Below are 57,671 nucleotides of genomic sequence, written 5' to 3'. Positions count from 1 at the left end.
CGTAAATCGACTAAGTACGGTTTCATCTCTGGTTTTTCCATGAGCATTAGAACCTTTTTCTTCAGTGTTAGCCATTTGGGGTCGAAAATATTTTTCAAGGGAACGAGGTGAAAATCTGCCAGGAGAAATCTTTCAACTCGATTGGTATCCAACTTGATGTGGGTTAGTTTCTGAAAACCTTCCAAGAATGACTTGGTTTTTCCTTCGGACTTGTTAATCGACCAACCGCTGTAAAATGCAAACTCAATATTTTTTAGCAGATATTCTTTGTATTTGGGAACTTCCTCAGTCTCAGATAAAAATATTCCCCAAGAGATGGAATCAAATGCAAGCAAAATCGATTCCCAGATTCGCTTTGTATTCACTAAATCCCCATTAAAAATTGCTATCCGTAATATTTTGACCAGATAGGGAAGGTAGTTGTGCATGATCTCGGGATCCACTACGAAATTGGCAGTCGCACGAAAAAGTTCATCAACCCCCTTTTTCCAGTAACCGTAAGGATGGGTGAGTATCATCTCTTCCGCATTTCTCAAAAACAATGCATACTTGAGCCGCTGAATGCTTATCCCATCAGATTTACGAAGACTGTTTGGCGCTTCTGTGCTATCCGAACTCGCCTTTATCACCTCGTCGGAAAATTTTTCCAAATCTTCCTTGGCATCTGGCAACAATCGCCATTCACTTGAATTTTCATTGAGTTCCTTTTCAATCTCATTGACTATAGCTACACCACACTCTTTGTCTAAGAAAAAAATGCGTTCCTTTTCATTATTAAATGCAATCTGGGTTTCTTTTGAAAGTAGCAGCTTGAAGGTAGATTCACTGCTTGAAGTGTCGAAATAGAGTCTTTCGATATGCTTTGAAATATAAAGCCAGAGGTCTGTGCGTTTGTTGATTTTCTTTGTTTTTTGACTGACAATAAAAATGTCGTCGACATAACGTCCGTAATAGAGCGGCATCAACTCCTGTTCAACTGCATCATCAAATTCTTTCAACACTAGGTTGGCAATCACCTTTGAAGCGGCCAATCCGATTGGAATCCCAATATGTTTTTGTTCAGCAAATGGCTCCCTAGTTATTTCACTCAACGAGTTGAAAACGCTTTTTGACCAGAATTGAATAGCTTTGACTATAAGCTTATTCAAGTATACCTGCTCTTTCGAAAGATTTCTACCTATGGCAAAGGATTTGAAGAAATCTTCGCTCAGTAGAAAGCTACAATTGATATGGTGGTAGAATGATTTAATGTCGGCGGTAAGTGCAATGGTTTCATCATTTCGCTCCAAATTTTCCCGGATAATGTCCAGGCCATTTTTTTGCCACTTACGATAACCTTGTATATAAGGTTTAAAATGTAGTCCATGTGTCGTAGCATTTTCCGAAATTTTGTTCAGCCTGCTTCCATAACTGCTGGGGGAAAGTGCTTGTTCAAATGCGTAGGCCACCTTATCAATCCATAATGAAGATAGGATGTGAAAGTCGATGCTCAAATTACTGATTACCCTGAAGTCAGCTTTTTCAATAGAAAAAAATCGATTATCCCATCTGCTTTTTATACTTGAGTAGTAAACAATACTGCTCTCGTCGACGGTTTTTGCATTGAGATAAAGTCTTTTTACTATTGGATAGAAATTTGGTGTGGGATTGAAGCCGTCCGATTCTACAAAATCAAACTTACCAGAATTTAATTTGATTAGTAGGTTGTTTAAGTTATTATAGAGATTTGCTTCATAATCGGGAAGTTCCAGGCCCGCAACCTGAAGTTTTTCATGAAAAAGTTCTGACTTTGCCTTTTTATAGGCGATAACGAGGTCGTTAAGTATAAAATTCATATTAGAGATTAATCCCTCCTCGTACGAAAAAAAAACTTTCCAAAACTTGAGGGTGCGTTATTTGATAAGGGCAATATAATCAAATTTGATTTATCGTTCAACAAGAATCAAGCAAGTCCTAACTGATTTCTCCAATGCTATTCCCAGAAATCAGCCCAGAACACTTTAACATTTATCGCTGAGATTAGGAAATTGATTAAAACTATCCCAAGCACACTTTATCCCATTATCATAACCTATTTCATCGCGATATTTGAAGTCTTTTTGACAGGATTGACTAAAGTGCTTATGTTTTATTTTCCCTACTCCCTGAAAATCGGGGACAAGGCTATGACTTACAAAGAAATCTTGAATTTTGAGAATATACGGTGAGGTTATTCATATTTATTTAACGTAAACAGTTAACCAAAGACAAGAGTTATGCCATAATTATTTCGTATCTATTTATACTCGAGCCTGTTCAATGTAAATCGATATACCGAATGCTCTAATTGCAATGGCTTAAACCAGGGTTGTTGGATGAATCTTCTATCATTGCCGTCACTTCATGCATTCGGCTTAGCAGACATAAAAGTGATTTTTCAGAAAATAACAGGATTACGTACTATAGTAACAAAGTAGTTTGACTCAACTCTTGAGATTTGCTCTAAAAGCATTACCCTATGAATATGCTAATAAAAAACAGAAGAATTAGACCAGGTTCCGCCATCTACTACCGACAACTCTGGCTGAAACTTCGGAAGAAAATTATTGATATTCCCATTCCGAAGAACAGGGTTAAAGATTCAAATTTTCGCCGAAAGGAAGAATGTTAAATCCCACACAATTCAGAGTTATCTGCAGGAATACTTTAACCACGCGGGTGTTTTGCAAGAAGTACGTTTGTCCACAAACGGTTCTTGCCATCCTTGTGGCTGGGCTGTCCTCGAAACTCGGATAGCTTAATGTTTTATCACGAAAATTAATGTTTATGAAGGCAAAGGTAGATAATGAAGATGAGCGATTTACCCACCCAATTAGGACGAGGGTTACAAAAAAAACTTACAAGCGGATGCATGAGATTATGCAGAATAGTAACTGCCGATCAATGGGAGAGGTTGCACGGAAAATTCTTTCTCGGGAGAAGATATTAATGCTGAATAGGGATGCTTCAATGAGTGGGCCAATGGAGGAGCTAACTTCGATTCGCAAAGAACTGAAATCAATCGGCGTCAATATCAATCAGCAGACCCGCCATTTCCATACAGCAGAAAATGAATCGCAGCGGGCCTTTTATTTCATGCGTACTTCTGATCTTTATAAAAATGTTGGACAAAAAGTTGATCGTCTACTGGTATTGGTTTCAAAACTTTCTTTGAAATGGTTACGAGGATCCTAAGTGGAAAAAGTATCCGCGGCCTGCTCAATTATAATGAGAATAAGGTTAAAACTGGTGATGCTGAACTCATTTTGGCCAATAAGTTTGGTGCTGAAATTGGCGATCTGGAATTGCGCGACAAATTGCGTCGCTTTGAACAGTTGACCATTCTTAACAGTAGAGCGAAATCGAATGCGATTCACATCATGCTCAATTTCGATCGGCAGGATAAGCTTTGTGCTGAAAAGCTTCAGCATATTGCTGTGGATTATATGGAAAGGATAGGTTTCGGCGAGCAACCTTTCCTGGTTTATGAGCATAAAGATGTAAGCCATCCTCATATACACATTATTACCACAAATGTCCAACAGAATGGAGACAGGATTTCTATTCACAATATCGGTATCGAAAAGGATGAAAAAATCAGAATCGCCTTGCAAATGGAATATGGCCTCGTGAAGGCAGAAAGTCGGACAAAAGATCCACTGATAAAGGGGATCAGTGTAAGACCAGCTCAATATGGAGAAAAACCCACCCGTGAGTCTATTTATAATATTGTCACTGCGGTCTTGCGCGACTATAAATTTACCTCGCTCGCTGAATACAATGCGGTGCTTAGTGAATTCAATGTCACAGCCGATAGGGGTGCGGAAGGGTCGAGGATGTACGAACGTCGTGGATTGGTTTATGCGATATTGGATAAGAATGGAAATAGAGTCGGCGTGCCTATTAAAGCAAGTTCGCTCGCTGGAAAGCCTATTCTGGCTCGGGTGGAAGCTAAGTTTAAAGGTAATAAATTAAAGCGAAAACAACATATTAGTTCCATTAGAAAGAAGCTAGATGATGCATTAGCTGGGCATAAAATATTAAGCAGAAAAGATTTTTCCTCAGTATTACGAAAGGAAAATATCGGCGTCATCTTTCGCAAAAATGATACCGGGCGAATTTATGGTGTAACCTATGTAGACCATAATAGCCGCTGCGTTTTCAACGGCAGCGATCTTGGTAAATCCTATAGCGCCAAAGCTTTGCTTGAACGCTTTGGAACTGTTCGGCTTTTGGAATCAAAAGCTGCTAGCTCTCCTGTGCCATCTACGCTAACCAAAATAAATGCTGAGCAAAATCATCAGACGATTCAAACTGCTAAACAAACTAACTTGATGGAGACACTGCTTCAAAAACCTGATTTTGATCCGCTCAGCAGGTTTGGCAATCGGAAAAAGAAGAAAAAGAAAAAGAGAGCATCAGCTCAACAAGATATTGGAAACCAAATGAGATAAACTTATGAATACAGGGGAGGATACTCAGGGACTAAGGAAAATACTAGATATGAGTAGATGGATCAGTACATTCTTGCTATGCATGCATTATTATATCCGGCTTTACCCATTTTTTGCAGAGCTGAAAATACGTTCGGATATAACAGATAGGATTTTGAGGACTTTGGCTGGAATAGGACTTTTTGAGGGTTGGATGATGGTGAAGTTTGCTGTGCTAATCTTTTTGGCAATCTCTCTGCTAGGGGTAAAAGGAAAAAAAGATGAGGAAATCAAAAGCAAAAACATTATTGTTTATGGTGCACTTGGATTGTTGCTGTTTTTTGGTAGTATCCTTTCTATTTACTTACCCTTGGATTTAAAGGCGCTGGCGACCGTGTATATCCTTCTTACCTCAGCAGGATACCTATTGATACTTGCAGCAGGAACCTGGATTTCCAGACTAATTAAAGCTGGCATGGCACGGGATATCTTCAATTCGGAAAATGAAACCTTTCCTCAGGAGGAACGCCTGCTGGAGAATGAATACTCGGTAAACCTCCCTGCAAAATATAATCATAAGGGGACAAGACGGGATAGCTGGATTAATTTGATTAATCTTTTTCGTGGATTGCTGGTCGCCGGAACACCTGGAGCGGGTAAATCATATTTTGTTATCCGTCATCTAATTGATCAGCTGATGGGCAAGGGGTTCAGCATGTTCATTTATGACTTTAAATATGACGACCTTTCGGTAATTGCATACAACTGTCTGCTCAAATATATTGGGAGGTATAAAGTTAAGCCAAAGTTTTATATAATAAATTTTGATGACCTCAACCGAACACACCGGTGCAATCCACTGGATCCTGCGGCAATGAGCGATATTACAGATGCGACTGAAGCGAGCAGAACAATTATGCTGGGCCTCAATCGTGACTGGATAAAAAAGCAGGGAGATTTTTTCGTAGAAAGTCCAATTAATTTTATGACGGCCATTATCTGGTACCTGAAAACATATAAGGATGGAAAATATTGTACACTTCCACATGTAATTGAACTCATGCAGGCAGATTACGACCTGCTTTTCGAAGTGTTGCAAACGCAGGAAGAAATTAAGGTTTTAATTAATCCATTTATTTCTGCCTATCAGAACAAAGCAATGGCGCAACTTGAAGGGCAGATCGCCTCAGCGAAAATTGGTCTGGCCAGGTTGTCTTCTCCACAGTTATATTATGTTTTGAGTGGCAATGATTTTACCTTAGATGTCAACAACCCTAACGAACCAAAAATTATCTGTGTGGGCAATAACCCACAAAAGCTTCAGGTTTACGGAGCAGTACTTTCGCTTTATATATCCAGGATGATTAAACTGGTCAATCAGAAAGGAAAATTGAAGAGTGCGCTGATTTTTGATGAATTCCCCACCATATTCTTCAATCATATTGATAGCCTTATCGCTACTGCCAGAAGTAATAAGGTAGCAACTGCCTTAGCTGTGCAGGATTTTAGTCAGTTAAAAAAAAATTATGGTGCAGAACAATCTGAAGTCATTACTGGAATTGTTGGAAACATTATTTCCGGGCAGGTTACTGGAAGCACAGCAAAAACGCTAAGTGAAACTTTTGGAAAAATTATGCAGGACCGGCAGTCCAGAAGTATTAACAGTAGCGATATATCCATTTCACAATCTACGCAATTGGACTATGCCATTCCAGCATCTAAGATAGCTTCACTTTCTTCTGGCGAATTTGTTGGAATGGTTGCCGATAATCCAGAGGAAAAGATTGCACTAAAGATGTTTCATTGCGAGATTCAGAATGACCATAATGCAATAGCAGATGAGGAAAAACAATATAAGCCCATCCCCATCGTCAAAAATATTTCATTAGAAGAAATAAAGGAGAATTACGAAAATATTAAATCCCAAATTGCATCCTTGCTCACTACGGAATGCGAAAAGGGGCAGCTTGAAAAGAATAACCATAATTCTGAAGACGGAGGTGTTGCCAAACCCGTCAAAAAAAAACAAAGAAAAAAGAATTTGAAGGATAATAATAAATTTACTAACACTGTATCACTATGACAAATCTTCTCTATTTTGTTCTTCATAATAAATACGCTTTCCCAAGTACCAAAAACTTAAGTTACCGCAGTGTTCGTCATTAATCAAAATTCGACTTCTGGCAGGAAAGCCAATAGCCATTAAAATAGTTAACACCTCCCTCTCTATATTCATAGTACGACCTGACAATTTCTCATTGGCCGCTGTCAATTTGATAATAGATGTGTGATGATCAATAGCATCTTGGATTTCCAATAAAGTAAGCTCTTTATCTTTAGGAAGTTGATATTTTAAGTTACTTTGAGATTTCAATTGAGCCCTTACAGAATTTAGTTCTTTAGATTTTTTATAAAGAGAAATAAGTTTTTTGTTGAGTTTCATGATGCTAGACGATTTAAAATTTGGGATTATCTGGAATTTCAATTAGGGGTTGATTGTTTAGTGCTTTGATGTTTGGATTGCTGAAAAAGCTATTATCATAAAATCGATATTTAATCCGATGCTAATCTTATCGGTACTGCGCTAAAGCTTTCTCACAACTATTACAAGTGTGCCATACATTAATGGGCACATAATTTAACTGACCAGCAAACAATATTATAACTTGCAGTTTTCACATTTCCATTGATTTGATGATTGATTTAAAAGATTTCAGAATATCCAATCCGCGTTTAATTATTATGGACAGGCGGAATAAGATTTTTTAACATTAATTAAAGGTTACAGTCGCGACATGTCCCTTTGCAAACCAGAAGATGTTGTGTAATTTTCCTTAATACAATAAAGATATTATCAGTTTTGTTTCAAACACCTCATCTTTGATAATAAACTCAAATACATGCCTGCTCGGATAAGCATTTTGGAGTCTTGATTGTATATTACGAAGCCCTGTTTTGGTGCTTGAAAAGAACGCTTGTTTACCTATGGGATTTCTCGTCCTAAAAATTATGGAATTATTCTGGCAATCGATTTCAAAAACTGAAGAAATCTTATTATGGAGGAGGTCTCCATGCTTAAAAACGTTTTCAACTAATGTTAATAGGATAAGCGGCGCTATAGATGTTTCCAAGCATTTTTCATTGATGTTAAATTTTAAATTTAGCTTGTCGCCAAACCGGAGCTGATTGAGTGCAATCATATTATTAATTTGCTCTATTTCTTCTGTTAAACTAACAGAGTCACCATCCCCGCAGTGAAGAGCGTAATCCATGATGTCTGAAAGTAACCCTAAAGCAATCCTTGCATTTCCAGGATTGTACTTTGTCGCATGATTAATGAAACTTAGGGTATTAAACAGTAAATGAGGATTGATCTGTGAGCGAAGAAAATCTTTTTCGGCAGAGACTAACTGTGATTTCAGCCGCTCAATTTCAAGCACTTTAGCCATTTCCTTTACTTTTTGTTTTGAATTCTGTTTAAGTAAAACAAATCCTGTGGCAAACAACATAAAGTAAAACCCACGCCAAGCTGTTGAAATCATAAACTTCTTCTCCAAAACTCCGACTACTTTGCCATTATGGGAAACAGTTTTAAGAAGAGTGGTAAGTGCACCAGCCAAAAGAATATACAATGCTAAGGTGCCAATAGCAATTGAAATATAATATAGATATTTTATTGGACTGCTTTCTGAAACTTTGAAAAGGAGCCATACATAGCTGTAAAACAACAAAATATTCAAGAGATAAAAAAAAATGTAGTGCTCGGCTGTGCTATAGGTATCTGTTAATAGGGCAAGACTAAAAATCTCTCCGAAGATGTAAATAACCCACATTCCAGCATGTATGAGTGGCTCCGTGCCCCAAGCTTTAATCCTTTTACATAATATTTCGTGCATGATACATAATATAAATGCCTGGTTCGTTTTACTGCGCTAAAATTGGTCTTAAACAATTTTAAGGCTATGAAAAACTACAAAAAAAATCAACTAAAAAAGAAAGTTATTTTCTTTTACAAAAATGTTCGAAGGGGTTTACAAAATGACACTACAGATCCCACTACCACCTTATTCACAACAACTACCAATACATCCAGCGGAACCACCGGTGTGTTAGTTTAATCTGCGTTGTAACAGGAATTCCTTAAACGCCGGCCGGTAAACTTTTCCAATATTAAAGGTCTCACCTGTTTTCATATAGACAACGTAGCCATCAACTTTTTCTAAAAATTTAACTGAAATAATAATTGATTTGGCCACTCTCATATATTTTGATTGTCTCATCAAGGTAGCATCTAAATCTTTGAGCTGCATATATGTAATCTTTTCTCCCTCTGTGGTGTGAATCTTAATATAATTATCGAGTCCCTGTATATAGATGATTTCATGCACATTGATTGGAACTAAACTATTTTTGTCATTCCCTTTGACGAATATTGTTTGGTCTTCGGACGTTTGCCACAGTGCAGTAGATATATTGTCCCTTATCTTTTGAATCTGGCGAATGAACTTGTCATATTTTAATGGTTTAACCAAGTATCCCGCAGCCTGGACCTCGAATGCTTCGGCGCCATGGAATCGGTGCGCAGTAATATAAATCAAATAGTTACAAAATTCCCTTAGTATCCCCGCGGCCTCCAAGCCATCTATTTGTGGCATACTAATGTCGCAGAATATCACCTCTACTTTTCCACTACTGCGAAGAAATGCCAAGGCATCTCCAATATTGTCAAATGCTGCTTTAACACTTATATCGGGCGTGATGGCAATAAGATCCTTTATCTCAGCAATGGCATGAGGTTCATCGTCTATAATAATGCAGCTTATATCCATATAAATTTCTGCTATATCTTACACAATATAGGAATATTAAAACTATGTGCAAAAGAATTTATAAACTTTCATGTTCGAAATGAAGAATATTCGAATTTAAGATACACTTACATAATATATGATACCTCTTACATAATGTATTTTTATTCGGTCTAAGAAAATTCAAAATTTAATGTTAGAAATTATTGATTTGTTAACCGATCGATTTGATCTTCGTTCTTTAACTGGACTATTTGTTCTTGGATACGAAAAAGGGAACTCCGGTTCCCTTTTTTATTTCGCTACTTGTTCTAGGTCAAATCTTTAAAATGTATTTTCTTACATGCACCATGACGCCAACTATGAAAAGCTATTTTTTAAATTAGAAAAATTTTCCTCCCCGAGTCCTGGACTTAGAGACAAGTTGTTTTCTAAAACAGTCATCAGGCAAGTTGCCAAAGGCAATTTATTACTAAAAGCCAATAATCGTGTGAACAAACTCTGGTTTCTCGCCGAGGGCTTCGCTAAAGAAACAGCGCATGATGAAAATTATGAGCGTATCAGCTGGTTTTATTTTCCGGGTGATTTCATGTACGCTTATCCTTCATTTTTTAGCCAATTACCTGCTTTCCGGGATATTGAAAGTATTTCTAAATGTGTTTTGATAGAAATAACATATGTCAACCTGATTCAACTTAGGCAAGAATTTACTGAATTAGAAACGATAATCGATCTCGCCCGTGATTTTTGTGAAGCTGATAGGGCAAAATATGCCTCTAGAATGCAAATGCTTAATGCCCGGCAACGTTATGATAGGTTTTATAACGAACACTCAAATATCTTTAACGTGGCAAAACATAAAGATATCTTAAGTTTTTTGGGCATTAAGGCCGACAGTTTCTCCAGGTTTTATAAAAGTTAAGGGTAATCAGAAATTTTTAGCTGATCGTTTTAAGTGTAGTGAGCATTTTCCATCATTTGTCGCATTAAATGATTTAATGAAATAGGAAATTTGGTCATCACTAATGGTTAAAGGAAAATTTAATAATGGAACTATCCAACGATATCATCAAAATTGTGCCTGGCAGAGACAAATGCATAATGGATAAGCTGAAAATATTTGCTGTCTACCTGCTTGTTTTACTCTGGTTTTACACAGGTCTGGATAAGCTCGTTTTTTATCACAGCTATTGGATAGCGATGCACTATCAGATTTTTTCTCAACAAATACTTACCATCGCCATTCCAGTGTTGCCATTCCTGGAAATAGCGATTGGACTACTTTTAATATTTCCAAAATCAGAAAGCTTAGGTTTTCTACTCTCCTTTTTGCTCATGACTTTTTTTTCGGCATATGCGGCACTAGTTTACTTCGGGTACTTTGTCTCAAGGCCTTGTGCATGTGCAGGGCTATTCACAAAACTTTCTTGGGGAAGCCATTTAATGATCAATCTTTTAATAACGCTTGTTGCACTATTTGGAATGATAATTAACCGCCACAGGGGAAAGGAGGTTGAAAAAAGATTTTAAAAAATAGTAAAACCGGCACAGCAGCTGTATCGGTTCCTCAAATAAACAGTAACCTTAAACTAAACTTTTTCCTTCACTTTTTCAAATGCAAATAAGTGTCGATTAATCATGAATTTTTCGAAAATCAGAAAACCAGTTTTCGCATCAGTGGCTGCTGCATTTTTAGTAGTAGGCGGAAGTGCCTTCAAACCAGCATTGGTTGATAATTATGGCAAAGATGCCAGTGGTAACTGGATTAGTCTGGCAGGATTGACGCCAGTATCTCCGACCACTCAACCTGAGCAAGGTGAGTATCGCTGCATTGATTCTCAGAATGAATGTACTGCGGAATTTAGCTATCCAAATCCAGCGCCAAATGCCGATGATTATCAATCGGTGTCACGCGGGACATTTGACTTAGGTCAGTAACATCTCAGATGCCTGGGTGATCAGACCCAGGCATTTTTCATCATCTTGGATTTTGGAGTATACCACTAGCTATGATTTCATCGGGTGGTATAGGAAATGTATATTTAAGGCTCTGAGGTTGCAATTGAATAACAGGTCCAGATGCCTGATGTTGCAAGACAACACTTGTCTTCGCATCCTGATTTAGTCTTCGTAAATCTGACCACCTGAGCCCCCGCCGAAATAACTCTTTTCTTCTTTCGGATAGAATTAGCTTTAAAGCTTCTTCTGCTGTTACCGCGGTCTGGTTAAGATAGGTTCCGGTCCGATGTCTTTTAACCAGCAGTTGATTCAAAGCATTCATGGCTGAAAGTAGGTTTCCCTTTCTCGCCTCACATTCAGCGCGAATGAGATAAAGTTCATCATTAGCGATACCCGCAAAGGCTCCCGTTGTACCGGCATGACTCCCTTTAACATTGATCTGCCCAGTGGAGCGACTTACAAAAAATACTGATTTTCGCAGGTCATTGTTTGCATAGCTTCGATAAATGGTACTATCCACCCGGAGGTTATTATTGAAAAACGAATAACTCACCATACTGTTGTAGAAAATAACTTCATCGTTTCCCGTAGGCAGACCTACAGGAAAGGGATTGGCAGTGGAAGTTAATGTGGCTGTTAAGGAGTTGAAGTCCAGTAAACTGCTATTCTGGCCGAGTGCGTCATTCGCATAGGACAAAGCCTCCGAATACCGTTGCATGGTTAAGTTTACTCTGGCAAGCAGTCCCAATGCTGCGCGCTGGCTGGGCCGATTTTTGCTTGAAACCGACCCAGGTAATAGCGCAAGGGAATTCGTTAAATCCTCTATGACCTGGCTATAGGTTGCAGAAAGGTTTGCTCTTTGCACTTGCTCATTCACATCTGCCTTAAGTTTTAAAGGTAGCCCTAGCAAATCATCATTGCCTGTATTTCGAAAAGGCGGACAAAATACCTGTGCGAGATTATAAAAGGCCTGCGCCCGAAAAAATAAAGCCGAACCTTTAATCCATTTCGCCTCAGATTTACCTTGATCTTCCGCGCTCATGGTCTCAAGTCCCTCAAGAATGATGTTGCTATAAAAAATCTGTTTGTAGCAAGCATTCCACTCTGTGCTGGTCTGGACTTCAAAAATTTCATCAGCCCATATGTAAGTATTTCTTTCTGCAGGGGTAGTCCATACAGCTATGCTATTTGCGTCCGCATAGAATTCATCACCAGCGAGGAGTGCTAAGGATGGACATAAATTCATCACGCCAGTATTGTCCAGCAATCGCTGGAAATCAGCGATGGTCTGTGGAACCAGCAAGGCTTTGTTCGGCTTGGTATCCAAAAAGTCCTTTTTGCAGCCGGCAATGCCCACCAACATTAATATTAATAGGAGCTTCGTATTAACCTTATTAAAATGTTTTTTAGCAATAATGTAGCGGATGAATATTTTCAATTTTGTAATGATTGTCTTCATAATTATCTGATGTTTGCTTTTAAACCAATAGAATAGGAGCGCAGAGGCGAAAACTGGGAATTGAAATAATCAGGATCCTGTACGGCCTTCGAAGCTTTCCAAAGGAGGCCGATATTATTAGCGTAAAAATAGATTTGTAATGTTGGGAGTGTAGCACCCAGAATTTTCTTGTTTTGCAGTGTATAGGAAAAATTAATGTCCTGTAAACGGATATGATCTCCTTTTTCTACAAGCGCCTCGGAAGTTGCATAGAACAAGTCCCGGTTGGAAATATTGCCGTTAGGCACCGAGGGGACGTTTGTAAATAGTTCATCGCCGGGTTTTTGCCACCTATATGTGTAATCACCATGTCCGCCAAGCCCGTTATTTGTGCCATAGGCAATTGATGAGCGCGTAAAATAATATTTTAGTCGGTAACTGATGTTAGCAGAGAGCGAAAAATTGCGGTAGGTAAATGTATTCCTAACCGCTCCAAACAACAACGGTCTGGAAGAACCAAAATATTTGACGGTCTCGAAATCTTCCGCTAACAAAATTTTATTGTAATCCGTACTGATTTCACCATTTAGATAACCTCTGGGATTTCCATTTGCAGGATCTAGTCCCGCCCACGGAAAAGCATAAACAGCATTCACATTTTTACCCTCTCGAGGATATAGTCTCGGATTTTGGATATAATTTACATTGGTGCCCCTGATTTTATAATCCGTTACAATATCACTGCTATAGCTTAAAATTACATTCGTTTCCCAGGCAAGCTTTCCAGTAAAATTTCGACTTAGCAGATTCACATCAATACCTTGCCCCTGGGATCCAGAAGTGTTGCCCTTGAAAGTGGTGATACCGCTGGAGGGCGCATAAGGAATAGTGCCAATAAGGTCTATACCTTTTTTGCGATAGTATTCTATTGTTCCAGAAACCCTGTTTGCCCGGCTGGCAAAATCGAAGCCAAAGTTGATTATTCTAGTTCTTTCCCATCGCAGCTGAGCGTTCGGCGGATTGTCTATAGTAGCATATGGAAGTCGGGTGTTGCTGTTATTAATATTTCCCGAGCCATTATTGTATGTGGCGGTCGTATATGCGGATAAAGTCTTATCGACGTTACCAGTGTAGCCAAAGCTCACTCTGAATTTCAGTGTTGGAAGCATTGCCGCAATGCTTGTTCCTCCACTTTCGCCTGAATAAAAGGGTTCTTTCGCGATGTCCCATAACCCGCCGACTGACCATAAGGGTATGCCCTTTTGATTGGTGGCTACGCCAAAAATATTGCTTTGGTCAAGCCTGATGCTTCCATTAATTGTATACTTTTCATGGTAGGTGTAACCGGAATTGGCAAAATAACTCCGGCTTCGGTCGGCAAGACGCTGCTCACCGTCCATGTATACAATGTTGGCAGTTGCGCCAGCATTAACGTAACGCCTGAATGCAGTTAGATAATCCACTGGCTGATAGTTCGCGTGTAGCTCATCGTAACCGTAAAATCTGCTGGTGTTAATACGGTCATCCTGGCTTCTGGACTCTGCGCCACCAAAAATGCTCAATCTGTGGTCACCGAATGTTTTCTCATAGTTCACCTGCGCCCTGAGGTTATTTACCTCGCTATGCCCATTCATGTTGTCAACGATGCCTCCTAGTGGAATGGGGCGGGTAAGGGAGCCATCAGTATTGATTTGTGTTAGGTTATTAATCTGGTTACGAGAAAAGTAACTATCTGCACTTTGATTTCGGATGTTATTATTACGTATGGAATTGAATTGGTAAAGTAAGCTTACACTTAAATCAGGGAGTAATTTGCCGGTCAGGCCGAAGTTTAGCCTCAAATCTTCTATCCTGCGTTTGCTAGTTATGGCATAAAGTTCATCTGCGGGGCGGTAGTTCCAGTCCAAAAGGCTCTTGGAAATTGCTTCTGTTTTAAAACTGTTCCGGTATCCCATATTCACTGCCAATGGGTTTCCATTTTGATCCAATAGCTGGGCATAAGGATAACTATTCACGCCCTCTGCAAGATTTAAACCTGCATTTCCTGAATCAGTACGCTGACGGGCATAGTTTACACCCGCAGTGAAAGATAATCGTTCTTTCAAAAAATTCCAGCTGGATCTCGCCTGAAGCGTTTCCCTTTTTGTACCATTCAATCTCAGTATATCTTTATTGTCATCAAGTCCTGCAGACAGGTAATACTGCTGGCTGCTATTGCCCCCGCTCAATGATATAGCGTACTGGGCATTTACGGGTCGCTGATAAAACAGTTTTGCCGCCTCCGCCCGGAAATCAATATTTTTGAAATCTTCGATTTGCGCATCCGCATTTGGCCCACTGATCCGGCCGTCACGTTTCGCTATCAGCAATTCGATAACTGGAGTAAATGCTGGCTTTAAAACAGATGCTTCACTATTGGTGTAAAATCCCCTGGCGAATAAAGCCTTTTCAATATCTATAAAATCACTACTACTCATTCTGTTTTGAAAATATAAATCTGGCCGCTCCCCAATGGTAAGATTGGAATTAAAGTTTATTGTGACGGGTGCATTTTTTTTGCCTGATTTGCTAGTGATTACGATTACACCATTTCCACTCCTGGCACCCCATATTGAAGCGGCCGAAGCATCTTTTAAAATCGTGATGCTTTCAATATCATTTGGATTGATTGTGGAGACATCGCCTTCATACTGGAAATTATCAAGAATAATCAGTGGCTCGGTTCGGGCAAATAATGTGCTTTGTCCTCGTATACTTACCTGAGTCTGATTCTGAACACGTGTTCCTGACCGATTAATAACAAGTCCCGGAAGTGCGTCTTCCAGCCTGCTGACAATATCAGGGGTTGTCCTTCTACTCAACTGGCTTTCGTTTAGGGTGGCGAATGAACCTGCAGCTCGTTCCCTCGGTAGCTTTTGAAATCCCGTATTTACAACCTGAATTTCTTCGAGCTGGTTGCTCACCGGCTTTAAATCTATAGGCAGCAACAAATCCTTCGAAGTATTTATCGTTAAATTTTGTTTTTCGTAGTTCAAATGGGAAACTACTAATGTATAATTACCAAGAGGGGCGACGATTTTGAATTTTCCAGCGCTGTCGGTCCGTGTGGTGAGTTTAAGGCTTTCAATGGAAATAGTTGCCCCGGGAATAGCTACCCTTCCATCCAGAACGACGCCAGTGACAACGGTTTGTGCAAATGCAACAATGCTCCACCAAAATAAAAATTGAATTATAAGCAACCTTTTCATCCCCTAACGCCCCGCTTCTTTAACTTTGTCTACCTGACTAATCTTATTAGCCTCATTTTCTGATGAGCTATCCGTGATAACCAGTACCTTCGAATCTGCATGTTTTTTAATAAACTGCAAATCGTATTTTTTCAGAGCCTCATTTACTTCGTCCATACTGGTCATTTTCGCCTCTATGATCATATCCACTGCGGCTGTATAACCCGATTGATCTATGATTGGCAATTTTGAATCTTGCATGAATATTTGTTTAAGCTGGTTGGTCAGGGCCCTCATCGGGACATTTTGTAGGATAGCCTCGAATGGGGAAAATTTAGTAAAAGGTTTTTCACCCTTGCTGGCCAATTTATCCTGGTCAGATGTCTTGGTTAAAACCCAGGATTGCTTATTGACCGTTTTTACGCTGGCCTTGTATTGAGGAAATAAAATTGAGAGTTGCTGCTGCATAAATTCATACAGGTTCTCATCAGCTGGCACACGCACACTCCAGTTGTAGCCTTTTCCTTTTCTTAACCAATCAGTGAATGCTTGTCCCTGAAGTGTGGATGTAAATAAATCGATATCTGATACTAATAGCTGTGTATTTATTTTATTGAATATCTCTTGATTTCCAAAAGCTGAACGATATAGATTAAGCAGAGTCACATTTTTAAATTCTACCCTTCTTCCATTTATAGAATCTGGAACATGAAACACCCAACCTCCGGGGAGACCTTCAATATAACTGCTGAGCACGCTTTTATACAATACACTGCTTTCATTATTTTGGGAATTTGCAACACTGGTTTTTTTTAACGCACCGTCTGTCTTTTGGTGGAGCTGACTAAACTCGCCATTAACGGCTTTTAAAATATTCTCCTCGGTGACATCCCTTCCTTCAGTGGCGCCCCGGTAAATTCCCTCCTTGTCTATCCAGACATAATGAGGCAGGTAGGTGTGGGGAAACATCTTTACAAATGTTTTATCTTCTGTAATCCATAAAAATCCGGTTTCTTTACCTCGATAATTTTGCGTAAAACTTTTTTCAATTGTCGGTCTCGATTCGTATCCAATATTGACAAATTGAACCTTGCCAGAGAATTTTTTTTGTAATAATTCATTTTTTGGGAATGCAGCGATACATGGGCCGCACCAGGTTGCCCAAAAGTCCAATACAATAACTTTGCCTTTCAACTTGGCAATTGATTTTGATGCACTTTTAATTCCAAAGCTGTTAGACAGGCTTTCATTGGCTACCTGCGTGCCAATAGTTAGCCCGGGTTTCATTGGGCTCTGCGCAAAGAGGTTGAAATTTTGGCATAGCAATGCCATGGTAATAAATATTACTGATTTTTTCATGCGATTGGTTATGATTAGTTGATAAGAAACGCCGTTGGGTAACGGATAAAAAACAGGTCGGGAGCCATGTAGAAATTATTGATCATTAACCGAACAAGCATGGTGATCCCGCCTGGTGTATAGAATTATTCCGGTGCGCAGATGATTAAGGCTAGGATGATATTTAAACGGCTTTCCATTATGTGTTTATTAATGGAGCCTGTATGAGATAAATCAATTAAGCGTGGAACCCATCTCATTGGTTTGGAGGCCCTGAGAAGCCTTGGACACAATAAGTGGGCCCACGCCTATGACGTGAGCTTAACACCTATCATCTTGTGTCCATTGAAAATTCTCAGGTTTCCAAACACAGACTCTAGTGCGAACTCTTAATATCTTTTGTTCGCTAAGTTAAATATTTATTTGAATTTGTACTACTTAAATCTATTTATCAAATATAATAATAAATTTATATTATATAAAGAATATTTTATATTATATAAACAAAATTCAAAATTTTCATTTATTCTTTTTTTACAAACTAAGTTTATTGAAAAAAGAGGCGTGAAAAAAAAATCTGATCTTACTAAACTTGGAAAATTTTTGTTTCTAAAATCTGCAAACAAGGCAGCTATATATAGAAAAACGAGTATAAGCGAGACGAGATTAAGTTTACTTTCGAATGACCCATCAACTATTTTAACTGCGGAGGAGAGTTATAAAATTGCCTTAGCAATTGATGTAGATCCTGGTGACTTACAAAAACAAGTTTTTAAGGATGTTAAACTTAATACGATGGCACAACAAGAGGAATTGGGCAAAAAGTCCAGAAGTAAGTAATAAAATTCTATATTTATAAATGTGGTTTCTGCTAGGGGCTACAAAAAAGCAATCAGTCTAACACGATTGGTGGCTTTTTTCACAGTTGGGGTTGAAGACCGGGCAAATCCAATTTTAGAATTTTACAACTGTAGATAACTTGTGATAAACAAATTTCAAAATTGCAGAGGTAGTTTGATCAAAGATTATCAAATTATTTTTATGTTTGTTAAAAAAGGGTCAAATCAAAATGGGGAACACGTTAAAAGTTACAAGTTTTGGCAACTTTATAAAAACAGAACGAGAAAAAAGGGTCTGGACTCAAACTGAGTTTGGAGCCAAAATTGGAATAAATTCTAGTGCAATTAGTCGAATCGAAAATGGCACTAAGAAATTTTCAGTCTCAAAACTTAAAACATTAGCAGAGATTATCGGAGAAGATTTGCAGACAGTTAGCGATTTGTTTTTTGCTGATAAGTTTGCTAGGGAGGCCAATAAGTATAAATGTTCAAATAATGTTTTCACAGTAGCTGAGGGAACAGCTTTTTATTTAAGGAATATCAACGCAAAACAAGGAGAAATTAATTTTGATAAATAAAAATGAATTAACAGCCATCGATTTATTTTCAGGCTGTGGTGGGTTTTCATACGGTTTCCAACAAGCAGGTTTTCATGTAGTTTTAGGGGTTGATAATACAGCTACAGCACTTAAAACTTTTGAAAAAAATCATGACGGTTCAAAGGGATTGCTACTTGATTTGCACAAAGATAGTGCGATCGAAACAATTGTTGCGGAGACAGAGGGTAGAAAAATAGATGTTATAATAGCTGGACCTCCCTGCCAAGGTTTTTCGTTGACAGGTACTAGAGATGAAAACGATGAAAGAAATTCACTTTTTTATTCAGTTTTCAAATTGGCAGAAAAACTTGATCCGAAGGCTATAATAATCGAAAATGTACCGGGGCTGTTGAAGCTTTATGGTGGAAAAGCAAAAAAGGAAATCATTAGACTTTGTGATGAAATGGGATATACTTGTAGTCCTAAGTTGCTGTATGCCCCAGATTATGGAGTTCCCCAAATACGAAAGCGTGTATTTTTCGTGGCATTAAAAAAGGATATAGGCAAGTTTGAATTTCCACCATCAGTGTTGAATGAAGATAATTATATCGGATGTGAAGATGCTATAGGAGATTTGCCAGACCTCGTTGCTGATTTTGGTGAAGATGAGGCTAATTACGATAAGGAAGTGTCAAGTGAATATCAACTCATGATGCGTAATGGAAATAGTGTTTTGAGAAATCATATTGGAACTTTGCATACAGAACATGTGATAAATGTAATATCTCAAGTTCCAGAGGGAGGAAATCATAAAAACCTGCCTTTGGGAGTGGGCGATTCTAGGAGATTCAATGAAGCTTGGACAAGATATCATAGCAAAAAGCCTTCTAAAACCATCGACACTGGACATAGGAATCATTTTCACTATAAATGGAATAGAGTGCCTAGTGTTAGAGAAAATGCTAGGCTACAGTCTTTTCCAGATAGTTTTGTGTTTTTAGGAAATAAAACCGAACAATATCGACAAGTAGGAAATGCTGTTCCCCCATTATTAGGAAAGGTCTTAGCAGAGCATTTGATAAAACATCTTAAAAATGAAATTTAATGTAATTGATTTATTTGCAGGATGTGGAGGTTTGACTGATGGATTCCTTCAGACGGGAAGTTTTAAAACTTTAGCTGCAGTTGACTGGGAATTGCCAACAGTTAAGACTTTAAAGAGACGGCTTATATCAAAATATGGCTATGATACTTTAATAGATAATGTGCTTCATTTTGATATACAAAGAACGGAGGAACTGATTAACGGATATTCTGATGTTTTGTATGGAAGCAATGATGGAATTAATTCCCTTGTAAAACAAAGTGAAGTAGATTTTATTATAGGAGGCCCTCCTTGCCAAGCTTATTCGATCGCAGGAAGAGTTAGAGATACTAACGGAATGCATGAAGACTATAGAAATTATCTTTTCGAAAGTTATGTAAAGATGGTCGATTATTACAGACCAAAGGCTTTTGTGTTTGAAAATGTAGAAGGTATCTTATCCGCAAGGCCGGGCGGTATCTCAATAGTGGACAGAGTAAGGGAAGCCTTTGAAATCGTTGGATATGAAATAACTGACAATCTAAAAGACGACGCTCTTTTCGATACATCATATTATAACGTCCCTCAGAAAAGAAAGAGAGTCATAATCTTTGGCGTTAAAAAAGGTCAAAATAGCACTTCAAAAATTAAGACATTTTATAGCAATCTAAAATCAAAAGCAACATTAGAGCCTTTAAAATCAAAGAGCGCATTTGAGAATTTACCAAAAATTTATCCTACTAGTCAAATTTCTAATCAGTCTCATGCAATTAAGTTAAATGGTGTTCCTCTCCCTAAAAACCATGAGCCCAGAACGCATAGTGCTAGGGATATTAAAATTTTTGAATTATTGGCGAATGATATAAAAAGTGGGAAAAATAAGTATGCCTCAAGCAAAGCGTTAATTGAATTATATCAACAGAAAACAGGCAAGGAGTCTAATTTTCATAAATATCATGTGATTAGGGAAGATAAACCTAGCAATACAATTCCTGCACACTTATATAAAGATGGATTACGACATATTCATCCAGATCCAAAACAAGCCCGATCAATTACCGTGAGAGAAGCGGCAAGATTGCAATCTTTTGAAGATGATTTCGAGTTTTTAGGCTCAAGAGGAGATCAATATAAAATGATTGGCAATGCAGTACCTCCTACTTTTGCGAAAGCGATAGCAGAAACTGTAATAGAATTATTTATCATTAACTATAAAAAAGGTGAATTATGCCAGAAATTACATTATTGAGGGTGGATGGACAGATGCATGATACAGGTGGCCTCAATTGGGGCTCTAATGCTTTGAATCATACAAGGCCGTATGATAGTTATATTCCTATCCATATTGGATTTATCAGAGCAAACCCGGGTTTGATTGATACAAAACTCGCAGTTCAAAGAATTATAAATTTTCATTGGGATGATGGAGTCGATATGCAGGTTTTATTTGAAGGCAACGGCTCAGACGGGTATCCGAAACAAATTGCATCAACGCCTAGAAAAGATACATTGGGAAAATACTTTAGATCTAGACTAGGTTTACCTGCTACCAGAAGAATTAGTTATGAAGATCTAATAAATTATGGCCGCACAACAGTTACGATAAATCGAGTTGACGAATTAAATTATAATGTCGACTTTAGCTAATATCTAAACATTAACATGCTCTATAACCAAGATTTAGAAGAATTAATTTTTCACAGACACCAAATACACAATTCTGATGAACTAATTGTCCTTTCGGGATATTTGGGCCCTAGTCCTGTTGCAAGACTTGAGCAACTACCTTTTAACACAACCGTGATATACGGTATGTATGGTTCAGAGGGAATTATGCCTACGCTACATAATTCATTAATATCTATACAAAATAAGGTCGATAACGTAAATATATTCTATTCTCAACTGCCTGTTCATTCCAAATGTTACGCTTGGAGAAAAAGCGGTGAGATCATTCATGCATTAATTGGTTCCGCTAATTTTTCTACTAACGGATTGACGACTCCATTTAGAGAGGTTTTAGCAGAAACAACATTTGATACTTTTAGACCGCTAAACGCATATATTCAGAAGGTTTTAAATAATTCTGTTTCTTGCTTAGAAGTCGGAAGTGATAGGGTTGTTGAAAAAACAATTAACTTGGAATATTGTAATATGACACTTCTTGGAAAAGATAATGAAGTTCAAAATGCTGCAGGACTGAATTGGGGACAAAACCCTAGCAACCATACCACTCTCAATGATGCCTATATTCCAATTAGAACAAATCATATAAAAGATTACCCTCATCTATTTCCACCTAAACAGATAAACCCACAAAGTGTAGATTCCAGAGGTAGGCTGCAAAGGCATAATGATGCCATTGAAATTATATGGGATGATGGCATAACAATGGAGGGGTTGTTGGAAGGTTCGCAGCCAATTGATGGAGTGATATATCCTAAACAGATAAGCTCCTTTCCCATTAAATCTCAACTCGGTGAGTATGTAAGAATGCGAATAGGTGTGCCTTTAGGGCAACCAGTTAGAAGGCATCATCTAGAACGTTACGGAAGGACTGACGTCACCGTATCTCTACTAGGTGAGGGAGTATACAAATTCAATTTCTCTGTTTAGCTTACTTGATTGCTTTTATAAAATATGGGAAGAAGAAAAAAGTATGATGTGCCGACACATAATAAGATGCTAATACCAATCATAGAAGCATTAAAAGTTTTGGGAGGTTCTGGTTCTATAGAAGAAATAAATGAGACGGTGTATGAGATAATGAGTTTAGATGAACAAACTTTATCAGTTCCTCATAATGAAGCAGGTGTACAATCAAAAGTTGAATATCGATTAGCCTGGGCAAGAACCTATTTAAAAAAATATGGATTAATAGAAAATTCTTCACGTGGAATTTGGTCCTTAATTGATAGTGAAATTAATACAACTCAATTAGATTCAGAGAAAATAGTTCGATTTGTCAGAGAAAATACTCTTAAAATTCCAAAAGCGGATACGAACTCCAATTCAAATAATTATTCTCAAGACGAACAAATTGAAGATGAAGTAGAAATAGAACTGGGTTGGAAAGAGCGATTGATTTTAGTATTATTAAAGATAGCACCTTCAACATTCGAACGCTTATGTCAAAGAGTTCTGAGAGAAAGTGGATTTATCCAAGTTGAAGTTAAAGGTAAGTCAGGAGACGGAGGAATAGATGGTAAGGGTATAGCTAGAATTAATGGTTTTCTTAGTTTCCATGTGTTTTTTCAATGCAAAAGATATAAGGGCTCGGTAGGAAGCGGAGATATTAGAGATTTTCGGGGTGCAATGCAAGGAAGGGCGGATAAAGGACTATTTATAACAACAGGTAACTTTACCAGAGAGGGTGTGAAAGAAGCAACGAGAGACGGAGCCCCTCCTATAGATTTAATCGATGGCGATTTATTTTGCGAAAAGTTGAGGGAATTTAATTTGGGAGTGAGGACTGAACTTATAGAGAAGATAACTGTGAATTCTGACTGGTTGAATAAAATTTAATTATCAGAACAAAACTTAGCAAATAGCGTTCTTAATGAATGTCTGATGTTCATAGTAAGCAAGTTCGCTCATATAACATGAGCAGAATAAAAAGCAAAAATACAAAGCCGGAATTAATTGTACGCAAATTCCTTCATTCATTAGGCTTTAGATTTAGAATACATGTAAAGCGTTTAGCGGGGACACCAGATATTGTTTTAACTAAATACAAGACTGCAATTTTTGTTCATGGATGTTTCTGGCATGGTCATTCCGGTTGTAGATATTATGTTGTTCCGAAAACAAGAACTGATTGGTGGTTAGCTAAAATTAACAACAATATTTCTCGATATCAAAATTCAAAAAATACATTACTAGCAGCAGGTTGGAAGGTCATTGAAGTGTGGGAATGCGATTTAAAAAATAAAAATTTAGTGAAAAGTTTGAGTCTGTTAGTTGATGAAATCTTAGGAAATTTTTCTGAATCAGACCTTTCTCAAAATGAAAATAATTAATCAAATTTATTCCTCTTAGGGCTATAGAAATGTTGCAAGTAATTCTCGTAATGCATAAAAAAAACATTGGCAAGACTATAGTGGATATATTGAAGATAGTAGTAGACAACTGATTACGTTTCAAAGAGGACAACTGGATTTCTAATTTTCAAAGTCTTGAAATTAATAAATTGACCAGGCTCACTACTAAAGAAAAACTATATCTGGAGTTCATGATTTGATTATTCCAAATCATATATGTGGATCAATCTAGATATAAGGCAAATATCGAGATTGAAAACAGCTGTAAATAGATCTACTGTGATCGACATTGGCACTTCGAATCTAGAGGATAAACTAAACATATCCTTCTTTCAAGCGCTATTTTAAAGACTTAAATAGATTTACACCAAAACAATCTCCTACAATACAAAGCTTTTCGAATTACATTTTAAATGAGCTTAAAGTTAGATATAATGCTATCTTAGAAAATGGTTAATGCAAATTTCTAGGTAAAAAAAAGTGGCCACTTTACGGAGAAACTCGCGGCCACTTTGAGATTGTATCGTCCTAAATGTGTCTCGTCCTAGAATTATTTATCGATCTCATTCAGTTAAAGTATTGTAACTTATATTTTTCTGAGTTTTTAAACATGTTCCACCATTCCCAAAATTTCCAGGGTTTTAGTTTGAATTTTCGAAATAGAATATCATTATGGTTTTGTGGATTACGAATTTTAAAATTTTCAAATCTAAGTTCAGCCATTTCAAAATTCTGGATTGTACTTGACTGTTCAGTAAAAACGAAACTGCCATCTTTATTTTGATAACTATAACTTTCTCCAATGAAATAATATATTGGTGGAAAATTGCTAACAACAATAATTACTAGAAGTATTGTTAATGCCATCTTTTTTCTTTTTTTCATTTTATTTCTAATTACAAGGTCCCTTGCTCTCTGGCATTCTACCCCCGGCATCACTGATATCTAAGTTCGGATTTTTAACTTTTTGTTCTCTTAAAGCGCTTGCCATTCCTGCAGGTGTCTTTGCAAATCCACCACCTCCAGGACCGCTAATACCAATTTGGGTGGTCGGATCTGGTATGCCAATGTTACCAGCCAGTCCTGCACCATAAACGAACGCAGAACAGTTAAAGTCTGTAAAATGATAATTCTGTGGTGGATTACCAACGTAATCAATGACTTTTTGGAAACTTTCATCTGATACGTAATATGTAGCACTCATGTTGTATTCTCCTAAGCCATTATCAAGCATTTGTGACTTTGAATTTAATTTTTCAAATCCAGATCCTGTAGGGTAGAATCCAATGGTCTGTGTTATGGACGTATTCCCACTTGATTTGGTTAGGGAAATTGCAACGTGCCCGAAACTATTTGCACCAACATTAAATGAGGTTCCTGGTTGGGGTTCGACTACATAAACACGTACAACAAAAGCTGCATTTGGACTGGTGATCTGTGCAAAACAATCCATCATTTTTTTTGGATCAACTTTATTGTTGTTCTCGCCAGGTAGGTTTGATGGGGGAGGTGGAGGTGCGATTGTGGTACTACCTGTGCCGCCACCTCCTCCTCCGCTACTGGTATTGGTATAACTTCCACCTCCGCCCGCATCATTAAAATAGCTTGGGCCGTCGTTCCCGACATAACTATAGCTGCAGACGCGTTCGGAATGGACTGTGAAGTCACCTTCTGCATCAATATAACTGCTCTGAATCCATGTACAGGATTCTATCAGCATGGCCCTCATAATTTTTCCCTGAACACCATATGGACTGCTTTTTTCTTTAAGGCTTTTGTTCGCATAGTCAATCTTCTCCCGTTCGGAAAGATTTTTAATTTCACCCACAATTTTGCCCTCACTATAAAGTCTCCCGCCTTTTAACTGATAATTTAGATTATAGTCGAATACTCTACCGGTGAAGGTTTTGGAAGTGCTTCTCATAGTTTTTTGAAGGTAGGTCGCATCTGGAATGATCTCCAGGATATGTGCTTCTAGTTGTTGAAGCTTATTCTTTGTAAAAATAATTTCCCTGTATCCTTGTTTATAACCTTGATAAACAGGTTGCCCTCTCAGTGGGATAACCAGGTTGCCATTTCGGTTTTTGGCAAACGACCAATTAATTTCTATGCCTTGCAGAGATTTTGTGCTATCTTCCGGAAGTGAAGCCATAAAAGTTCTCGCCTCATCCAGTCCAACAGTTGCAGCAAATTGCGTATTCAAATTCTCTTTTGGCAATTCCAATTGCTCTTTTTTGCAACCATAAATAAGCAATACGATGATGCTTAATATCTTTACAATTGTTTTCATCTTTTCTTTTTCTTAGTGAAAGTTATGGACGGTATTTGAATAGTTTTGTGACTGAACGCACATCTTTGCGTTTTTAGACCGGAGCCTGCTAAGGGTTTCTCTGGTAATTCCCAGATAGCTTGCGATATTGGTAATGGTTGTTTGTTGCTCTATACCGGGATGTTGTTCCAACAACTGCCTATACCTAGATTCCGGTGTTTGGGTGCGCAAGAATATCGCGCGTTCCTCACTTAGAATATAATATTTCTGGGTAACAATTCTGCCGAGCAGATTACCTTCCCTGAAATCGGCATAATAGGCATTGAGTTCATTCCAGCTTAATGATTGCAGCTTACAATCCTGGAGGACTTCAATGTATTCGTGGGCCGGTTTTTGGGTGAAAAAGCTATATACAGAGATCATTAGATCCCCTTTGCCCATAAACCATGTGGTACGCTCTTTACCTTGTTCGTCAATGAAAAATGCCCTTAAAAATCCACTACGGATAAAGTATAGCCTACGTGAGGTATCACCAGGTTTCAGTAATACATGTTTTCTCTGGAATTTCTCAACAATGACTTCCTGATTGACCCGTTGCTGGAAAGGTGCGGGGAGGGGTACAATGAAGCCTAAGGTTTCGAGTAAATCGGCCTCGTTTTTTTCAATATTTTTCATGGGCTGTCGATTGTGATCGAAATCAAACCTTTACAGCTTTAACTGAACTAATATTGTCCTGTCGGAAATGGATACAAAAGTTAAACGCTTGAAAAACAGTTTTGTTATGTGACGATTTACTTTTCTTTTCAATGTCTAAATGAACTGCTGCTTAAATTTTTTAACCTAAAGTGTATTGTTATGAATTTAAAGAAACTATCAGAAAAATTGTATGCGGAAGTTTCGCTTCAAGTGGAAGAAACCACTTCCATTGAAAATTCACTGGAGAAACTTAGAACCGGTTTATCGATCGTTCAAAAAGCACTGGCACATTTGAAGATCGAACTCACGAAGAACGGTTTTTCAGATGAAGAGGAAGAAATCTATTTTTTTAAAAACGGCAAGCCCCAGATTTATGCACTGTTGATTCTGATCACCGAACGCTACACAATTGAAACCAGCATGCCGCTATTGGGTAAGGATAAGCAAATCGCTCATCTTGAATCGCAGCTCGTTTTCATCGATAGGTTTTTCAGACAGAATGAATTTATCTATCAATACTACCGCCTGGGGGCAACTGATCTGGATGATCGGTATTTTACTAGAAACGGAAGTAGCCAGCTCGTTGGGTTTGCTGAAGTCCCGGATGTGGATCCGTCTTTTTCGACTGTAGCGGACTACCTTTTTTCCAAGTTCATCGCCTTCGAAAAATTGCAGGATTCGCTCAAACAAGAGATTGAAATGCGAAAAGGTGGTGAAGATGCCGTGCACAGAAATGCTTTTAAAGATCTCAAATGGACAGGGGAGGCGGTGAATATGGTCGAGCTGGTTTATGGGGTATACGAAACGGGTCAGGTCAACGGAGGCAAGATTAGCCTATCCGAACTCATGGAGTTTTTCGGCCAGGCTTTCCAGGTTAACATTTCCGGCTACTTCAAGCGTTTTGCCGATATCAAAAGACGAAAAGCTATGAGTAAGACACGTTACCTCGATGAAATGCAACAGCTCGTATCGAAGCGCATTGAGGACAGCGATGCCTGGATTCCCGAAGATCAGCGGTCACGATATGGTTTCTAAGGCTGGTTTCCAAAAAATCGTTCGATAGTACCCACGTAGTATAGAACCAAAATTTCGCCAATCCCCAAAATTTGTACCGACAAAGGTCAGCAATGGTGCAGGCCGGAAAACTTCATATTTATGTTACAACAATTTCCCTGGACAAGTTTCCTCATTTTTTTTGCCGTACTCAGTGCACTCTGGTATTTAGGGCTGCTATTGACGGTCTATCGTAAAGATGCAATAGCATTTCTTTCAGATGCTTCCTCAAAGTCGTCAATAGATTCGGTAAGTGATATTTTATCATCTGAAAAACAACCGGATTCTCTGGAGCAGGATATTATGGGCAAGTCCAGAATGCCTGAAGGGCTGGAAGTGGTGAGTATGGGTGCATTAAGTTTTTCTGTCGGTGATGATTCGTTGGGTATCGATGACAATCATAAATCAGACCAGCTGGGGCTGGTGGCTGATGTCATTCAGGAGCTGAAAGAAATATTTGGGATCCTAGAAAAAGAGGATGGCACTAAGCAGGACTTTTTCGCGCTGGCCGCCATGATCAGCGAGAAATACGGACGTATCGGGTCTAATCCCAACATCGGCAGGATCAATGAATTTATCCGCGATCATGCTCCATTTGCGGTCACCCTGGAAGAACTCGAGTATATGTGGGATTAATCAATTGATTTTTTACTTAAAGAATTTTATCATGGAAAATAATTCATTCAAAGCCGCCAGAAGACTTGGCTTGTTCAAGACCACGACGTTCACGCTTGTATGGCTAACCCTCAATTATATTTTTTCAGTTTCCTGCTTTGCCCAGGACGGGAATGCCGGAATTCAGGAAGCCACCAATAAGGTAAAAGGGTATTTCGATACCGGATGCGATCTGATGTATGCCATTGGCGCTGTCGTGGGGATTATCGGTGCCATTAAGGTTTTTAACAAATGGAACGCCGGGGAATCCGATACCAATAAGGTCGCTGCGGCCTGGTTTGGTAGCTGCATCTTTCTGGTCGTAGTCGCTACTGTACTTAAGTCCTTTTTCGGGATTTAGCCGGGCTTAAGTTTTCGATTTTAATTAATGGATTATAAAAAACTTAAGAATTATGGCAACCATTTATCAGATTAATAAAGGCGTATCAAAGCCAATTGTCTTTAAAGGATTAAAGGCGCAGTATATCGCTTACCTCGCTATCGGACTGGTACTGCTGCTCTTGTCTTTTGCGATTCTATATATTTCAGGGCTTAGTTTGCTAATTATTCTTCCACTAATTGTTCTTTTGGGTAGTGCTTTATTCATCGCCACTTTCCGCCTGAGCCACCGTTTTGGTGAACATGGACTCATGAAATATCTCGCAAAAAAGGGACTTCCAAAATACATTCGGTTTTCTTCGAGAAGAATCTTTACTAAACTCAAATATCCTGATTATCAATAATCCTAAGCTTATGAAAGAGGCCATCAATATCCTGCCCATTTATAAAATAGAACACAGCTGCATCCTGTCTCATAGCGGCGACATTACCATTGGGTTTAAAGCAATCTTGCCTGAAATCTTTTCTCTTTCGGACAGGGACTATGAGGCCTATCATCAAACCTGGATAAAGGCAATAAAAGTTTTGCCGCCCGAGAGTGTATTCCACAAACAGGACTGGTTTCTAACTGAAAAGTTTAAGGCCGACTTTGAGAAAAATGGATTAAATTTTCTTTCCAGGGCCAGTGAGCGGTTTTTCAATGAACGTCCTTCTATCCAGCACAGCTGCTATGTTTTTCTGACTAAAAAACCAGCTGGCAGAAAACCTTCTTCCTCGGCAGTGAGCAATATCTTGAGAAAATCTTTGGTTCCACCGCAAACGATTAATCCGGTTTTGATGGCGGATTTTCTAGACAAAGCCGGACAGTTCGAGCGTATACTGCAGGATTCGGGATTTGTTGAGCTTAATAGATTAACTGATGACGAGCTGGCAGGAACAGCCAATAAACCAGGTATTATAGAGCGGTACTGTTTTTTAATTGGTGAAGGCGAGATGCCAATGATCAGGGATGTCAGTTTACAGAATGGGATCTCCGTTGGCGAAAAAAAGCTGGAAATCTATACCCTGGCAGACACCGAAGACTTGCCGGCTTTTTGTGGCAGCCGAATTAATTATGAGCCTTATTCAACAGATAAATCCAAATTTAGTGTCGGATTTGCGAGTCCGCTTGGGCAGCTTTTGAAAGGCAATCACATCTTAAATCAATATGTATTTTTGGCTGATGCGCAGAAGACCATCAAACGCCTGGAAGCGAAGAAACTCCGCTTGCATTCTCTTTCCAGCTATTCCCGTGAGAACTCAATATCACGGGATGCAGTGAATGATTTTTTAAATGAGGCGGTGGCATTGGGCAGGTTACCGGTAAAATCGCATGTCAATGTGATGGCCTGGTCCGATGATTCGTCTGAACAAAGGGAAATCAAAAACCGCGTTTCTTCTGCGATGGCAGCCATTGAAGCTGTGGCCAAACGCGAAACAGATGGTCAGGCGCAGATCTGGTTTGCCGGTTTGCCGGGCAATCAGGCAGACTTTCCGATGAATGATACTTTCGATACCTTTTTAGAACAGGCCACCTGCCTGTTTAATATGGAAAGCCACAACCGGGATTCGAGGTCAGCCTTTGGTGTTCGCCTAGGGGAAAGGCTATCGGGCAGGCCCGTCCATGTGGATATCTCTGATGAGCCGATTTCTAAAGGATTCACCACCAATCGAAACAAGTTTATTCTTGGTCCATCCGGATCCGGTAAGTCTTTCTTTACCAACCATATGGTGCGCAGCTATTATGAACAAGACACCCATGTATTGCTGGTTGATGTAGGGCATAGCTATAAAGGGCTTTGTAACCTGGTCGGTGGATATTATTTCAGCTATAGTGAAGCCAGTCCGATTGCCTTTAATCCGTTTTATCTTTCTGACGGGGACGTGTTGGACACTGAAAAAAAGGAAAGCATCAAAACGCTGCTGCTGGCGCTTTCCAAAAAAGAAGGGGAGACCTTTACCCGCTCAGAATATGTTGGTTTTTCCAATGGGCTGACCCTGTATTTTCAGCATCTTAAGCAGCATCCGGATATCTTCCCATGCTTCAATTCATTCTATGAATTTCTTGCCGGCGAATATCTTTCGGTGTTGGAAGAAAATAAGGTTCGCGACCAGTATTTCGATATTAATAGTTTTCTGTATGTGCTTAAACCTTACTACCGGGGCGGGGAATTTGATTACCTGCTGAATGCAAGTTCGCAGCTCGATTTGCTTTCTGAGCGATTTATTGTGTTTGAATTGGATGCCATCAAAGATCATCCGATTCTTTTTCCTGCGGTGACACTGATTATCATGGAGGTGTTTATTTCGAAAATGCGAAAGCTCAAAGGTGTCCGCAAGATGATTCTGATTGAGGAATGCTGGAAAGCTATTGCTAAAGAGGGTATGGCAGAATACATTAAATACCTATTCAAAACCGTAAGGAAATTCTTTGGGGAAGCGGTCGTGGTGACCCAGGAAGTAGAAGATATCATTTCTTCTCCGGTGGTAAAGCAGGCCATCATCAATAACTCGGACTGTAAGATCCTGCTCGATCAAAGTAAGTACCAGAATAAGTTTGATGATATCCAGGAATTGCTTGGACTCACTGAAAAAGAAAAATCCCAGATTCTTTCGATGAACCGGAACAATGACCCCATGAAAAAATACAAGGAAGTATTTATTTCTCTGGGCGGGCAGCATAGCCAGGTTTACCGGACCGAAGTAAGCCTGGAAGAATACCTCTGCTATACCACTGAAGAAAAGGAAAAACTTTTGGTTCATCAGTATGCGGAAAAGGTGGGAAGCGTTCGAAAAGGCATCGCAAGCCTGGCAGATGATATCAGAAAAAAAACCATTTACCTATAAAAATAAAATATTATGAAAAAGTGTCAATTGATTTTAGCCATGGTTACGCTGATACAGCTCGCCGGCTGTCAAAGCGATCAATCGAGGTCATTCCTGCCGGGAACCTTTGTCAATTCCGCCGGAGGTGAATTCAGTAAAGCTGATGATACGCTTGCTGTTGAACCGGGTGAAGGCAACCTATTCTTCATCCATCGGCGCACAGGGTTTAACCTAGTCCGAAATGGGAAAATAGGCAAAAGGCAGTATGAGCAGGAAGAATGGAAAGGCTTGTATGATGAGGCAACGAAATCCCTGAACGAAACCAAAAGAGGAAAGCTCATCACCATCCACCCCGATTCGGGCTACCTGGAAGTAGGCAAAAGGAAATACTTTAAGAAATAAGCGCTAAAAAAATATGAGATCTCTAGCTAACCGTGCGTGGCCACGCACCAAAATCAGAAACAGCTTAGCAAGTCCAGGGAAAATCCTGGGCTCGCTGGCAACCAAAATCAAAAAGATTATGAAAAACTATATGGTAATTCTTCCGGTCAGTGCGATGACCATTTGCGTGAGCCTGCCCAAAGGCGCTAATGCGCAGCTGGCGGTATTGGAAGTGATCAAGGCAGGCGTAAAAAAGGTCATCCGCGCAGTCGACCTTAAAGTGCAAAGGTTACAAAATGAGACCATCTGGCTGCAAAATGCGCAGAAGGTGCTCGAAAACCAGCTGTCAAAGCTTAAACTGACCGAGATTGCCGACTGGACCGAGCGGCAAAAGGAGCTTTACATTGAATACTACACCTCACTATGGAAAGTCAAAACAGCCATTACTTATTATAAAAGAGTGAAGGACCTCACCCAGCGGCAGATTGCCATTGTCGATGAATACAAATGGGCATGGGGGCTTTTTCAGAAAGATAAACATTTCACCATGGATGAGCTTGACCAGATGCAGAAGACTTATCTAGGGATTTTGGAAGAAAGCGTCAAAAACCTGGATCAGGTGCTGCTGGTAGTAAATTCCTTTAAAACCCAGATGAGTGACGGAAAGCGCCTGGAGATTATTGGTGCCGCGGCTAAAAAAATGGACGAAAATTATGCAGACCTCAGACAGTTCAATGCCGGCAGTATAGATTTAAGTATCAAACGGTCAAACTCCCTGGATGAGGTAGCTAAACTAAAGGAGCTATATGGAATCGAATAAATCTATTTCCGGCGTTTTGGGCATGCTGCTGTTTTTCACTTCCAGCGCAAAAGCGCAGACCTGGTCGGAATGGTTTTCCCAAAAAAAGACGCAGCAAAAGTATCTGATTGAACAGGTCGCAGCCTTAAAACTTTATGCAGGTTATCTCAGGAAAGGTTATGAGATTGGCAAGTCCGGGCTGGGTTTTATCAAAGATGCCGGTAAAGGTGAATTTGATTTACATAGCGCATTTTTTAGCTCGTTGAAGTTGGTCAGCCCTGCAGTCAGGAATAATATAAAGGTTGCCGAGATTTTGCAGATGCAGATTGAGGTATCCAGAACACTCGCCGCCTTATCAGAAATTTCTGGTCTCGAAGAACAACACAAGGCCTACGCCGCATTGGTAGGAACTGAATTGCGTTCAGATTGTCTTGCGGATTTAGAAGCGCTGCTCTTGATCGTTACCTCAGGAAAGTTTGAACTCACTGATGATGAGCGTCTGTCGAGGATTGACGGATTACACCAGCGAATGCAAGATAAAAGGAACTTTGCATTCAGTTTTTCCTCCTCAGTAATAAAGCTGGGCGCTGAGCGGTCGAGGGAATTAGACGAACTAAAAAGAATGGAGGGATGGTATGAAAAATAGAAAGATAATATTGGTAGCCTGTCTAACGTTATGCAGTATTTTGTTTAGCAAACCCGGTCTCGCACAATCTACCGAGGCGCAGCAGCTGCTGATTAACGTGGAAAAATTGAGTCAGCTGAAAAATATCCTTCGGGATATGAAAAAAGGTTATACGATTATTTCCAGTGGCTACAACGCTGTCAAAAATATATCACAAGGTAATTTTTCACTTCATGAAACTTTTCTTGATGGACTGATGCTGGTCAGCCCGGAAGTCAGGAAATATGCACGTGTTGCAGACATTATCACCGCTCAAAAGGATATTGTCTCTGAATATAAGCGCTCAATAAAGAATTTTCAGCGTTCTGGTTTGATGAATGCCGGGGAGCTGGATTATATAGGGCAGGTGTATGCGGTGCTGTTTGCTCAAAGCATGGACAACCTGGATGATCTTACTCTTGTACTCACCGCAGGCTCCCTTCGCATGAGTGATGAAGAAAGGCTTTCTTCCATTGACCGGATATTTCAGGATACATCCGATAAACTTACATTTCTCCGAAGTTTCAATCACCAGGCAGCTACCTTACTGCTCCAGCGAAAAGGGGCGATAGCGGATATGCAGGGGACCAGGGAATTATTTAAGATCAAATAAATTTAGGATTATGGAAAAATTATTTATTGGCTTTTCTAAGCGTGCAGGCATCGCCTTTGTCCTTTGTTTTCTGCCTTCAATGGTTTTCTCTCAAGGAATAACAGGGGAGCTCAATGGCATGCAGGCAGTGTTGGATAATGTATATGGGGAAATGATTCCTTTGAGCACAAGGCTCATTGATGTGGCCAGGGGGATTGCGGGTTTCGGCGCCTTATGGTACATCGCCAGTAGGGTATGGCGTCAGATCGCTGCCGCAGAACCCATCGATTTTTATCCCTTGCTTCGTCCCTTTGCGCTGGGTATGTGCATTATGATGTTTCCCGTAGTACTCGGCATCATGAACGGTGTACTTAAACCAACCGTCAGCGCAACCGGTGCGATGGTGTCGGATAGCAATAAGGCGATTGAAAGATTGCTGAAACTAAAGGAAGCAGCCATCAGAAAATCTAAAAATTGGCAGATGTATGTCGGGGAGAATGGAAACGGCGATAGCGATAAATGGTATAAATATACCCACCCAAAGGATCCAAATCGGGACGATGAATCATTCTTAGATGGGCTAGGCAATTCGATGCAGTTTTGGATGGAGAAACAAAGTTACAATCTCCGCAATTCCATAAAAAGCTGGCTGAAAGAAGTGCTGGAGGTATTATACGCGGCAGCGTCGCTGTGCATCAACACCATCAGGATATTTTTTCTAATCGTATTGGCTATTCTGGGACCACTGGTTTTTGGATTTGCCGTCTTTGATGGCTTTCAGCAAACGCTAACAGTATGGCTCGCGAGGTATGTGAACATTTTTCTCTGGCTGCCCATCGCCAATATCTTTGGCAGCATCCTGGGCAAGATTCAGGAGAACATGATCAAAGTCGATCTTTCGCAAATCGAAGCGCAGGGCGATACTTTTTTTTCAGCAACCGATACCGCTTATCTGGTTTTTCTCATCATCGGTATCGTAGGCTATTTTTCGGTGCCTAATGTGGCCAATTACGTGGTACATGCAGGGGGCGGAAATGCAATCCTGACCAAGGTTAATTCTCTCATTGTTGCCGCACCTAGCTCAGCTATGAGTGCTGCCACTGGTGCAGGTGGGATGGTTGCAGATGCCCTTGGAGACAAAGCCCGTTTACAGTCTCAGGGTTATGCCGCTGCTGGACAGGGCGATTATTTTCCTGATCAGTCTTCCTACCACAAAGATAAAATATCAGGTAAATCCACTTAAATACTACATCCTATGTTTACACAATTTAAAAATATCGATACCGCATTTAGCCACATCAAACGGTTTAGTCTTTTGATGATCATTGCTTGCTTATTGATTTCAGGGTTCTCCATTTATAAAGGATTTACGATGGTGGATCGGGCGCAGCAAAAGGTGTATATCCTGGCTAATGGAAAAGTGCTGGAAGCTGCGGCAGGGGACCGAAAGGATAATATCGCCGTAGAAATACGCGATCATGTTAAAGTGTTCCATCATTATTTTTTTTCTCTTGATCCGGATGAAAAGGTGATCCAGTCCAATATTAATGCTGCATTGAATCTAGCAGATGAAAGTGCCAAGCGAGCCTATGATAACCTGAAGGAAAAGGGTTATTTTAATAACCTCATTTCGGCCAATATCTCCCAGGAAATTTTAGTGGATAGTACGCTGGTTGACCTGGATGCCTATCCTTATGTGTTCACTTGTTATGCTACCCAGCGCCTCATTCGATCCAGTTCAACCATTCGACGAAAACTGGTCACAACAGGAACGCTGCGGAATGTGTCCCGCTCAGATAATAATCCGCATGGGTTTTTAATCCAACGCTGGCAAACCCTGGATAATCATGATGAACCGCTAAACCCTTCAAGATGAAAAGAAAGTTGAAATCGAATCAAAGACTCGGTAACGTTTTGTTGGAGGTCAGGGGAATAGTCCTCATCTGGCAGCGGCAGTTGGCGGATTACCTGAACACAAAGTGTCGCAACCTTTCCGCAAAGGCGATGCTTGCGCTGCTTACTGTCTTCAGCGTGCTGACCAGCGCAGCTTTACTAATATTAATCATTAATGCCATTCACTAAATAAAACCAATCATATGGAAAACCAAAAAATGAGGGACAAGCGAAAATTTCTGCTCATGCTCCCGGTATTGCTGCTGCCATTCTTGAGCCTGGCTTTTTATGCCATGGGCGGTGGAAGAGGCACCAAGGAAAGCGAAAAGAAAAATCCCGAAATTAATGCTCGTCTCCCTGAAGCCAGTTTCGGTAAAGAGAAAGCTGCGGATAAGATGTCAATCTATCAACAAAGCCAGACTGATTCATCTCATGCAAAGGATCAGTATCTAGAAAACGTTGCCAATCGCTTAGGCTTTAGCGCCGACAGTCCCAAAGATCCGACTCAGGATATTGATCAAAAACTTCAGCAGCTTCAGGCGCAGATGAATGCCCCTGTTGACCAGGGTATTGCTCCTGTAGCGAGAAATCGTAGTATCAAGGTGCCTGGTATGAGCACAGATGTGGACAGGCTAGAAAAACTAATGTCTACGATGCAAGGGGGGAGCGCTGAGGACCAGGAGATGAAGCAGCTTAGCGGCATGCTCGAAAAGGTACTGGACATTCAGCACCCGCAAAGGGTTCGCGATGCTTATCTAAGCGGCGTGAATGAAGCTGTTGAAAAGGAGTTTGCAGCCATTCCGGCGCAGGTCGCAGCCAAGCAAACCCTCATACAGGGCGCTGTGCTAAAATTAGTGCTTTCTGATACGGTGACCATTTCCGGCGTTTTATTGCCCGAAGGGCATGAGATTTTTGGCCTTTGTAACCTGACTAATCAAAGGTTGCTGGTAGACATTAAAACCATCAGGATAGCAAATAATATTATCCCAGTGAACCTGTCAATTTATAGCCTTGATGGCATCAGGGGTATAGCGGCTCCTGATGCAATCGTAGATAATGCGATATCGGGCGGAGCAGATGATGCCGTTCGAAGCCTGCAACTTTTGACCACGGATCAATCCATTGGCATGCAGGCTGCCGGTGCAGGCATTGACGCGGCCAAAGGACTTTTTTCTAAAAAGGTGAAGCGGGTTAAAATGAAGGTGAAAGCAGGACTCCCGGTGCTGCTTCGCGATAATCAACCTGGAAAATAGCTTTTCCGGTGGATCATTTTTTTTTTAATAGTGGCGTGTAAGCGCAAATCGTTAACCATAAATCAATGTTATGAATTTGAACAATCTAGAAAATCTCAAATCGGAGATGAAAAACCTGGGTTTCAGTAAGGAACTGCAGGAGAAAATGGAAGAAAACATGAAGGCGAACCTTCCTGAGTTTGTATTAAAGGATCAGATCAATGGTCACAAGGGGCAGATTGATCTTAATTTGTATTTCAAACAGTCCGGTCAGTCCGAAAACTATTATTTAAATAAATATGATGTTGCACTGAATGAGGGTAAACCCTTGGAGGCTGGCCAGCAGTATCTGGTGATTTCGCCGAGTGAAACCGCGGGAAAAAATAATGTCTATAAAAGGGAAAATGTAGCGGAAGCAATTGAAGTATTTAAAAAGCATTCCGGGAACGCCGAACTTGCGGTAGGGAAGGATGCTGCCCACAAAACCAAGCTCGCCACCATGGAACAGGGTAAGATCAATTATGTGGATAAGGAGTTTGGAAGGACTTTCCGAAATCCGCCGTTGCCACAAACCATTTGGGTGGAAAGGGGCAAAGGCTTCACCGCCTCCCAATCTGTAAACTTAATTGAGGGAAGGGCAGTCTATCGCGAGGATATGCTTACTCAAGGAGGGCTGCCGTACAAAGCCTGGATGAAGCTCGACCTGGATGGACCGAGGGACCGACACATGAATTTTAATATGAATCAATATCATGATCCATCTTATGGCTTCAACCTAAAAGAAGTGCTTGATAAATTTAACATCAAAGAGCTGGAGAATCCTAAGGAAAGGGAAAAATTGGAAACCCAGTTGAAGAATGGCGATCGTCCCATCATTACAGTTGAGAAAAATGGTGAACAGGTAAAATTACACATCGAGGCCGTTCCACGTTACTCGCAGCTAAATATGTTTGCAGCCAATGGAAAATCAGAAAAAAGGGAACAGTTTTTAAAGGAGCCCGCTGTAGATAAGTCTGTAACAAAATCAAAGGGAAAAGAAGTTTCTGCCAGCCAGGGCTTGGGTGTGTAGATGCTTTTTGTACTTTAGCTACTCGTTTTAAAATAACTAATAAATTTTATAATCACTGACGGGTGTGTCAGCAAAAAAACAATTATGGAAAAATTTGAAAAAGTAAAAGAACTTGTGTCCGCTATTGAAGCAGATGTTACTAAATTTTATGAAAATGGTAATGCTGCAGCAGGTACACGCGTGCGTAAAGGCATGCAGGATCTTAAAGGCTTAGCTCAGGAGATTAGGGCAGAAATCACCGAAAAGAAAAATAGCGATAAATAACAGCCATGCTGTTTTGGGAAATTATCAAAGTTCCGGCCATTGGTCGGGACTTTTTTTATTTCAATTTTGATCACGCTCATCATGCGGTCAATACATCAGGCAGATTGTTTTAAACATCATCATCTGTATTTAAAGGCAATAGTAAATCTGAATCATTATTAGGTTTCTTTAAGGTAGAGACTGCATTAACCCTCTTGCCTACCTTGGTTCGTTTCATCAGCTCAGCAGGAAAGGTATCCAGCACGGTCATTTTGCTAGTTACTGAAAGTGTTTTGCTCAGCCAGATCTCTTCTTCCTGTTTAGTTAGGATGACAGGCATACGTGGTTTCGTATGTATCTCTGCAACCAAGGAATTTGCTTCGGTAGTCAGAATCCCATAAGTCCTGAATTTTTCTTTTGTTTCAGGATCAACCCACTGCGACCAAAGTCCTGCGAAACAAAACATTTTTCTATCTTTTACCGTAAACCGGTAAGGCTGCTTATCGCCCTTCCCCAGATCTTTTCATTCATAAAATCCATCTGCAATGATGATGCATGTTTTATGATTGGTCAGTAGTGGTCTCCATAAATTACTCTCCAAAGCGGTTTCACTTTTGATGTTCCACGTATCGCGCGTCAGCTTGAGGCTTTCAGCGTAATGGGGTACAATACCAAAGCTCATCTGCTGGATAATATCTGGTTCATCGGCGGTAATGACAAGCCCCATCTGGGTGATAGCTAAATTATAATTTGGCGTCCATTCAGCCTGCAACTGGTGCGGATGCGTTTTCAGGATCTCTTTCTCCTCTGCTGTTAAGGTGTAACGTGCACACATAGTTTTCTTGTAATATTCAAATATAACATTACCAAACTTATGGTGTTTTACTTTTTATTTTTAGCCTTTTGCTTATCCTTAATCTGATTTAGCGTAGCTGCCTCTTTAAACAGGTAGCGTTTGATGAATGCTATCAATTCTTTCATTATTTAACTTTTATGATATCGTTCCAATCTGTTGTATAGCTCGGGCGCAAAAACTCCCGTTTCATCGACCATTTTTGCTTACTGCCTTCACCCGCCATTCTTAGGGTGCCGGCGCCATAATGAAGATTTATCTTATCGAGCACATCCGATATTTTATCATGCTTTGCACCATTCCAGTCGCTGAATATATTCAGCTGCACTTCCGACTCTGGTAGCAAGCCAGTGGCAGTAACTTCTACCTTCTGAAAAAGGTAACCACGCATGTATATTTTTTTTAATCCAAATAATGCTACCTTAACCAAATCAACGGTATTGTTTACCGGATGATCCAGAGGTATGGTAATAGCAGGAAAGGCCTGAGGAGCTTCTGATTTGTACTTATTGGTTAAAAGCCTGACAGATATAACGCTTGTGCAAAGTTTTTCCCGCCTGAGTTTGACCGCAAGTCTTGCAGCATAGCTTGAGGTGGCTTCTTTAAGTTCGTTGTAATCTGTTGTCAGTTTTCCAAATGCCCTACTGGTGCACATGCCTTTTTTCGGCTCCAAAACGGATTTTAAAGGTATGCAGCTTTCTCCCCATAATTCGCGCCACATCCTCAGTCCCACAATAGTCATATTGCTTTGTACCCAATCCATTGGCAAGGCCCTGAATTGCGCTGCAGTCTCAATTCCCCCTTTTATAAGCTTATGTGCAAATTGTCTTCCCACTCCCCAAAGGTCTTCAACAGGATAGTCGGATAATGCTACGCGGATCTGATCTTCAGTTTCCAACACCATTACACCCTCATGTTTTTTGGAGGTCTTGTTTGCTATTTTCGCCAGCACCTTTGTCGGCGCAACGCCAACGCTGATTGGAATCCCGGTATTATAAATAACAGCATCCCTAATCTCTTTTGCATATTCTGTAAGATTGTTAAAACCTGTTAACCCCAGAAAGCATTCATCGATGCTATAGACCTCAACGTTTGGCGTAAACCTTGCCAGGTTGGTCATCACCCTGGCACTGATATCTCCATACAAAGTATAATGGCTGCTAAATACTGCAATATGATGTTGTTTAATTTCTGCTCTTATTTTGAAAAAAGGTGCCCTCATTGCAATGCCGCATGCTTTGGCTTCGTTGCTCCGGGCAATTACGCAGCCATCATTATTGCTCAACACGATTACCGGAACACCATTATATTGAGGTTCAAAAAGCCGGTGGCAACTCGCGTAAAAGTTATTACAATCTGCCAGTGCGAACATTGTTGTGCTTCGAATGAGGTAAACAGGTCCAGGTAACAGCACCAAATACGGTAATATTTTTACCAGTAATATTTAAGCAGGCATCCATGCTATCATTGATACACAAATAAGTGTTTTCTCCTTTTATTAGAAGCTTTCTGGTTAACCACTCCTCATCTACACAACAAACAATGAGCATTCCTGAAGAAACCTTTACCGATTTATCAACAATGATAATGCTACCTTTCAAAATACCGAAATAGCGCATTTGCTCATCGTCCGCTTCAAAGTAAAAAGTATTGGTCGGATCGTTAACAATTTTCTGAGCAATATGTAGCCTTCGTTGTTTATAATCCTCAGCAGGGGATATAAAACCACTAACACGACCTGGGTTATCTAAGGTATCTATTGATACATCCCATGGGATTTCCATTTCTCTTATCATACGGCAATAAATTAAGCTGTAAAATTACTAATTATATTAGCATTTTATAAATCATTTATCCACAGGATTTGTGGATAAATAGTAGATAATCACCCGATTTCTACTCCAAAGGTTATTTTAAGCATAGTAATGCAACTTTTAATGGTGATTTGAAATAAATATTCGTACAGTGTTTAAATTAAATTTGCTAATTAAATTAGTGATTATAATTTTGTTTATCTGGTTTAATAAACCATTGTCTTATTTAAAACTTATTGAGGCTGATTGAGTTATATAGAAAATGTCATCCATGTCTACATTAGATTTTGAAATGTACCATTGCAGTAAAACCCAGCCCGTAAAAGTTCATATCAATATTGATGATGAATCTTGGTACTCCCATTGACGGCAATTTTAAGGGATGATTTATAATCGATAAAAACGATGGTTTTTCATATATATAGTTATTTTATCTGTGTATAGTTATAGGTTCTAAAAAATAAAGTCATTGAACCATAGGGCCTTGGTTTTTCTGACTTGTGAATATCATTTACAAAATTAGTTTTGCGCTATGACTGTAACCTTTTTAGCAATTCTCGAAACTGATTTTGTTTCACATAAAAAACCTTTCAAGGGTAATGAATGATACTCTTAAACATGCCGCGATAGAACTTGAATCGGTTCATTTGAAATCGCTATTAGGGAGAAGCTTCCCTTCAGATGACCTAATTGTTTACCTGAGTTACAATTCAAAATAAAAAATCCTATTTCAGGTGGTCAACGATGTTTCCGCTGATGTGAGTATTTTGTGAATGAGCTTTGCGGTAGATTAGGATATCTGACCTGGAAAACTTTGCTGATCAAAAGCATTGAAGGTATTGCTTAAGTTTTCTTATATCATTAATTGCATTTACTTCTGGTACAAATTTAGGTTTTGATTCCGGCACACGCATGAAATTCCGGCATAAACCCGCCTGTGGCCTTTGCGCAATTTCCATTTATTCCGTTGCTTCATTCGCTTTGGCGGAATCAAAACCAGACGGGGCTCCATAATTAATTCAAAATATTATGGAAAATTCATTTTATCAGCTTGCCGAAATCGAGATCAGCTACAAACCAAAATTTAAAGCAGCAGAAAGGCCGCAAATTGACAGCTCAAATATCGCCTATCAGATTATTCTTGATAACTGGAGCGAGGATAAAATTGCACTGCTGGAAGAATTTAAAGTTGTCCTTTTAAACCGAAGAAATCGGGTTTTAGGTATTGTTAATCTGTCCCAGGGCGGATTGTCCGGTACTATAGCAGACCCCAAAATTATCTTCGCGATAGCCCTGAAAGCCTGCGCAAATTCTATCCTGGTCAGTCACAATCATCCTTCAGGGGAAAGTTCACCCAGCGAAGCGGACATCAGGCTCACCAAAAGACTAATTGAGGCCGGAAAGATTCTTGATATCCAGGTGCTCGACCATATTATCGTTTGCCCGGACAACTACTACAGTTTTAAGGACGAAGGCCTCATATAAAACCGAAAGCATCTATAGCGTAAAAGTTATAGGTGCTTTTTTTCTGTTCATTTTTTCTTTTTCTCTCTTTTTAGTTCTTCTGTTACGATGTGATTCAAAGTGCTGACCAAGCTTTTTGGGTTGCAAATTTCTGAACAATTCCCCTGCCGGCAAGACCGGCGCCTTCTGTTTGCCGAAAAAAAATCTTCCTTTCTTCGCTGCGCTCCAAAGCGTATTTGTTTTTCGCAAAGTCTTGCCTTGCAGTGGAATTGCATTCAGGAGCGGTGGCTTAACAAAAAGCCAGGAGGCTCCTGCCGACTGACTTATAAATAGGAAATGCGATGGATACAATAAAAGGAAGAAGCCCACCAACCAACTCCGCCGAGCGGAGCGATGGCTAAAATTTGTCCCAATAGAGGAAATCATTTAAACATTTTTAATCAAACATCAAAAATCAAGAATCATGAAAAATCAAGGAATCAATACAGTGAACGGAAAGACAGACTTTAAAGATCTTAAAAACGTCAAAAATCCAATATATCAACCAATGGCAGGTAAAACCATCAACAATCCTGATAATATATCAGCCAATAAAAACGAGCCAAAAGAAGAAGTGGCAAGTTCAGAAATTGTTAAGGATGCTACGAAGTCAATCATTGAAGTATCCAAAAATGCTGGAGCAATCGTTTTACCAGCGATAACTAAAGCGGAAAATCCAGCGTCCGAAAAGTCGGAAGCCAAAAGTAGCCCCACACTCAACCTCGAGGGTACACTAAAACTGGTGGAGGAACTGCACCGCCGCATGGTGCAGCGTGGTAGACTGGTGCATACTATTAATAACCTCGATAAATTCGAAATTGAGCAAAAACAGGAAGCTGAAGACACAACCTCCAATTATTATCAGGGTTGTGAAATCGAGATTACCGACGATAAACGCAATAAGTTCTCTACCAAGAACCCCGTAATTATCAAAGCAGTCGCCCTGTTTGTGCGAGATTTGTGTACCAGCCGTTTGGCAGAAATTGAAGCGGAAATTAAAATTCCTGCATAAATCAAGATCATACCCTGTCCACTTCGTGCAGGGTATACTATAAACCAATCATTATGTAATATACATTCTTTGGCCTCCTGGACCAACTATACTGAAAAAGCTACACTGAAAATTTTAGGGGACAATATCCAAATATTTTCAATAGTCAATACCAGGGCTTTATAAATAACTATAAAAATTAAGAACATGAAAACAGAAGAAATATTTTTTATCGTCCGCATTGAAGTGAGTACCCAGCATGGACACATTGAGGAGACTTTGCAAGAAATGGAGAAAACCTCCCGCTTTTTTATCACAAATACCCCAAAGGTCAAGGTGATCCATTCTGAAATATCAACAACTAAAGTTAGAAACCTTAAAAATAGAAATCATGGCGCATAACCTGAATTATAACGAAAGTAACGGTAAGCATAGTTTTTTTTCCGTACAACAGAAAGCATGGCATGGTTTGGGAACAGTTGTAGAACAATATCCAACAAGCGCTGAAGCCATCAGATATGCAGGACTTGATTTCGAAGTCGCTAAATCGCCCAATACTCATATATTACCAGGTGGGGAACAAATTACTTCCGCCCAGTCATTTTTCACCTACCGAACGGATAATGGTGACATACTCGGGGACAGGCTCGGTAAAGATTATCATGTGGTCCAGAATAGCGATGCTTTCACTTTTTTTGATAGCATTGTGAGCGATTGCAGAGGTATCAGATATGAAAAAGCAGGAGCATTGGGCAGTGGTGAACGGATTTTTATAACCGCAAAATTGCCTGATTACATCAGGGTTGGTAAAGATGACCTGGTTGAACAGTATCTCTTTTTGACCACCTCACATGATGGCTATGGCAGCATAACTGCAGCATTTACCCCCGTGAGGATCGTCTGCCAGAACAGTGCGACTCGTTGTGCAGCCTAATAAGCTGTACGGGTCTCACCCGTAAGGGTGGATTTAACTTTTAATCAATCCAGTGGAATGCTGGTGTTAGCGGCTTATCTAATAAAGTCCATCCGGCCCTTAACCTGCCAAGAGAACAGGGAGTGAGAAGCTCGGAGCAAAGTCAATCCAGCGGAGCGATGCCGCATGAGAAAGATGGGACGAACTAAATATGATAACCTCGTTAAGGTATCGTGAGCATGCACGCTGTACCCACATCGTATGGTACAGTCTTCCAGTCAACAGGAGCCCAATCTGTTAGAGGGTATTCATAAGCTTGTACACGACTGGCGGTATAGAGAGGAGTCTAAGTTTAGGCAAACATTGGTTAAAGGAACGAGGAAACCGAATATCACTTTGCTGGGAAGCAAAAAGTACTCTTGAACGAATGTGATATATCGGGTAGGAACAACGACCAAGCAAAAGCTGGTTGGCTACGGTTGACCAGATAAGCCAAATTCGTTGTGGATTTAACAAAAGGATACAAATGAAAGTAACTAAAATGCTGAAAGTAAACAGATGGGAAGACATCGACTGGAAAACAGTTGAGCAAAGTATCTTCCGGAAGCAAAATCAAATGTATCGGGCAACGCTTGCCAGTAATATTACCGAAGTAAGAAAATTACAGAGGGATTTACTGAAAGACCCGTATGCCAGATTATTAAGTGTAAAAAGAGTTACCTCTGAAAACACAGGAAAGAACACTGCGGGTGTAGACAAGGCAGTTATCCGAAGCAATGAGGAAAGATTGTCTTTAGCGCAAAGGTTGAACCTTGACAAAGATTACAAGGCAAAACCATTGAAAAGAACCTACATCCCAAAGTCAAACGGTAAGTTAAGACCGTTAGGAATTCCAACAATTGAAGACAGAGCCTATCAGGCATTGGTCAAGATTGCACTAGAACCCGAATGGGAAGCAAAATTCAGCGAGAACACCTATGGGTTCAGACCTGGGAGATGCACCACTGATGCTTGTATGGCAGTATGGCACAATCTAAAGAACCGTAAAGGTTAAGTAATGGTGCTAGACGCTGACATAGAAGGGTGTTTTGATAACCTCAATCACCAGTACATACTGGATAAATTGAAAGGAACTAGCAATAACATTCTGCGAGCAATTAATCAGTGGTTCAAATGCGGTTATATTGACGACGGTATATTACATGAAACTGAAGCAGGTACACCGCAAGGCGGAGTGATTAGCCCACTATTATGTAATATCGGATTATGGGGTATCGATTTTGAACTCTATGAACACCTGATTACTACCAGAACGCCAAAGGATAGAAATCTTAAGCCTTTTGTGAGTTTTGTTAGTAACATTAAGAACAGATGCAGGGAACATGCCCCATCAGTAGGATTTATGCAATATGCAGATGACTTTGTTATTGTATGTGAAAATAAAGACTACTTAGGACGGGTAAGGGAAGTAGTACCAGCGATACTGGACAAATGAGGCTTAAAGCTAAGTGAAGCCAAAACAAGGCAGGTAGCATTCCATCAAGGTGACAGCTTCAAATTTCTTGGTTTTGTATTCGATAAATGGAAAAGTGGGAAACATGGCAAGCAATATAAAGTCACGTTTTACCCCGATCCTGACAAGGTGTATGCTTTCGCAAAGAAAATCAGAGAATGGACGAAAATGGTTCGACTATTTGAGTACAGTAACAAAATTGAACTTACTAAGAAAGCAGACCATATGAAAATGATGGTCAACGGGTGGCTGAAGTACTACAAATGGGCAATGGATGCATCCTACGGCTTTATGAAGCTAAGGCGAGAACTGGACACAGTCCTTTACAAAGCGTATGAAGACGTGCACAAACATCGGAGTAGCAGACATGACTTTATGAAACGGTATGTAGGGAAGGTGGAACGCAGAGGTAGATTAGTAGACCGTTTTATACTTGGTGACGTCTCATTTGGCATATTTGACATTAGTGCAGATGTAAAGTGGAGAAAGGTTCAAACGGCAAGAAGTCCTTTTGATGGTGATACCGAATATTGGAGTTGCAGAAATGCAATACTAACGGGGTCAATGGCAGAGCGGCTTTACAGCATACAGGGTGGATATTGTCCTATCTGTACAAGTAAGCTACACTGGTACGAATCATGGGAAAGACACCATAAGAACAAAATTCGGACGGATAATAAGCTGTCAAATATGCAATTAGTTCACAAGCATTTTCACCGCAAACAACATTATGCGGATAAGTTAAGTCTGGGAGCTGGATGCCCTGAAAGGGGCACGTCCAGATCTGTGGGGAAGTTCGAGGGGCGACCCTCGAATTCACCCTAACCGCTGAATGCAGCAATGCGAAATCATCAGAATAGCTTTAAAATCAGGCACACTGTGAGTGCTAACGACAGGCTCAGACAGGCTCACAAACTTATGGGTATGACGAGCCAGCTTTCCAATGAACTCGAACAGCTATACAACCACTGGGCAAAAATCCGCATCAGCGATGAACAGGTGAAAAATTGATAGAGTTTGCAATGGCTCCAAGTAGAGAGGTTCTTGAGAATGTTCAGCAAGGAAAAACTGAATACCTTTCCGCTCATTATACTAATATCATAGATGAAGTAATTGAGTATGCGCAAAGCGCACCCTCTCAGCGGGAAGCGACAACTAAAGGAACTTTGTTTGGTGCGTATAATGCGGTGACCGGATATTTTCAGAATGTACGCAAATTCTCCAGTACAGAACAAAAATTCAAAAGTATATTAACCGGCACGGCCTCCATTCGCGCTCAAAAGGTTTTTGATTTATGTTTGAATTTTAAAAATTAAGTTTACCATTATAACGGAGAAGAGGAGTCAGGCTTCTCCGTTCATTTTGGCGCGCTCCGCGCTTCAGGTCATTTACTGGATAAACAAAGTGGAATGATCTCAATTAACAAAAAGCATTATGTAAATCTTTGCATGCTAGTATTTTAATGGATTGGCTAACTGGATCTCCGAAATAGATTGCAAACTATGTTCAGAGTAACCTTTTAAAAGAAAAGATCTTAAAGTTATCAAACAAAGACCATTGGCTAATCGTAAGAGGAGACCTAGATTTTCTTTATTTATCCTTACTAATACTTCATACGTCCATATACATACTATGCCACAAATGATTTGCGCCGGAATCATCAATCCACTTACAAATCCACTCAATTCATACGATTTTTTATAGACGTAGGGATGAAATGAATTGCCGGTTCCGTTTGAATGTATCTTTAGGAAAGGAAACTATAAAAGCATATCTGATTAGAAAGCAATTAAATTTATATTCAGTTTTTTAAGTATGCAACAGACAGTGTCTTAGATTTATCTTATTTGGGGATATTGGACATGAATCGGATAAACCGGAGTGGATTGACCCCTCTTACTAACAAAAGATTTTTTCTTAGGTATTGATTGTTGCCAATTTGTAAATTGGCGAGAAAGGGGTCAATGGCGTTGATATATCCAGAAGAGAGTTACGTAGAATAGTTTCTGACAATATGTGTGATTTTAGGGAAAGCTCTATGGCTATCAACAAATCCAGCCAAATGATAAATCGTCGACAAAACATAAAAAACGAACTGGTCAAGTTTATAATTACTTAACTTTGTATAGCTTTATGTTTGTTTTATCTAACAATTTAATCAATAATAATCTATTTGAAAGTTCATTTTATGAAAGAAGATACCTTAGTTCAGATAAGCAATAAAATAAAAGAAAAACGCAGGGAACAGAATGTAACTGTGCAGGAGCTAGCGGACAAAGCGGGCGTTAGCAAGGGGCTTATTTCCCAAATTGAAAATTCTCGTACAATACCATCGCTAATCGTGTTGATCGATATCATAAAAGCGTTAGGAATAGATCTAAATGCATTTTTTAAAGATTTTAGCAGTTTTGATGAAAAGCCTATTGTTATCATCAAGCGTGCTTCGGATTATGAATCGTTTGAAAAAGAAGATGCGGATGGTTTCCTATACAAACGAATCTTCAGCCAATCTGTGAATAAAGGAACTGTTGATATGGTGCTCCTAGAACTCGAACCTAATGCCAAGAGACCCATGGTCGAAACAGATGCATTTGAGTATAAATATATCATTGCCGGGTCTGTGGCCTATAATATTGGTAACCGGATGTATGAGCTCCACGCTGGGGATTCATTACTGTTTGATGGAAGAATTCCCCATACGCCGACAAATTCCGGAAAAACTAAAACAACCATGCTTGTCATTTACTTTTTCGAAGGATCACAATAGCTTAACATAAACTTAATCCTTTCCGTTGTTTATTTTTTATTAACAATGTTTAGTTTTGCTAAACATTGTAATTGTTTTTATTATATTTGATTTAATCACAATGTTTTAAAAAATGCAATTTATTTAAAATGAATAAACAACAAACGAAAATGGTGGTCTTTGATATGGCCGGAACGACAGTAGATGAAAACAATCTGGTTTATAAAACGCTTCTGAAAGCTATTAATGATAAGGGCTTTAATTTCAACCTCGAGGATGTGTTGGAGGTAGGAGCAGGGAAGGAAAAACAGCAGGCGATTGCCGCTGTGCTTGCAACAGCAGGTATTCATGATTACCCGCTCACCAAGGCCATATACGATCAATTCCAGATCGAGCTGGCCGAGACTTACTCCACGCAGCAAATTTCATCTCAGCCTAAAGCCAGGGAAGTATTTTCTGAACTAAGAAGTAAAGGTATAAAAATCACACTTGATACTGGGTATGATAGGACAACTGCCAGCCAAATCCTGCAAAAACTAGGTTGGGCACAAGGGCAGGAGTATGATCTTCTAGTGACCGCCTCAGACGTATCCCGTAACAGGCCTTTCCCAGATATGATTGAGCATGCCATGGAGCATTTTGCCATCAAAGATCCCAGCAGTGTAATAAAGGTCGGTGATTCTGCCATAGATGTCGAGGAGGGACAGAATGCGGATTGCGGATTGAGTATAGGCATTACAACAGGTGCACACACGCCTGAACAATTAAAAATGGCAAAACCAGACTATATTATAGATAGCCTCGAGGAATTGTTACCGTTAATTTAAGCAAATCACTAAGTATTACAACTATCACGGTTATCCTTGAAGGAAGCGTTATGAACTCAGCTAAGACAATGGTTTTCTATGGACACGGAAAACAAATTTCTCCCGAAGAACACTCTATACCCTCACTCCATCCCGGTGAAATCCTGGTTAAAAACCGCTACACTTCAATTTGCGGAAGTGATCTACATACCTTTTGTGGCCTTCGAAATGAAAAAATGCCTACCGTTTTAGGACACGAAATTGTTGGCGAAGTGCTGGCGTTCGCTGACTCAGGGGTGCACCAGGATTATCTTGGAAATAATATTGAGATTGGTGACCGGGTTACCTGGAGTATTTTTGCAAGCGACCCTAATACCCAGCTGGCTAAAGCTGGCATGCCTCAAAAATCAGATGGGCTTTTTAAATACGGACATGCCCTGCTTACCGGGCAAGACGCCTTGCATGGAGGACTTTCTACGCATTGCATATTAAAAAAGGGTACAGCAGTAATCAGAATTTCCGAAGATATTCCACTGCCCGTGGCCGCGATTATTAATTGTGCGGTGGCCACTGTAGCAGGGGCGGTGCGGTTGGCAGGATCAGTAGCAGGTAAAAATGTATTGATTACCGGAAGTGGTTTACTTGGACTGGTTTGTTCTGCCATCTGCAAACAAGAGGGAGCAGAATCCATACATGTGGCTGACCTCCAGCAATCCCGCCTGAACCAGGCGGTGGCATTCGGCGCCGATTTTGTTTATAATACCGCTACAAATGATGCCCTGGTTAATGCCGCTGACATTGTTTTTGATATGAGTGGCTCGCCGGATGCAATGGAAGCTGGACTTGCAGCCCTCAACATTGGGGGGATAGCCGTTTGGGTAGGGGCTGTTTTTAATACCCGTAAAGTGCAAGTAGATGCTGAATCAATTGTTAGGCGGCTCATAACGGTGAAGGGTCTGCATAACTATAATTTTGATGATTTTGTATATGCTGTGAATTTCATTACGCAGTACCATCAAAAGTTCCCTTTCAAAGAAATTGTTTCAAAGGAATTTGAACTTGTCCAAGCCCAACAGGCTTTTGATTACGCGGTAAAGGAAAAACCTTTAAGAGTCGGAATTCAAATAAACGAATAATCATGAGTGTGACTAATAAAAATAAATGGAGCATGCTCGCACTGACCATGGGCTGCTACCTATTTTTTTACACCGGAAGGCATAATTTCGGCTGGGCAGCGGCAGGATTGAGCGCAGAACTAAAAGTATCTTACGGGTTTATTGGTTGGATCAGTTTTGCGATGTTAATCGGCTATGCGCTTGGTCAGTTGATCAATGGAAATATGGCCGACAGGTTTAGTCCAAAAGTAATGGTGGCGCTGGGTGCTTATCTTTCAATAGCTACCAATATCGCCATCAGTTTTTCAAATGACGCATATATTATTCTGGGACTCTGGGGCCTCAATGGATATTTTCAATCCCTGGCCTGGGCGCCGGGGGGAAAGATCATCAATAACTGGTGGCAAAAAGAAGAACGTGGTAAGGCGTTTGGATTCTATACCATGTCGGCGGGCCTTTCATCTGTGATTACCTATGTGCTCTCCATTATCCTTTTGCAGCAAGGTTACCAATGGCGTATGCTGTTCAGGCTTCCTGTTCTGTGTTTGCTCGTGGGTGCCACAATATTTTTTCTGTTTGTCAAGGATAAACCCCAGCAAGATAAAGCAGCGGATAACGTACTTACCGCTGAAAAAGAAGACAGCTGGACGGATCGCTACAGGCAGGTATTGGGCAACAAGCGTTTTTTGTTCATCTGCATGGCCTTTGGCTTTGAAAGTATGGCTCGCTATGGGCTTATCTTTTGGGTACCCATCCACTATCTGGGAGCCAACTGGAAACAACAGCCACAAAGCGTATGGGTAACATTCTTCCTCCCTTTTGGTATGGCCCTAGGCGCATTGACGTTCGGATGGCTATCAGATTCGCTATTTAAAGGGGACCGGATCCGAGCGATTAAAATAGGTATGCTCACGAGTGCCTTCATTGCCATGGCGATGTATTTTGTAAATAAAGAGGATTTCCTGCTTTCCGCAGTATTAATGCTTGGTGCGGGTTTTTTCGTATACGGGCCGCAGGCATGTTTTTGGCCGCTGAGTCCTGACCTGTTGGGCTCTAGGCTTACCGGGACGGGTATCGGAATCATGAATATGTTTGGCTACCTGTTCGCAGCCCTGGGCGAACCACTCATCGGTAAGATTATCGACATTTCAGGAAGTACACATCCTATTTTTATAATAGTTGGCGCAGCCTGCATAGTATCTACGTTAGTGATTTTTCTAGCATCCAAACATAATACATCAACTACACACATTCACTAATAAAAATACGTATGAAAACTTTATTATCAACACTATTATTGTTACTGGCTTCCACAACATTTGCACAGCGGGTAGTAATCATTGGCCTAGATGGGCTAAGTTCAGAAGGGTTCAGAGCAGCCAAACATCCCAACATTGATGCGCTGTTTGCCAAAGGCACCATCACACTCTCCAACAGACCAGTAATGCCATCAGTAACGCTGCCCAATTGGACAAGCCATCTGACTGGGCAGGGACCTGAGGAGCATGGGATAACAGCAAATAACTGGACACTGGCTAATCATCCTTTAAAAGCGATTGAAGTTGATCAGGATGGATATAGTCCATCTATTTTTAAGGTACTAAAAGATCAGAAAAGGAATGCTAAAGCTGCTTTTTATTACAACTGGGCAGAATTGATCAACCCAATCAATCAAAAGTATATCGATGAGGTCTCATTTGAAAAAGGTGACCGATATCAGGACAATTATGCAAAAGCATTAGCGTTTATCGAGCAAAATAAAAATCAACCAAGTCTGGTATTTTTATATAGTGTACACACTGATCACGCAGGCCATAATCACAAATGGATGTCGCCTGAATATATCTCATCCATTGAAGAGGCCGATAACGCCATTGGGGGGTTAGTCGATAAACTAAAGCAAGCTAAGTTATTTGATGATACTTACTTCCTCCTGATTACTGATCATGGTGGGATAGGTAGCGGACACGGTGGGGTAAGTATGGCGGAGATGCAAACACCCTGGGCCATTACTGGACAAAAAATTAGAAATCTTGGCTTAACAGATAGCTTTATTAGCCGAAACAAAAATACAGCGGCCGTACTGGCATACATTTTTGGTCTCCGAGAACTTCCAAAGTCTTGGACGGCTATTCTTCCTAAGCAAATTTTTAAATAGTATAGAGGGTTTGATCATAAACATTGAAAACTTATGCGAATCTTGTTTATAAATACTAATATAAGTATAGTATATGTGTTCTAATTACGACACTATGATCATATATTCTCTTCGCCTTCATAATTAAAAAATTATAATCAAATATCCGCTCATTAAAATCATTTGTATACCAGACCAAGTTTACCAACCTTTTATTTCAAACATACTTAAATGAAGAAATTGAATTACCATCTGGCAACCCATTTTATCCTTGTGGTTATCGCCTTATGCTTATTTCCTCTAGTAGGATTAAGTCAGCAGCTAAACAGCCAAAAAATCTCTGGGAGAATCACTGACGATACCAATCAGCCCATAGTCGGCGCAACCATTATTTTAAAAGGGACAAAAATAGGCGCAATAAGTAACAGTGATGGTTACTATTCCATTAATGTTCCTACTTCAATCAGTCCAGTAGTTTTAGTATATTCTTTTGTAAGTTATCTAACAAAGGAAATTACTTTGGGAGAGTCTAAAACGGTTAACATTGTTTTACTTGCTGAACAAAGTGAATTGAACGAAATTATTATTACTGGATACTCCACTCAAAAAAGGGAAGCCATTACGGGTTCCATCACACAAATTAGCGGTAAAAAATTAAATGATGCGACATCTCCAAATGTATCCTCGCTGCTACAAGGTAAGGTCCCCGGAGTGAGTGTTGTGAACTCAAGTGGTAGGCCCGGAGCTGCACCAACAGTAAGAATCAGAGGAAGGGTTTCCTTAAATTCAACACTGGATCCACTTTATGTGGTGGATGGTGTGATTCAGCACGGTGCACCAAATCTTAATCCTACCGATATTGAAACCCTTTCAGTGCTCAAAGATGCTTCTGCATCGTCTCTATATGGTTCCCGGGGGGCAAACGGCGTGATAGTGATTACAACCAAAACGGCAAAACCCAACAGTAGCGAACTTACAATTTCTGCAAAAGCGGGTGTATCAACCTTTAACATGGGGAATTTTAAACTCCTCGATGCCCAGGGGCTTGTTGACTTGTACACTGGGTTTAGTAATCAAGGAGCCATCCCCGCATCATATACACCGGCGGTAGCGCAAACCAATACCGATTGGGTGAAGATTGGTTCCCAAACTGCGCCTTCACAGGAGTATGATCTTAGCTACCTGGGAAGCTCTGAGAAAGCAAAAATATATGCTGGAGGGACGTATTTTAAGGAAGAGGGTACGGTGAAAGGGTATAATTACGAACGCTATTCCGGAAGATTAAATGTAGATTATAAGATATCCAAAAGGATAACCTTTAGCCCTAAAATATCGGCCACCTATACCGCTACAGAAAGCAGGGAACATAGTTTGTATGATATGTACAGGAATATGCCATGGGATAGTCCGTATGATCAAAACGGTGCTATTGTAAATCCACAAATCAATGGCACGAAATGGTTCGGCCGGGATTTGAATAATTACCTATATAATTTGCAATGGAATTTTAGTGAAAATAAGGTAGCAAATGCCATGATCAATGGTGATTTGAATTATCAGATTTCAGAAGATTTCAGTTTTAGATCTACGAATAATCTAACCTATTATCATGGTGATGGTAACAGTTATGTAGATCCCCGATCGACAAATGGTTCAGCGGATCAGGGCAGGCTCAGTAACAGCACATCAAAAAGGGTGACAAGGTTTACAAACCAGATGCTGAACTATAATAAAAAAATAGGAAATCATAGTTTCTCAGCGTTGATGGCTTATGAATACAGTGACTATAAGTACAATGATTTGAGCGCAACAGGAAAGGGCATAGTACCCGGAACCAGCGTTATCAATGCAACATCATCGCCGACTACGATAGCAGGAATTACCAATGATTACGCTTTTCAGTCCTTATTGTTCAGTGGGACATATGACTTTTCTGATAAATACTTTGCGCAGCTTTCTTTTAGAAGAGATGGTTCATCCAGATTTGGAAAGGAAAATAAATATGGAAATTTCTTTTCCATAGGGGGGGCTTGGAACATCCACCGCGAGGGGTTCTTTAATGCAAAGGCCATTGATTATCTGCGCATCAAAGCGGCATACGGTGGTGTGGGTAATACGCCTACAGCGCTATATCCACAATATTCTCTTTACTCTCTAAGTGCTCAATATAATGGCCTGCCTACGGCTTTCCCTTCTCAATTGGGCAATGACAATCTGACCTGGGAGCAGACCTACGACTTTAACGCAGGGGTAGAGCTGGGCATATGGAAAAGGTTAAACCTAAGTATTGAAGTTTACCAGAAACGCACTTCCAACCTGCTGAGCAGTGTTCCATTGGCTGCGGTATCTGGCTACAATAGTATTTTTGATAATATTGGTTCTATAAGCAACCGAGGGATTGAATTTACTTTGGGTGCCGGATTAGTTAAGGCAGAGAATGGTTTCAACTGGGATTTGGAGTTCAATATTGGCAAAAACGTAAACCAAGTGAAAAAGCTTTATGGGGATAAAGATCAGGTGAACGGGAACTATCTCTATAGACCCGGATTTGACATCAGCACTTTTTATATGAAGAAATGGGCAGGTGTCAATCCATCGACTGGCGCCCCTCAATGGGAAACGATTAATGCTCAAACCGGAGAAGTTGGGCTGACTGGAAACTATAATCTTGCCCCTTTGCAGATTGTAGGAAAAGGAACGCCTGATTTTTTTGGCGGGCTGAATTCAACAATGTCCTTTCGGGGAATCTCCCTTAGAGCAACCTTCGCCTTCTCTGAAGGAGGATTGATTTATAATAGCGGAAGGGAGACTTTTGATGCCGACGGTGCCTATCCAACCTATAATCAGATGGAACTTAAATCAGGCTGGTCGAGGTGGTCTCCAACAAATACAGATGCAACGCATCCATTGGCTTTTTATGGAGGAACAAATAATTCCAACAAAGTTTCCTCAAGATATCTGGAGACCGCGTCGTTTTTCCGAATGCGTAACCTAACACTTGGATATGCGTTTCCTAAATTAATTACCGATAAGTTAAAGCTGAAAGGAGTCCAGCTTTTTGGCTCCGTGGACAATCCACTAACACTCACCGGTTTTTCTGGGCTCGATCCTGAAACCGTTGAATACGCACTTCCAAAAAAATATCTTTTTGGAATAAATGTAACCTTGTAAAATCTTCAAATAAGCAATCATGAAAAGATTTAAAATAGTAGCTTTCTTAGCAATCGCTTTACACTTTGTTGGCTGTGACATCGATCGTACGCCATATGACTCCCTTACACCAGAAGACTTGAGTGGCTCAGAAGGTAGCCTTCAGTCTGTTACCGATGGTAACTATGCTCGCTTGAAAACAATGGCTTTAGGATGGCATAGGGTAATGGAATTTGGTAGTGACAATCTTTCATTGAGCGGTACGACCACCTCACACCTTTTCAATCTTTATAACTATCAAAGATTGGAGGCCAATTCGCTGACAACGAGCTTCTGGACAAATTCCTATCAGGTGATCGCATCATGTAATAAAATGATTGAAACTGTCGAAGAAGGCAAATCCGATCAATCCAACCAGCTGCTTGGCGAAAATTACTTTCTTAGGGCTTATCTACACTTTACCTTAGTGAATGTCTTTTCAAAGCCGTACTCACATGGTTCTGCTGGAATCGGTATACCAATCAAAACTAACTCTGATCCAAATCAAATTCCTGTAAGGACCAGCATTATTTCGGTCTATGAACAGGTATTGAGTGATTTAAATAAAGCGGTTTCGCTTTTAAATCAAAAGAAATCAAATGCCTATGCTTCTAAAGAAGTAGCTTATGCGCTGCTTTCACGTGTTTACCTCTATATGGGAGATAATCAAAAATGCATAGATAATGCGAACCTGGTTATTAATAGCGGCCGCTACCAGTTACTTCCAACCCAGCGTCTTGCAAGTTATCCTACAATTAGACCTGAGGACAATACAGAGACTATTTTTGCCGTAAAATTTATCCCAAATGCTGATTTGATTGATGCTGGATTTAGTAATATTGGTTCTATTTATTCCGTGATTCAAAATGTAGGTTACGGAGAAATGTATGCTTCGAAGCCTTACATTGAGCTGCTAAGAAAATATCCAACAGATGAAAGAAATAAGTTTATTTCCCCTGTGTACTTAAATAATGGTGTTGTTACCGGACTGTATGCCGATGATGCATTCCAATATAAAAGCCTAAAGCTGACGAAGGTTAATGTTAACGATTATAGCTACCTGGAAGGTTCGACCACCCGCTTTCTGGAGAAAGAAACAGGTCCTGATGGGCGCATCAGCTATTTCGCTAATTTGTCTTCAGGAACGAGGAAGGCAGTTACTATCGAGCCGGAAATGGCAAATAGAAATGGTTATCCTAAATATTACATTATCAAATGTTCTAACCAGGAAAATCAACCTCAGCTTTGGTCGCCAGTAGTATTTAGATTAGCTGAAATGTACCTTAACCGTGCCGAAGCCTTTGCAAAACTGGGCGAGAACGAAAAAGCATTAGCTGATGTCAATTTGATTCGTACTCGTGCCGGTATTCCTCAAAATGGTCTATTCAGTGCAAATGCGTTACCAAATAGTCGACCCGTGTTGGATCTGGTACTCGATGAAGACAGGTTGGAGTTCGCTTATGAAGGGCACCGTAAATTTGATGTTTTTAGAAATAAGCGGGACATGGATAGAAGATATCCGGGAACCCATTTGGCAGGAAATACACCTATTAGTATCATTAAGTGGAGTGATAACAATATTATTGAGCTGATACCTCAGTCTCAAATGTTGATACATC

General features: G+C 40.0%; 52 protein-coding genes and 4 pseudogenes (2 of these 56 running past the window's edge). 42 read left to right on the top strand and 14 right to left on the bottom strand.

The window, feature by feature from the left end; genetic code table 11:
* Window positions 1-1,835: the 5' portion of an RNA-directed DNA polymerase gene (locus R2Q70_RS19490; RefSeq protein WP_316809221.1), read on the bottom strand. The gene continues 1,147 nt to the left of window position 1, outside the view; only the first 1,835 of its 2,982 coding nucleotides appear in the window; the start codon lies at window positions 1,833-1,835; its stop codon lies off the left edge, out of view.
* A 970-nt stretch (window positions 1,836-2,805) separates the two neighbouring features.
* Here R2Q70_RS19490 and R2Q70_RS19485 point away from each other — a divergent pair.
* The 3 genes from R2Q70_RS19485 to mobC are packed head-to-tail and all read left to right on the top strand — an operon-like array spanning window position 2,806 to window position 6,534.
* Window positions 2,806-3,213, top strand: a complete 408-nt coding sequence (locus R2Q70_RS19485; RefSeq protein ID WP_316809220.1) for a mobilization protein — start codon at window positions 2,806-2,808, stop codon at window positions 3,211-3,213.
* The gene (locus R2Q70_RS19480) at window positions 3,195-4,472 is read left to right on the top strand and encodes a relaxase/mobilization nuclease domain-containing protein (RefSeq protein ID WP_316809219.1); all 1,278 of its coding nucleotides are present in this window, start codon (window positions 3,195-3,197) and stop codon (window positions 4,470-4,472) included. The genes R2Q70_RS19485 and R2Q70_RS19480 overlap by 19 nt, the downstream gene beginning before the upstream one ends.
* 4 nt (window positions 4,473-4,476) lie before the next feature.
* Window positions 4,477-6,534: a conjugal transfer protein MobC gene (gene mobC, locus R2Q70_RS19475; protein ID WP_316809218.1), complete on the top strand. Its 2,058-nt coding sequence runs from the start codon at window positions 4,477-4,479 to the stop codon at window positions 6,532-6,534.
* Here mobC and R2Q70_RS19470 read toward each other — a convergent pair.
* Window positions 6,529-6,894, bottom strand: coding sequence for a hypothetical protein (locus tag R2Q70_RS19470; protein ID WP_316809217.1), 366 nt, complete (start codon window positions 6,892-6,894; stop codon window positions 6,529-6,531). The two genes, mobC and R2Q70_RS19470, sit on opposite strands and share 6 nt — an antisense overlap.
* Before the next feature lie 391 nt (window positions 6,895-7,285).
* Window positions 7,286-8,347: a sensor histidine kinase gene (locus tag R2Q70_RS19465; protein WP_316809216.1), complete on the bottom strand. Its 1,062-nt coding sequence runs from the start codon at window positions 8,345-8,347 to the stop codon at window positions 7,286-7,288.
* A gap of 66 nt (window positions 8,348-8,413) precedes the next feature.
* On the opposite strand from R2Q70_RS19465, the gene R2Q70_RS19460 reads away from it, so the two are divergent.
* The gene (locus R2Q70_RS19460) at window positions 8,414-8,569 is read left to right on the top strand and encodes a hypothetical protein (protein ID WP_316809215.1); all 156 of its coding nucleotides are present in this window, start codon (window positions 8,414-8,416) and stop codon (window positions 8,567-8,569) included.
* Here the strand turns inward: R2Q70_RS19460 and R2Q70_RS19455 are convergent.
* On the bottom strand, window positions 8,561-9,280 hold the full coding sequence (locus R2Q70_RS19455) for a LytTR family DNA-binding domain-containing protein (protein ID WP_316809214.1): 720 nt from the start codon (window positions 9,278-9,280) through the stop codon (window positions 8,561-8,563). The two genes, R2Q70_RS19460 and R2Q70_RS19455, sit on opposite strands and share 9 nt — an antisense overlap.
* Before the next feature lie 322 nt (window positions 9,281-9,602).
* Between R2Q70_RS19455 and R2Q70_RS19450 the strand changes: the two genes are divergently transcribed.
* The 3 genes from R2Q70_RS19450 to R2Q70_RS19440 all read left to right on the top strand — a co-directional run bounded on the left by R2Q70_RS19450 (window position 9,603) and on the right by R2Q70_RS19440 (window position 11,197).
* Window positions 9,603-10,181 (top strand): cyclic nucleotide-binding domain-containing protein, encoded by a 579-nt coding sequence (locus tag R2Q70_RS19450; protein ID WP_316809213.1) that lies wholly within the window; start codon window positions 9,603-9,605, stop codon window positions 10,179-10,181.
* A gap of 125 nt (window positions 10,182-10,306) precedes the next feature.
* Window positions 10,307-10,789: a MauE/DoxX family redox-associated membrane protein gene (locus tag R2Q70_RS19445; protein ID WP_316809212.1), complete on the top strand. Its 483-nt coding sequence runs from the start codon at window positions 10,307-10,309 to the stop codon at window positions 10,787-10,789.
* Window positions 10,790-10,897: 108 nt separating this feature from the next.
* Entirely contained in the window at window positions 10,898-11,197 is a 300-nt protein-coding gene (locus R2Q70_RS19440; RefSeq protein ID WP_316809211.1) for a hypothetical protein, read from the top strand.
* 40 nt (window positions 11,198-11,237) lie between these two features.
* On the opposite strand, the gene R2Q70_RS19435 is transcribed toward R2Q70_RS19440, so the two are convergent.
* From R2Q70_RS19435 to R2Q70_RS19425, 3 genes are read right to left on the bottom strand one after another with little or no spacing between them, the layout of a single operon-like run.
* Entirely contained in the window at window positions 11,238-12,677 is a 1,440-nt protein-coding gene (locus R2Q70_RS19435) for a RagB/SusD family nutrient uptake outer membrane protein (protein ID WP_316809210.1), read from the bottom strand.
* A 2-nt stretch (window positions 12,678-12,679) separates the two neighbouring features.
* The gene (locus tag R2Q70_RS19430; protein ID WP_316809209.1) at window positions 12,680-15,895 is read right to left on the bottom strand and encodes a SusC/RagA family TonB-linked outer membrane protein; all 3,216 of its coding nucleotides are present in this window, start codon (window positions 15,893-15,895) and stop codon (window positions 12,680-12,682) included.
* Window positions 15,896-15,907: 12 nt separating this feature from the next.
* Window positions 15,908-17,242 (bottom strand): TlpA disulfide reductase family protein, encoded by a 1,335-nt coding sequence (locus R2Q70_RS19425; protein WP_316809208.1) that lies wholly within the window; start codon window positions 17,240-17,242, stop codon window positions 15,908-15,910.
* A gap of 408 nt (window positions 17,243-17,650) precedes the next feature.
* Between R2Q70_RS19425 and R2Q70_RS19420 the strand changes: the two genes are divergently transcribed.
* The 8 genes from R2Q70_RS19420 to R2Q70_RS19385 all read left to right on the top strand — a co-directional run bounded on the left by R2Q70_RS19420 (window position 17,651) and on the right by R2Q70_RS19385 (window position 23,702).
* Window positions 17,651-18,061: a helix-turn-helix transcriptional regulator gene (locus R2Q70_RS19420; protein WP_316809207.1), complete on the top strand. Its 411-nt coding sequence runs from the start codon at window positions 17,651-17,653 to the stop codon at window positions 18,059-18,061.
* Between the two features lie 229 nt (window positions 18,062-18,290).
* Window positions 18,291-18,638, top strand: a complete 348-nt coding sequence (locus tag R2Q70_RS19415) for a helix-turn-helix transcriptional regulator (protein ID WP_316809206.1) — start codon at window positions 18,291-18,293, stop codon at window positions 18,636-18,638.
* A complete protein-coding gene (locus R2Q70_RS19410) occupies window positions 18,628-19,704 on the top strand; it encodes a DNA cytosine methyltransferase (RefSeq protein WP_316809205.1) in 1,077 nt (358 codons plus the stop codon). Before R2Q70_RS19415 ends, R2Q70_RS19410 begins: the two co-directional genes overlap by 11 nt.
* Window positions 19,694-20,932, top strand: coding sequence for a DNA cytosine methyltransferase (locus R2Q70_RS19405; RefSeq protein ID WP_316809204.1), 1,239 nt, complete (start codon window positions 19,694-19,696; stop codon window positions 20,930-20,932). The genes R2Q70_RS19410 and R2Q70_RS19405 overlap by 11 nt, the downstream gene beginning before the upstream one ends.
* Window positions 20,911-21,330, top strand: coding sequence for a restriction endonuclease PLD domain-containing protein (locus R2Q70_RS19400; protein ID WP_316809203.1), 420 nt, complete (start codon window positions 20,911-20,913; stop codon window positions 21,328-21,330). Before R2Q70_RS19405 ends, R2Q70_RS19400 begins: the two co-directional genes overlap by 22 nt.
* Window positions 21,331-21,345: 15 nt before the next feature.
* Window positions 21,346-22,299 (top strand): restriction endonuclease PLD domain-containing protein, encoded by a 954-nt coding sequence (locus R2Q70_RS19395; protein WP_316809202.1) that lies wholly within the window; start codon window positions 21,346-21,348, stop codon window positions 22,297-22,299.
* 24 nt (window positions 22,300-22,323) lie between these two features.
* Window positions 22,324-23,208: a restriction endonuclease gene (locus tag R2Q70_RS19390; protein ID WP_316809201.1), complete on the top strand. Its 885-nt coding sequence runs from the start codon at window positions 22,324-22,326 to the stop codon at window positions 23,206-23,208.
* Between the two features lie 38 nt (window positions 23,209-23,246).
* Window positions 23,247-23,702, top strand: a complete 456-nt coding sequence (locus R2Q70_RS19385; protein ID WP_316809200.1) for a very short patch repair endonuclease — start codon at window positions 23,247-23,249, stop codon at window positions 23,700-23,702.
* Between the two features lie 588 nt (window positions 23,703-24,290).
* Here the strand turns inward: R2Q70_RS19385 and R2Q70_RS19380 are convergent.
* Genes R2Q70_RS19380 through R2Q70_RS19370 form a run of 3 tightly spaced genes read right to left on the bottom strand, consistent with a single transcriptional unit; the run spans window position 24,291 to window position 26,667 of the window.
* Window positions 24,291-24,608 (bottom strand): hypothetical protein, encoded by a 318-nt coding sequence (locus R2Q70_RS19380; RefSeq protein ID WP_316809199.1) that lies wholly within the window; start codon window positions 24,606-24,608, stop codon window positions 24,291-24,293.
* Window positions 24,609-24,615: 7 nt separating this feature from the next.
* Entirely contained in the window at window positions 24,616-26,013 is a 1,398-nt protein-coding gene (locus tag R2Q70_RS19375; RefSeq protein ID WP_316809198.1) for a hypothetical protein, read from the bottom strand.
* A 12-nt stretch (window positions 26,014-26,025) separates the two neighbouring features.
* Window positions 26,026-26,667 carry a Crp/Fnr family transcriptional regulator gene (locus R2Q70_RS19370; RefSeq protein ID WP_316809197.1) on the bottom strand — a complete coding sequence of 214 codons (642 nt, stop codon included), beginning with the start codon at window positions 26,665-26,667 and terminating at the stop codon, window positions 26,026-26,028.
* A 180-nt stretch (window positions 26,668-26,847) separates the two neighbouring features.
* On the opposite strand from R2Q70_RS19370, the gene R2Q70_RS19365 reads away from it, so the two are divergent.
* The 14 genes from R2Q70_RS19365 (at window position 26,848) to R2Q70_RS19300 (ending at window position 38,493) form a co-directional block, all read left to right on the top strand.
* Window positions 26,848-27,723: an RteC domain-containing protein gene (locus R2Q70_RS19365; RefSeq protein ID WP_316809196.1), complete on the top strand. Its 876-nt coding sequence runs from the start codon at window positions 26,848-26,850 to the stop codon at window positions 27,721-27,723.
* Between the two features lie 120 nt (window positions 27,724-27,843).
* On the top strand, window positions 27,844-28,377 hold the full coding sequence (locus R2Q70_RS19360) for a hypothetical protein (protein ID WP_316809195.1): 534 nt from the start codon (window positions 27,844-27,846) through the stop codon (window positions 28,375-28,377).
* A 31-nt stretch (window positions 28,378-28,408) separates the two neighbouring features.
* Window positions 28,409-28,756 carry a DUF4134 domain-containing protein gene (locus R2Q70_RS19355; RefSeq protein WP_316809194.1) on the top strand — a complete coding sequence of 116 codons (348 nt, stop codon included), beginning with the start codon at window positions 28,409-28,411 and terminating at the stop codon, window positions 28,754-28,756.
* 52 nt (window positions 28,757-28,808) lie between these two features.
* On the top strand, window positions 28,809-29,138 hold the full coding sequence (locus R2Q70_RS19350) for a DUF4133 domain-containing protein (protein WP_316809193.1): 330 nt from the start codon (window positions 28,809-28,811) through the stop codon (window positions 29,136-29,138).
* Between the two features lie 10 nt (window positions 29,139-29,148).
* Window positions 29,149-31,620: a TraG family conjugative transposon ATPase gene (locus R2Q70_RS19345; protein ID WP_316809192.1), complete on the top strand. Its 2,472-nt coding sequence runs from the start codon at window positions 29,149-29,151 to the stop codon at window positions 31,618-31,620.
* 12 nt (window positions 31,621-31,632) lie between these two features.
* A complete protein-coding gene (locus R2Q70_RS19340) occupies window positions 31,633-32,001 on the top strand; it encodes a hypothetical protein (protein WP_316809191.1) in 369 nt (122 codons plus the stop codon).
* Between the two features lie 118 nt (window positions 32,002-32,119).
* Window positions 32,120-32,800, top strand: a complete 681-nt coding sequence (locus R2Q70_RS19335; RefSeq protein ID WP_316809244.1) for a conjugal transfer protein TraI — start codon at window positions 32,120-32,122, stop codon at window positions 32,798-32,800.
* A complete protein-coding gene (locus R2Q70_RS19330) occupies window positions 32,787-33,425 on the top strand; it encodes a hypothetical protein (RefSeq protein WP_316809190.1) in 639 nt (212 codons plus the stop codon). Before R2Q70_RS19335 ends, R2Q70_RS19330 begins: the two co-directional genes overlap by 14 nt.
* Window positions 33,415-34,056: a TerB family tellurite resistance protein gene (locus R2Q70_RS19325; RefSeq protein ID WP_316809189.1), complete on the top strand. Its 642-nt coding sequence runs from the start codon at window positions 33,415-33,417 to the stop codon at window positions 34,054-34,056. Before R2Q70_RS19330 ends, R2Q70_RS19325 begins: the two co-directional genes overlap by 11 nt.
* A gap of 10 nt (window positions 34,057-34,066) precedes the next feature.
* Entirely contained in the window at window positions 34,067-35,278 is a 1,212-nt protein-coding gene (traJ, locus tag R2Q70_RS19320; RefSeq protein ID WP_410478389.1) for a conjugative transposon protein TraJ, read from the top strand.
* A 12-nt stretch (window positions 35,279-35,290) separates the two neighbouring features.
* Complete coding sequence (traK, locus tag R2Q70_RS19315) at window positions 35,291-35,911, top strand: conjugative transposon protein TraK (RefSeq protein WP_316809188.1); 621 nt, start codon at window positions 35,291-35,293, stop codon at window positions 35,909-35,911.
* Window positions 35,912-36,131: 220 nt separating this feature from the next.
* Window positions 36,132-37,181 (top strand): conjugative transposon protein TraM, encoded by a 1,050-nt coding sequence (gene traM, locus R2Q70_RS19310; protein ID WP_316809187.1) that lies wholly within the window; start codon window positions 36,132-36,134, stop codon window positions 37,179-37,181.
* A 70-nt stretch (window positions 37,182-37,251) separates the two neighbouring features.
* Window positions 37,252-38,229, top strand: coding sequence for a hypothetical protein (locus tag R2Q70_RS19305; protein ID WP_316809186.1), 978 nt, complete (start codon window positions 37,252-37,254; stop codon window positions 38,227-38,229).
* Between the two features lie 84 nt (window positions 38,230-38,313).
* Window positions 38,314-38,493 (top strand): histone H1, encoded by a 180-nt coding sequence (locus R2Q70_RS19300; RefSeq protein WP_316809185.1) that lies wholly within the window; start codon window positions 38,314-38,316, stop codon window positions 38,491-38,493.
* Between the two features lie 109 nt (window positions 38,494-38,602).
* Here R2Q70_RS19300 and R2Q70_RS19295 read toward each other — a convergent pair.
* The 3 genes and pseudogenes from R2Q70_RS19295 to R2Q70_RS19285 form a co-directional block, all read right to left on the bottom strand.
* Window positions 38,603-39,307: pseudogene (locus R2Q70_RS19295) on the bottom strand (SOS response-associated peptidase).
* A gap of 145 nt (window positions 39,308-39,452) precedes the next feature.
* Complete coding sequence (locus tag R2Q70_RS19290; RefSeq protein ID WP_316809184.1) at window positions 39,453-40,697, bottom strand: Y-family DNA polymerase; 1,245 nt, start codon at window positions 40,695-40,697, stop codon at window positions 39,453-39,455.
* On the bottom strand, window positions 40,675-41,121 hold the full coding sequence (locus R2Q70_RS19285) for a LexA family protein (RefSeq protein ID WP_316809183.1): 447 nt from the start codon (window positions 41,119-41,121) through the stop codon (window positions 40,675-40,677). The genes R2Q70_RS19290 and R2Q70_RS19285 overlap by 23 nt, the downstream gene beginning before the upstream one ends.
* A 1,047-nt stretch (window positions 41,122-42,168) precedes the next feature.
* On the opposite strand from R2Q70_RS19285, the gene R2Q70_RS19280 reads away from it, so the two are divergent.
* Window positions 42,169-42,624, top strand: a complete 456-nt coding sequence (locus R2Q70_RS19280; protein WP_316809182.1) for a JAB domain-containing protein — start codon at window positions 42,169-42,171, stop codon at window positions 42,622-42,624.
* A 12-nt stretch (window positions 42,625-42,636) separates the two neighbouring features.
* Here the strand turns inward: R2Q70_RS19280 and R2Q70_RS19275 are convergent, their stop codons facing one another.
* Entirely contained in the window at window positions 42,637-43,029 is a 393-nt protein-coding gene (locus R2Q70_RS19275; RefSeq protein WP_316809181.1) for a hypothetical protein, read from the bottom strand.
* A 37-nt stretch (window positions 43,030-43,066) separates the two neighbouring features.
* Here R2Q70_RS19275 and R2Q70_RS19270 point away from each other — a divergent pair, with 37 nt between their 5' ends.
* From R2Q70_RS19270 to R2Q70_RS19215, 12 genes and pseudogenes are all read left to right on the top strand, one after another.
* Window positions 43,067-43,654 (top strand): hypothetical protein, encoded by a 588-nt coding sequence (locus R2Q70_RS19270; protein WP_316809180.1) that lies wholly within the window; start codon window positions 43,067-43,069, stop codon window positions 43,652-43,654.
* 186 nt (window positions 43,655-43,840) lie between these two features.
* Window positions 43,841-44,035, top strand: a complete 195-nt coding sequence (locus tag R2Q70_RS19265) for a hypothetical protein (protein ID WP_316809179.1) — start codon at window positions 43,841-43,843, stop codon at window positions 44,033-44,035.
* Window positions 44,025-44,546, top strand: a pseudogene (locus R2Q70_RS19260) (DUF932 domain-containing protein); the annotation flags it as partial. The gene R2Q70_RS19265 and the pseudogene R2Q70_RS19260, both read left to right, overlap by 11 nt.
* A gap of 526 nt (window positions 44,547-45,072) precedes the next feature.
* Window positions 45,073-46,041, top strand: a pseudogene (locus R2Q70_RS19255) (reverse transcriptase domain-containing protein).
* A gap of 858 nt (window positions 46,042-46,899) precedes the next feature.
* Window positions 46,900-47,375, top strand: a pseudogene (locus R2Q70_RS21920) (DUF932 domain-containing protein).
* Window positions 47,376-48,247: 872 nt separating this feature from the next.
* A complete protein-coding gene (locus R2Q70_RS19245) occupies window positions 48,248-48,826 on the top strand; it encodes an XRE family transcriptional regulator (RefSeq protein WP_316809177.1) in 579 nt (192 codons plus the stop codon).
* A 128-nt stretch (window positions 48,827-48,954) separates the two neighbouring features.
* Entirely contained in the window at window positions 48,955-49,632 is a 678-nt protein-coding gene (locus R2Q70_RS19240) for a phosphonatase-like hydrolase (protein ID WP_316809176.1), read from the top strand.
* A 50-nt stretch (window positions 49,633-49,682) separates the two neighbouring features.
* Entirely contained in the window at window positions 49,683-50,747 is a 1,065-nt protein-coding gene (locus R2Q70_RS19235; protein ID WP_316809175.1) for a zinc-binding dehydrogenase, read from the top strand.
* Window positions 50,748-50,749: 2 nt separating this feature from the next.
* Window positions 50,750-51,985: an MFS transporter gene (locus R2Q70_RS19230; RefSeq protein ID WP_316809174.1), complete on the top strand. Its 1,236-nt coding sequence runs from the start codon at window positions 50,750-50,752 to the stop codon at window positions 51,983-51,985.
* Between the two features lie 11 nt (window positions 51,986-51,996).
* Window positions 51,997-52,884 (top strand): alkaline phosphatase family protein, encoded by an 888-nt coding sequence (locus R2Q70_RS19225; protein WP_316809173.1) that lies wholly within the window; start codon window positions 51,997-51,999, stop codon window positions 52,882-52,884.
* A 210-nt stretch (window positions 52,885-53,094) separates the two neighbouring features.
* The gene (locus R2Q70_RS19220; protein WP_316809172.1) at window positions 53,095-56,034 is read left to right on the top strand and encodes a SusC/RagA family TonB-linked outer membrane protein; all 2,940 of its coding nucleotides are present in this window, start codon (window positions 53,095-53,097) and stop codon (window positions 56,032-56,034) included.
* Between the two features lie 19 nt (window positions 56,035-56,053).
* Window positions 56,054-57,671: the 5' portion of a RagB/SusD family nutrient uptake outer membrane protein gene (locus tag R2Q70_RS19215; protein ID WP_316809171.1), read on the top strand. It continues 26 nt past the right edge of the window; only the first 1,618 of its 1,644 coding nucleotides appear in the window; the start codon lies at window positions 56,054-56,056; its stop codon lies beyond the right edge, outside the window.

The sequence above is a fragment of the Pedobacter agri genome (assembly GCF_032678665.1).
GTDB classification, from domain to species: domain Bacteria; phylum Bacteroidota; class Bacteroidia; order Sphingobacteriales; family Sphingobacteriaceae; genus Pedobacter; species Pedobacter agri_A.
The sequence above is the reverse complement of the archived record's forward strand: the minus strand, read 5'-3'. Positions and strand labels throughout refer to the sequence as shown.

What these genes read in the sequence shown, in the direction of transcription:
- traM (WP_316809187.1), top strand. Translation starts at nt 36,132, where the DNA reads ATGGAAAACCAAAAAATGAGGGACAAGCGAAAATTTCTGCTCATGCTC.
- R2Q70_RS19390 (WP_316809201.1), top strand. Translation starts at nt 22,324, where the DNA reads ATGGGAAGAAGAAAAAAGTATGATGTGCCGACACATAATAAGATGCTA.
- R2Q70_RS19400 (WP_316809203.1), top strand. Translation starts at nt 20,911, where the DNA reads ATGCCAGAAATTACATTATTGAGGGTGGATGGACAGATGCATGATACA.
- R2Q70_RS19325 (WP_316809189.1), top strand. Translation starts at nt 33,415, where the DNA reads ATGAAAAATAGAAAGATAATATTGGTAGCCTGTCTAACGTTATGCAGT.
- R2Q70_RS19230 (WP_316809174.1), top strand. Translation starts at nt 50,750, where the DNA reads ATGAGTGTGACTAATAAAAATAAATGGAGCATGCTCGCACTGACCATG.
- R2Q70_RS19265 (WP_316809179.1), top strand. Translation starts at nt 43,841, where the DNA reads ATGAAAACAGAAGAAATATTTTTTATCGTCCGCATTGAAGTGAGTACC.
- R2Q70_RS19225 (WP_316809173.1), top strand. Translation starts at nt 51,997, where the DNA reads ATGAAAACTTTATTATCAACACTATTATTGTTACTGGCTTCCACAACA.
- R2Q70_RS19370 (WP_316809197.1), bottom strand. Translation starts at nt 26,667, where the DNA reads ATGAAAAATATTGAAAAAAACGAGGCCGATTTACTCGAAACCTTAGGC.
- R2Q70_RS19340 (WP_316809191.1), top strand. Translation starts at nt 31,633, where the DNA reads ATGAAAAAGTGTCAATTGATTTTAGCCATGGTTACGCTGATACAGCTC.
- R2Q70_RS19305 (WP_316809186.1), top strand. Translation starts at nt 37,252, where the DNA reads ATGAATTTGAACAATCTAGAAAATCTCAAATCGGAGATGAAAAACCTG.
- R2Q70_RS19385 (WP_316809200.1), top strand. Translation starts at nt 23,247, where the DNA reads ATGTCTGATGTTCATAGTAAGCAAGTTCGCTCATATAACATGAGCAGA.
- R2Q70_RS19450 (WP_316809213.1), top strand. Translation starts at nt 9,603, where the DNA reads ATGCACCATGACGCCAACTATGAAAAGCTATTTTTTAAATTAGAAAAA.
- R2Q70_RS19235 (WP_316809175.1), top strand. Translation starts at nt 49,683, where the DNA reads ATGAACTCAGCTAAGACAATGGTTTTCTATGGACACGGAAAACAAATT.
- R2Q70_RS19245 (WP_316809177.1), top strand. Translation starts at nt 48,248, where the DNA reads ATGAAAGAAGATACCTTAGTTCAGATAAGCAATAAAATAAAAGAAAAA.
- R2Q70_RS19470 (WP_316809217.1), bottom strand. Translation starts at nt 6,894, where the DNA reads ATGAAACTCAACAAAAAACTTATTTCTCTTTATAAAAAATCTAAAGAA.
- R2Q70_RS19270 (WP_316809180.1), top strand. Translation starts at nt 43,067, where the DNA reads ATGAAAAATCAAGGAATCAATACAGTGAACGGAAAGACAGACTTTAAA.
- R2Q70_RS19445 (WP_316809212.1), top strand. Translation starts at nt 10,307, where the DNA reads ATGGAACTATCCAACGATATCATCAAAATTGTGCCTGGCAGAGACAAA.
- R2Q70_RS19360 (WP_316809195.1), top strand. Translation starts at nt 27,844, where the DNA reads ATGTTACAACAATTTCCCTGGACAAGTTTCCTCATTTTTTTTGCCGTA.
- R2Q70_RS19350 (WP_316809193.1), top strand. Translation starts at nt 28,809, where the DNA reads ATGGCAACCATTTATCAGATTAATAAAGGCGTATCAAAGCCAATTGTC.
- R2Q70_RS19335 (WP_316809244.1), top strand. Translation starts at nt 32,120, where the DNA reads ATGAAAAACTATATGGTAATTCTTCCGGTCAGTGCGATGACCATTTGC.
- R2Q70_RS19380 (WP_316809199.1), bottom strand. Translation starts at nt 24,608, where the DNA reads ATGAAAAAAAGAAAAAAGATGGCATTAACAATACTTCTAGTAATTATT.
- R2Q70_RS19455 (WP_316809214.1), bottom strand. Translation starts at nt 9,280, where the DNA reads ATGGATATAAGCTGCATTATTATAGACGATGAACCTCATGCCATTGCT.
- R2Q70_RS19415 (WP_316809206.1), top strand. Translation starts at nt 18,291, where the DNA reads ATGGGGAACACGTTAAAAGTTACAAGTTTTGGCAACTTTATAAAAACA.
- R2Q70_RS19280 (WP_316809182.1), top strand. Translation starts at nt 42,169, where the DNA reads ATGGAAAATTCATTTTATCAGCTTGCCGAAATCGAGATCAGCTACAAA.
- R2Q70_RS19240 (WP_316809176.1), top strand. Translation starts at nt 48,955, where the DNA reads ATGAATAAACAACAAACGAAAATGGTGGTCTTTGATATGGCCGGAACG.
- R2Q70_RS19460 (WP_316809215.1), top strand. Translation starts at nt 8,414, where the DNA reads ATGAAAAACTACAAAAAAAATCAACTAAAAAAGAAAGTTATTTTCTTT.
- R2Q70_RS19405 (WP_316809204.1), top strand. Translation starts at nt 19,694, where the DNA reads ATGAAATTTAATGTAATTGATTTATTTGCAGGATGTGGAGGTTTGACT.
- mobC (WP_316809218.1), top strand. Translation starts at nt 4,477, where the DNA reads ATGAATACAGGGGAGGATACTCAGGGACTAAGGAAAATACTAGATATG.
- R2Q70_RS19485 (WP_316809220.1), top strand. Translation starts at nt 2,806, where the DNA reads ATGAAGGCAAAGGTAGATAATGAAGATGAGCGATTTACCCACCCAATT.
- R2Q70_RS19275 (WP_316809181.1), bottom strand. Translation starts at nt 43,029, where the DNA reads ATGATTTCCTCTATTGGGACAAATTTTAGCCATCGCTCCGCTCGGCGG.
- traJ (WP_410478389.1), top strand. Translation starts at nt 34,067, where the DNA reads ATGGAAAAATTATTTATTGGCTTTTCTAAGCGTGCAGGCATCGCCTTT.
- R2Q70_RS19440 (WP_316809211.1), top strand. Translation starts at nt 10,898, where the DNA reads ATGAATTTTTCGAAAATCAGAAAACCAGTTTTCGCATCAGTGGCTGCT.
- R2Q70_RS19290 (WP_316809184.1), bottom strand. Translation starts at nt 40,697, where the DNA reads ATGTTCGCACTGGCAGATTGTAATAACTTTTACGCGAGTTGCCACCGG.
- R2Q70_RS19375 (WP_316809198.1), bottom strand. Translation starts at nt 26,013, where the DNA reads ATGAAAACAATTGTAAAGATATTAAGCATCATCGTATTGCTTATTTAT.
- R2Q70_RS19330 (WP_316809190.1), top strand. Translation starts at nt 32,787, where the DNA reads ATGGAATCGAATAAATCTATTTCCGGCGTTTTGGGCATGCTGCTGTTT.
- R2Q70_RS19425 (WP_316809208.1), bottom strand. Translation starts at nt 17,242, where the DNA reads ATGAAAAAATCAGTAATATTTATTACCATGGCATTGCTATGCCAAAAT.
- R2Q70_RS19465 (WP_316809216.1), bottom strand. Translation starts at nt 8,347, where the DNA reads ATGCACGAAATATTATGTAAAAGGATTAAAGCTTGGGGCACGGAGCCA.
- traK (WP_316809188.1), top strand. Translation starts at nt 35,291, where the DNA reads ATGTTTACACAATTTAAAAATATCGATACCGCATTTAGCCACATCAAA.
- R2Q70_RS19365 (WP_316809196.1), top strand. Translation starts at nt 26,848, where the DNA reads ATGAATTTAAAGAAACTATCAGAAAAATTGTATGCGGAAGTTTCGCTT.
- R2Q70_RS19300 (WP_316809185.1), top strand. Translation starts at nt 38,314, where the DNA reads ATGGAAAAATTTGAAAAAGTAAAAGAACTTGTGTCCGCTATTGAAGCA.
- R2Q70_RS19345 (WP_316809192.1), top strand. Translation starts at nt 29,149, where the DNA reads ATGAAAGAGGCCATCAATATCCTGCCCATTTATAAAATAGAACACAGC.
- R2Q70_RS19435 (WP_316809210.1), bottom strand. Translation starts at nt 12,677, where the DNA reads ATGAAGACAATCATTACAAAATTGAAAATATTCATCCGCTACATTATT.
- R2Q70_RS19355 (WP_316809194.1), top strand. Translation starts at nt 28,409, where the DNA reads ATGGAAAATAATTCATTCAAAGCCGCCAGAAGACTTGGCTTGTTCAAG.
- R2Q70_RS19395 (WP_316809202.1), top strand. Translation starts at nt 21,346, where the DNA reads ATGCTCTATAACCAAGATTTAGAAGAATTAATTTTTCACAGACACCAA.
- R2Q70_RS19220 (WP_316809172.1), top strand. Translation starts at nt 53,095, where the DNA reads ATGAAGAAATTGAATTACCATCTGGCAACCCATTTTATCCTTGTGGTT.
- R2Q70_RS19285 (WP_316809183.1), bottom strand. Translation starts at nt 41,121, where the DNA reads ATGATAAGAGAAATGGAAATCCCATGGGATGTATCAATAGATACCTTA.
- R2Q70_RS19480 (WP_316809219.1), top strand. Translation starts at nt 3,195, where the DNA reads ATGGTTACGAGGATCCTAAGTGGAAAAAGTATCCGCGGCCTGCTCAAT.